The sequence below is a fragment of the Frigoribacterium sp. AC759 genome, from assembly GCF_979256015.1.
Genome location: NZ_CEEDMT010000008.1, coordinates 55,462 through 113,132, shown reverse-complemented (window position 1 = coordinate 113,132; position 57,671 = coordinate 55,462). Strand labels below are relative to the sequence as shown.

At 70.9% G+C, this 57,671-nt stretch carries 48 protein-coding genes; 15 read left to right on the top strand and 33 right to left on the bottom strand.

Annotation, left to right across the window (positions count from 1 at the left end; genetic code table 11):
* Window positions 1-205 precede the first annotated feature (205 nt).
* A complete protein-coding gene (locus tag ACZ6JE_RS08690; RefSeq protein ID WP_464318704.1) occupies window positions 206-2,095 on the bottom strand; it encodes an AMP-binding protein in 1,890 nt (629 codons plus the stop codon).
* Between the two features lie 453 nt (window positions 2,096-2,548).
* On the opposite strand from ACZ6JE_RS08690, the gene ACZ6JE_RS08685 reads away from it, so the two are divergent.
* Window positions 2,549-3,529 (top strand): NAD-dependent epimerase/dehydratase family protein, encoded by a 981-nt coding sequence (locus ACZ6JE_RS08685; protein WP_464318703.1) that lies wholly within the window; start codon window positions 2,549-2,551, stop codon window positions 3,527-3,529.
* 67 nt (window positions 3,530-3,596) lie between these two features.
* On the opposite strand, the gene ACZ6JE_RS08680 is transcribed toward ACZ6JE_RS08685, so the two are convergent.
* Entirely contained in the window at window positions 3,597-4,223 is a 627-nt protein-coding gene (locus tag ACZ6JE_RS08680) for an NAD(P)-dependent oxidoreductase (protein WP_192061098.1), read from the bottom strand.
* 242 nt (window positions 4,224-4,465) lie between these two features.
* Between ACZ6JE_RS08680 and ACZ6JE_RS08675 the strand changes: the two genes are divergently transcribed.
* The 3 genes from ACZ6JE_RS08675 to ACZ6JE_RS08665 all read left to right on the top strand — a co-directional run bounded on the left by ACZ6JE_RS08675 (window position 4,466) and on the right by ACZ6JE_RS08665 (window position 5,871).
* Window positions 4,466-4,945, top strand: coding sequence for a GNAT family N-acetyltransferase (locus tag ACZ6JE_RS08675; RefSeq protein WP_192061097.1), 480 nt, complete (start codon window positions 4,466-4,468; stop codon window positions 4,943-4,945).
* 62 nt (window positions 4,946-5,007) lie between these two features.
* Window positions 5,008-5,340 carry an MGMT family protein gene (locus tag ACZ6JE_RS08670; protein ID WP_464318702.1) on the top strand — a complete coding sequence of 111 codons (333 nt, stop codon included), beginning with the start codon at window positions 5,008-5,010 and terminating at the stop codon, window positions 5,338-5,340.
* Between the two features lie 81 nt (window positions 5,341-5,421).
* Window positions 5,422-5,871, top strand: a complete 450-nt coding sequence (locus ACZ6JE_RS08665) for a hypothetical protein (RefSeq protein ID WP_464318701.1) — start codon at window positions 5,422-5,424, stop codon at window positions 5,869-5,871.
* Window positions 5,872-6,045: 174 nt separating this feature from the next.
* Here ACZ6JE_RS08665 and ACZ6JE_RS08660 read toward each other — a convergent pair whose 3' ends face one another.
* From ACZ6JE_RS08660 to sucC, 8 genes are all read right to left on the bottom strand, one after another.
* Window positions 6,046-6,834, bottom strand: a complete 789-nt coding sequence (locus ACZ6JE_RS08660) for a GNAT family N-acetyltransferase (RefSeq protein WP_464318700.1) — start codon at window positions 6,832-6,834, stop codon at window positions 6,046-6,048.
* A gap of 121 nt (window positions 6,835-6,955) precedes the next feature.
* Window positions 6,956-8,908 (bottom strand): ABC transporter ATP-binding protein, encoded by a 1,953-nt coding sequence (locus ACZ6JE_RS08655; RefSeq protein ID WP_464318699.1) that lies wholly within the window; start codon window positions 8,906-8,908, stop codon window positions 6,956-6,958.
* Complete coding sequence (locus ACZ6JE_RS08650) at window positions 8,905-10,740, bottom strand: ABC transporter ATP-binding protein (protein WP_464318698.1); 1,836 nt, start codon at window positions 10,738-10,740, stop codon at window positions 8,905-8,907. The genes ACZ6JE_RS08655 and ACZ6JE_RS08650 overlap by 4 nt, the downstream gene beginning before the upstream one ends.
* 311 nt (window positions 10,741-11,051) lie before the next feature.
* Window positions 11,052-12,695, bottom strand: a complete 1,644-nt coding sequence (gene purH / locus ACZ6JE_RS08645; protein WP_464318697.1) for a bifunctional phosphoribosylaminoimidazolecarboxamide formyltransferase/IMP cyclohydrolase — start codon at window positions 12,693-12,695, stop codon at window positions 11,052-11,054.
* Entirely contained in the window at window positions 12,692-13,285 is a 594-nt protein-coding gene (gene purN, locus ACZ6JE_RS08640) for a phosphoribosylglycinamide formyltransferase (RefSeq protein WP_320479295.1), read from the bottom strand. The genes purH and purN overlap by 4 nt, the downstream gene beginning before the upstream one ends.
* A gap of 73 nt (window positions 13,286-13,358) precedes the next feature.
* Window positions 13,359-14,978, bottom strand: a complete 1,620-nt coding sequence (locus ACZ6JE_RS08635; RefSeq protein ID WP_464318696.1) for a cell division protein PerM — start codon at window positions 14,976-14,978, stop codon at window positions 13,359-13,361.
* A 156-nt stretch (window positions 14,979-15,134) separates the two neighbouring features.
* Window positions 15,135-16,022, bottom strand: a complete 888-nt coding sequence (gene sucD / locus ACZ6JE_RS08630) for a succinate--CoA ligase subunit alpha (RefSeq protein WP_464318695.1) — start codon at window positions 16,020-16,022, stop codon at window positions 15,135-15,137.
* A 15-nt stretch (window positions 16,023-16,037) separates the two neighbouring features.
* Window positions 16,038-17,201 (bottom strand): ADP-forming succinate--CoA ligase subunit beta, encoded by a 1,164-nt coding sequence (sucC, locus tag ACZ6JE_RS08625; RefSeq protein ID WP_464318694.1) that lies wholly within the window; start codon window positions 17,199-17,201, stop codon window positions 16,038-16,040.
* Between the two features lie 239 nt (window positions 17,202-17,440).
* Here sucC and ACZ6JE_RS08620 point away from each other — a divergent pair, with 239 nt between their 5' ends.
* The 3 genes from ACZ6JE_RS08620 to ACZ6JE_RS08610 all read left to right on the top strand — a co-directional run bounded on the left by ACZ6JE_RS08620 (window position 17,441) and on the right by ACZ6JE_RS08610 (window position 20,266).
* Entirely contained in the window at window positions 17,441-17,851 is a 411-nt protein-coding gene (locus tag ACZ6JE_RS08620; RefSeq protein ID WP_243214540.1) for an ester cyclase, read from the top strand.
* Between the two features lie 44 nt (window positions 17,852-17,895).
* Complete coding sequence (locus ACZ6JE_RS08615) at window positions 17,896-18,129, top strand: hypothetical protein (protein ID WP_192061086.1); 234 nt, start codon at window positions 17,896-17,898, stop codon at window positions 18,127-18,129.
* 169 nt (window positions 18,130-18,298) lie between these two features.
* On the top strand, window positions 18,299-20,266 hold the full coding sequence (locus tag ACZ6JE_RS08610) for a thioester domain-containing protein (protein ID WP_464318693.1): 1,968 nt from the start codon (window positions 18,299-18,301) through the stop codon (window positions 20,264-20,266).
* Between the two features lie 85 nt (window positions 20,267-20,351).
* Here ACZ6JE_RS08610 and ACZ6JE_RS08605 read toward each other — a convergent pair whose 3' ends face one another.
* The 7 genes from ACZ6JE_RS08605 to ACZ6JE_RS08575 form a co-directional block, all read right to left on the bottom strand.
* Entirely contained in the window at window positions 20,352-24,848 is a 4,497-nt protein-coding gene (locus ACZ6JE_RS08605; RefSeq protein ID WP_464318692.1) for an FtsK/SpoIIIE domain-containing protein, read from the bottom strand.
* Window positions 24,845-25,438, bottom strand: coding sequence for a hypothetical protein (locus ACZ6JE_RS08600; RefSeq protein ID WP_464318691.1), 594 nt, complete (start codon window positions 25,436-25,438; stop codon window positions 24,845-24,847). The genes ACZ6JE_RS08605 and ACZ6JE_RS08600 overlap by 4 nt, the downstream gene beginning before the upstream one ends.
* A 46-nt stretch (window positions 25,439-25,484) precedes the next feature.
* Window positions 25,485-26,150 carry a hypothetical protein gene (locus tag ACZ6JE_RS08595; protein ID WP_464318690.1) on the bottom strand — a complete coding sequence of 222 codons (666 nt, stop codon included), beginning with the start codon at window positions 26,148-26,150 and terminating at the stop codon, window positions 25,485-25,487.
* Window positions 26,147-26,653 carry a hypothetical protein gene (locus ACZ6JE_RS08590; protein WP_320479287.1) on the bottom strand — a complete coding sequence of 169 codons (507 nt, stop codon included), beginning with the start codon at window positions 26,651-26,653 and terminating at the stop codon, window positions 26,147-26,149. Before ACZ6JE_RS08590 ends, ACZ6JE_RS08595 begins: the two co-directional genes overlap by 4 nt.
* 14 nt (window positions 26,654-26,667) lie before the next feature.
* Complete coding sequence (locus tag ACZ6JE_RS08585; protein ID WP_464318689.1) at window positions 26,668-27,906, bottom strand: putative T7SS-secreted protein; 1,239 nt, start codon at window positions 27,904-27,906, stop codon at window positions 26,668-26,670.
* Entirely contained in the window at window positions 27,906-28,199 is a 294-nt protein-coding gene (locus tag ACZ6JE_RS08580; RefSeq protein ID WP_320479285.1) for a hypothetical protein, read from the bottom strand. Before ACZ6JE_RS08580 ends, ACZ6JE_RS08585 begins: the two co-directional genes overlap by 1 nt.
* Window positions 28,200-28,266: 67 nt before the next feature.
* The gene (locus tag ACZ6JE_RS08575) at window positions 28,267-28,560 is read right to left on the bottom strand and encodes a WXG100 family type VII secretion target (RefSeq protein ID WP_192061078.1); all 294 of its coding nucleotides are present in this window, start codon (window positions 28,558-28,560) and stop codon (window positions 28,267-28,269) included.
* 100 nt (window positions 28,561-28,660) lie between these two features.
* Here ACZ6JE_RS08575 and ACZ6JE_RS08570 point away from each other — a divergent pair, with 100 nt between their 5' ends.
* Window positions 28,661-29,473, top strand: a complete 813-nt coding sequence (locus tag ACZ6JE_RS08570; RefSeq protein ID WP_464318688.1) for an FHA domain-containing protein — start codon at window positions 28,661-28,663, stop codon at window positions 29,471-29,473.
* Here ACZ6JE_RS08570 and ACZ6JE_RS08565 read toward each other — a convergent pair.
* The gene (locus ACZ6JE_RS08565) at window positions 29,460-31,898 is read right to left on the bottom strand and encodes an ATP-dependent helicase (RefSeq protein WP_464318687.1); all 2,439 of its coding nucleotides are present in this window, start codon (window positions 31,896-31,898) and stop codon (window positions 29,460-29,462) included. The genes ACZ6JE_RS08570 and ACZ6JE_RS08565 overlap by 14 nt on opposite strands.
* Window positions 31,899-32,001: 103 nt before the next feature.
* Window positions 32,002-32,988, bottom strand: a complete 987-nt coding sequence (locus ACZ6JE_RS08560; protein WP_464318686.1) for a glycerophosphodiester phosphodiesterase family protein — start codon at window positions 32,986-32,988, stop codon at window positions 32,002-32,004.
* A 207-nt stretch (window positions 32,989-33,195) separates the two neighbouring features.
* Here ACZ6JE_RS08560 and ACZ6JE_RS08555 point away from each other — a divergent pair, with 207 nt between their 5' ends.
* Window positions 33,196-34,041, top strand: coding sequence for a Bax inhibitor-1/YccA family protein (locus tag ACZ6JE_RS08555; RefSeq protein ID WP_464318685.1), 846 nt, complete (start codon window positions 33,196-33,198; stop codon window positions 34,039-34,041).
* Window positions 34,042-34,340: 299 nt separating this feature from the next.
* Here the strand turns inward: ACZ6JE_RS08555 and guaA are convergent, their stop codons facing one another.
* From guaA to guaB, 9 genes are all read right to left on the bottom strand, one after another.
* A complete protein-coding gene (gene guaA, locus ACZ6JE_RS08550) occupies window positions 34,341-35,927 on the bottom strand; it encodes a glutamine-hydrolyzing GMP synthase (RefSeq protein WP_464318684.1) in 1,587 nt (528 codons plus the stop codon).
* Window positions 35,924-36,388, bottom strand: a complete 465-nt coding sequence (locus ACZ6JE_RS08545) for a DUF3817 domain-containing protein (protein ID WP_192061072.1) — start codon at window positions 36,386-36,388, stop codon at window positions 35,924-35,926. The genes guaA and ACZ6JE_RS08545 overlap by 4 nt, the downstream gene beginning before the upstream one ends.
* 63 nt (window positions 36,389-36,451) lie before the next feature.
* Entirely contained in the window at window positions 36,452-37,279 is an 828-nt protein-coding gene (locus tag ACZ6JE_RS08540) for an SURF1 family protein (RefSeq protein WP_243214512.1), read from the bottom strand.
* Window positions 37,280-37,338: 59 nt separating this feature from the next.
* Window positions 37,339-38,871: a cation:proton antiporter gene (locus ACZ6JE_RS08535; protein ID WP_464318683.1), complete on the bottom strand. Its 1,533-nt coding sequence runs from the start codon at window positions 38,869-38,871 to the stop codon at window positions 37,339-37,341.
* Window positions 38,872-38,876: 5 nt separating this feature from the next.
* Window positions 38,877-39,407: a cation:proton antiporter regulatory subunit gene (locus ACZ6JE_RS08530; RefSeq protein WP_192061069.1), complete on the bottom strand. Its 531-nt coding sequence runs from the start codon at window positions 39,405-39,407 to the stop codon at window positions 38,877-38,879.
* A 190-nt stretch (window positions 39,408-39,597) separates the two neighbouring features.
* Window positions 39,598-41,457, bottom strand: a complete 1,860-nt coding sequence (locus tag ACZ6JE_RS08525; protein WP_243215251.1) for a glycerol-3-phosphate dehydrogenase/oxidase — start codon at window positions 41,455-41,457, stop codon at window positions 39,598-39,600.
* A 115-nt stretch (window positions 41,458-41,572) separates the two neighbouring features.
* The gene (locus ACZ6JE_RS08520) at window positions 41,573-42,694 is read right to left on the bottom strand and encodes a GuaB3 family IMP dehydrogenase-related protein (RefSeq protein WP_192061067.1); all 1,122 of its coding nucleotides are present in this window, start codon (window positions 42,692-42,694) and stop codon (window positions 41,573-41,575) included.
* The gene (locus tag ACZ6JE_RS08515) at window positions 42,691-43,788 is read right to left on the bottom strand and encodes a type IV toxin-antitoxin system AbiEi family antitoxin domain-containing protein (RefSeq protein WP_464318682.1); all 1,098 of its coding nucleotides are present in this window, start codon (window positions 43,786-43,788) and stop codon (window positions 42,691-42,693) included. Before ACZ6JE_RS08515 ends, ACZ6JE_RS08520 begins: the two co-directional genes overlap by 4 nt.
* Window positions 43,789-44,013: 225 nt before the next feature.
* Window positions 44,014-45,516 carry an IMP dehydrogenase gene (gene guaB / locus ACZ6JE_RS08510; protein ID WP_243215249.1) on the bottom strand — a complete coding sequence of 501 codons (1,503 nt, stop codon included), beginning with the start codon at window positions 45,514-45,516 and terminating at the stop codon, window positions 44,014-44,016.
* Between the two features lie 280 nt (window positions 45,517-45,796).
* Between guaB and ACZ6JE_RS08505 the strand changes: the two genes are divergently transcribed.
* The 4 genes from ACZ6JE_RS08505 (at window position 45,797) to ACZ6JE_RS08490 (ending at window position 50,070) form a co-directional block, all read left to right on the top strand.
* Entirely contained in the window at window positions 45,797-47,164 is a 1,368-nt protein-coding gene (locus ACZ6JE_RS08505; protein WP_243215248.1) for a branched-chain amino acid ABC transporter permease, read from the top strand.
* 11 nt (window positions 47,165-47,175) lie between these two features.
* Entirely contained in the window at window positions 47,176-48,162 is a 987-nt protein-coding gene (locus ACZ6JE_RS08500; protein ID WP_192061064.1) for a branched-chain amino acid ABC transporter permease, read from the top strand.
* Window positions 48,163-48,232: 70 nt separating this feature from the next.
* Window positions 48,233-49,285, top strand: a complete 1,053-nt coding sequence (locus tag ACZ6JE_RS08495; protein ID WP_197981995.1) for an ABC transporter ATP-binding protein — start codon at window positions 48,233-48,235, stop codon at window positions 49,283-49,285.
* Between the two features lie 17 nt (window positions 49,286-49,302).
* Window positions 49,303-50,070 (top strand): ABC transporter ATP-binding protein, encoded by a 768-nt coding sequence (locus tag ACZ6JE_RS08490; protein WP_371740764.1) that lies wholly within the window; start codon window positions 49,303-49,305, stop codon window positions 50,068-50,070.
* Between the two features lie 397 nt (window positions 50,071-50,467).
* Here ACZ6JE_RS08490 and ACZ6JE_RS08485 read toward each other — a convergent pair whose 3' ends face one another.
* The 3 genes from ACZ6JE_RS08485 to groES form a co-directional block, all read right to left on the bottom strand.
* A complete protein-coding gene (locus tag ACZ6JE_RS08485; RefSeq protein WP_192061061.1) occupies window positions 50,468-51,805 on the bottom strand; it encodes an ABC transporter substrate-binding protein in 1,338 nt (445 codons plus the stop codon).
* Window positions 51,806-51,913: 108 nt separating this feature from the next.
* Complete coding sequence (rarD, locus tag ACZ6JE_RS08480) at window positions 51,914-52,939, bottom strand: EamA family transporter RarD (RefSeq protein ID WP_464318681.1); 1,026 nt, start codon at window positions 52,937-52,939, stop codon at window positions 51,914-51,916.
* A 181-nt stretch (window positions 52,940-53,120) separates the two neighbouring features.
* Window positions 53,121-53,417, bottom strand: coding sequence for a co-chaperone GroES (groES, locus tag ACZ6JE_RS08475; RefSeq protein WP_192061059.1), 297 nt, complete (start codon window positions 53,415-53,417; stop codon window positions 53,121-53,123).
* 175 nt (window positions 53,418-53,592) lie between these two features.
* Here groES and ACZ6JE_RS08470 point away from each other — a divergent pair, with 175 nt between their 5' ends.
* Window positions 53,593-54,780, top strand: a complete 1,188-nt coding sequence (locus ACZ6JE_RS08470) for a class I SAM-dependent methyltransferase (RefSeq protein ID WP_464318680.1) — start codon at window positions 53,593-53,595, stop codon at window positions 54,778-54,780.
* Between the two features lie 216 nt (window positions 54,781-54,996).
* The gene (locus tag ACZ6JE_RS08465) at window positions 54,997-55,644 is read left to right on the top strand and encodes a pentapeptide repeat-containing protein (protein WP_464318710.1); all 648 of its coding nucleotides are present in this window, start codon (window positions 54,997-54,999) and stop codon (window positions 55,642-55,644) included.
* A 375-nt stretch (window positions 55,645-56,019) separates the two neighbouring features.
* On the opposite strand, the gene ACZ6JE_RS08460 is transcribed toward ACZ6JE_RS08465, so the two are convergent.
* Both ACZ6JE_RS08460 and tsaD read right to left on the bottom strand, forming a co-directional pair.
* Window positions 56,020-56,481, bottom strand: a complete 462-nt coding sequence (locus ACZ6JE_RS08460) for a DUF4190 domain-containing protein (RefSeq protein WP_192061057.1) — start codon at window positions 56,479-56,481, stop codon at window positions 56,020-56,022.
* Window positions 56,482-56,573: 92 nt separating this feature from the next.
* Window positions 56,574-57,611, bottom strand: a complete 1,038-nt coding sequence (gene tsaD / locus ACZ6JE_RS08455) for a tRNA (adenosine(37)-N6)-threonylcarbamoyltransferase complex transferase subunit TsaD (RefSeq protein ID WP_464318709.1) — start codon at window positions 57,609-57,611, stop codon at window positions 56,574-56,576.
* Window positions 57,612-57,671: the final 60 nt, after the last annotated feature.

The following is a 57,671-nucleotide window of genomic DNA, read 5'->3' as shown; positions in this document are numbered from 1 at the left end:
GAGACGGTCGTCGTCTTGTCGGCGCAGCGGATCACGGTTCTCCTCGGGGTGGATGCATCGAGTTTAGGCAAGAAGGCGCGAGACGACCAGGGGCTCGGCCGATGTCGTCGAGAAATCTTCATGCCCGTGGTCGCCGCGCCGCGCCTCCTCGGCGTCGATCAGGCGCCCGCGCCCGTGTCCCCGCCCGCGCCGGCGCCGGGCCGAACTACCCGCGCAGCCCGGGGAAGTCCGAGTCGCGGAACTCCCCCGCGATCCGCTCGCTCGAGACCGCGGCGTCCTCCTCGCGCTGCCGCAGCTCGACGCGGCGGATCTTGCCCGAGATCGTCTTCGGCAGCTCGTCGACGAACTCGACGCGGCGCACGCGCTCGTAGGCCGGCAGCCCGGTGCGGGCGTGGGCGAGCACCGAGCGGGCGGTCTCCGCCGAGGCCTCGACACCGGCCGCCAGCGTCACGTACGCCTTCACCACGGCCAGTCTCACGTCGTCGGGAGCGGGCACCACGGCCGACTCGGCGACGGCGGGGTGCTCGATCAGCACGCTCTCGACCTCGAACGGCGAGACCTTGTAGTCCGACGACTTGAAGACGTCGTCGGTCCGCCCGACGAAGGTGATCATGCCGTCGGCGTCACGGGAGGCGACGTCGCCGGTGTGGAACAGCCCGTCGCGCATCGACGACTCGGTGCGCGCCGCGTCGCCGAGGTAGCCCGTCATCAGGTTCACTGGTCGGGTGGTCAGGTCGAGGCAGACCTCGCCCTCGTCGCCGACCTCGCCCGTGACCGGGTCGACGAGCACGACGTCGACGCCGGGCAGGGCGCGCCCCATCGACCCGGCCTTGATGGTGCCGCCGGGGGCGTTGGCGATGATCGCGGTGGTCTCGGTCTGCCCGTAGCCGTCGCGGATGTCGAGCCCCCAGCCCTGCTGCACGCGCGAGATGACCTCGGGGTTCAGCGGCTCGCCGGCCGAGAGCGCCTCGCGCAGAGCGTGCGGTCGGGCGCCGAGCGACGACTGGATCAGCATGCGCCACACGGTCGGCGGCGCGCAGAACGACGTGACGGAGGCGCGCTCGAGCTGGTCGCGCAGCTCCGCCGGCCGGAACCGCCCGTAGTTGTAGACGAACACGGTGGCCTCGGCCGTCCACGGCGCGAAGAAGCAGCTCCAGGCGTGCTTGCCCCAGCCGGGCGACGAGATCGTCATGTGCACGTCGCCGGGGCGGACCCCGAGCCAGTACGTCGTGCTCAGGTGCCCGACCGGGTACGAGGCGTGCGAGTGCACGACCATCTTGGGGCGGCTCGTGGTGCCCGAGGTGAAGTAGACGAGGCAGGGGTCGTCGGTCGCGGTGACGACGTCGGGGCGCACCGAGGAGGCGCGGTGCGAGTCGTCGAAGGAGACCCAGCCCGCGGGTGCGGCGCCGGCTGCGGCTGCGGGTGCGGCGCCGGCTCCGGCTGCGGCGCCGGCTCCGGCTGCGGCGCCGGCTCCGGCTGCGGCGCCGGCTCCGGCTGCGGCCGCGGCTCCGGCTCCGGCTGCGGCCGCGGCTCCGGCCGACGGCAGCACGGCGATGCGGGTGACCGCGTCGATGCCGGGAACGGCGTCGAAGACCGCCGCGTCGGACGCGTTCGCGACGACGTGCCGCACGAGCCCGCGCTCGATGCGGTCGGCGAGGTCGGCGGTGCCGAGCACGGTCGAGGTCGGCAGGATGACCGCGCCGATCTTCATCACCGCGAGCATCGCCTCCCACAGCTCGACCTGGTTGCCGAGCATGAGCATGACGTGGTCGCCCCGGGCGACGCCGAGTCCGTGCAGCCAGACGGCGACCTGGTCGCTGCGGCGGCGCATCTCGTCGAAGGTGATGCGCTGCTCGGAGCCGTCCTCCTCGACGAGCCAGAGTGCGATGCGGTCGTTGTCCCGCGCCATGACGTCGAACCAGTCGACGGCCCAGTTGAAGCGGTCGCCGACGTCGGGCCAGCGGAACTCGGCGCCGGCCCGGTCGAGATCGTCGCCGAGGGCGAGCAGGTGGTCGCGCGCGGCGCGGAACGCCGTCGTCGCCGCCGAGTCGCCGGGTGCGCTGCTCGGGGTCGGGGAGGAGGTCGCGTCGTGCATCACGCCATCATGCACCCGCATGCATGCCGCCCCCGGCATGCGGCCCCGACTCCCCTCTCGTCCCCCCCCCTCTCATCGAAGTGACGCGTTCGGGCCCCTGACCCGCGCCTCCTACCCCTTTCGCGTCACCTCGATGCGGCCGGGCACGCTCCGCCCCGCACCGCTCATCGAAGTGACGCGTTCGGGCCCCTGACCCGCGCCTCCTACCCTTTTCGCGTCACTTCGATGTGGCCCGACCCCACGCCGCTCCCGCACCGCCCATCGAGGTGACGCGTTCGGGGCACCGGCCCGCGCCTACTGCCCCTTTCGGGTCACCTCGACGCGGCTCGGCCCCGCTCCGCTCCCGCACCGCTCATCGAGGTGACGCGTAGGGGGCACCGGACCGCGCCTCCGGCACCCTTCGCGTCACCTCGATGTGGCCCGGCCCCGGCGGAACGGGTGCACAGTGGGGCGATGACGACGACGTCCCTCCTCGTGATCGGCGGCACCGGGCAGATCAGCGCGGCGGTGGTGCGGCAGGCCCTGCTCGACGGCGTGGCCGTGACCGTGCTCAAGCGCGGGAGCACCTCCATCAGACCGCTGCCGGCGGGCGTCGAACAGCTCACCGCCGACGTGCGCGACGAAGAGGCGGTGGTCGCCGCCCTGCACGGCCGCCGCTTCGACAGCGTCGCCGACTACCTCACGTTCACGCCCGAGCAGCTCGCGTCGATGCTGCGGGTCGTGGCGCCGCTGACCGATCAGTACATCTTCATCGGCTCGGCCTCGGCCTATCAGAAGCCCCCGGTCTCGTTGCCGATCACCGAGGCGACGCCGCTGTTCAACCCGTGGTGGGCCTACTCGCGAGACAAGATCGCGTGCGAGCGGCTGCTGCGCGACGAGCACCAGGCCGGCCGGGTGCAGGCCACCGTCGTGCGCCCCTCGCACACGTACGACGAGACGCACGTACCGCTGCTCGGCGGCTGGACGACCATCGAGCGCATGCGCCGGGGCGACGCGATCGTGCTGCACGGCGACGGCACGTCGATGTGGGCGCTGACGCACTCCACCGACTTCGCGCGGGCGTTCGTCGCGCTGCTCGGCCACCCCGACGCGATGGGCGAGGCGTTCAGCATCATGGCGCCCGAGCAGCTCACCTGGAACATGATCGCGCGCGATCTCGCCGACGCCGCCGGGGCGCCGCTGCACCTCGTCCACCGCACCACTCACGACATCACCGAGACTGTTCCCGAGTGGACCGCAGACCTCTGCGGCGACCGCAGCCACCCGGCCGTGTTCGACACGGCGAAGATCCGTGCGATCGCCCCGGACTGGGAGGCGCGGGTCCCGTTCGCCGAGGGAGCCCGCCAGATCGTCGCCTGGCACGACGCCGACCCGGCCCGCCGCGCGATCGACCCGGGGGTCGACGCCGCCTACGACCGGCTGGTCTCGCTGTAGCCGAGCGTGCGGGGAGCGCGGGCGTTGCGGGGGTCGCAGGGCTTGCGGGGGTTCCAGGAGGCGCGGGTCAGGAGTCCGCGCCGGTCACGACCGCGGTCCGCCGCGACCAGGTGCCGTCGCCGAGCTGCGCGAGCATGAAGCGGGCGACGTCGGCGCGCGAGACCTTCGTCGAAGCCCCCGCCGGCAGCCTCTCGGCGACGACGATGTCGCCGGTCGCGGGGCCGTCGACGAGACGGGTGGGGTAGACGAGGGTCCAGTCGAGGTCGCTGGCGCGGACCTCGGCGTCGGCGACCTCCTTGGCCGCGTAGACCCTGCCCAGCACGCTGTGGAAGAACATCTTCTGCAGCGGCCCGGCGTCGCGTTCGCTGTCGCCGACCCCGAACGCCGAGCAGACGATCAGGCGCTCGACGCCGGCGGCGTCCATGGCGGGCAGCAGCACGCGCCCGACCTCGAGCTCGACCGGCACCCTGAAGTTGCGCGAGCCCACGGCGTTCAGCACGACGTCGCGCCCGTCGACCGCCTCGGCCATGTGGGAGGCGGTGGTCGCGTCGCCGACGACGACGTCGACCCCGTCGCTGGTGTCGAGGGCGGTCGCATCGCGGACGAGCACCCGCACGTCGTGCCCCGCGGCGAGGGTGGTGCGGAGGAGGTGCGAGCCGACGCCTCCGGTCGCTCCGAGCAGGAGGATCTTCACGGGGGGCTCCTTCGAGGCGCGGATGGGGCATGGCCGGAACCGGCGTGCCGAGAGGTCACCGTGTCGGTCGATGACTTGAATATGCAAGCCAACTCCCTGCCACCCGGCGGCGCCACCTCGAACCGCCAGCGGCCAGCGATCTCAGGGCCGAACCCGAGCGCGCTGTCAGGTGGCGCGGGTCGGCGGGTCGAGGCCGGGGTCGGTGCTGGTGCCGCGAGCGCCGCCGCCAGTAGCCTGAGGGCATGTCGGATCTCCGCCTCGAAGAACTGTCCGCCGCGACCGTGGTCGCGGCCAACAACCTGACGCTCAAGCCGGGCCAAGAGCAGTACGTGGCCCCGGTGTCGCACTCGATCGCCGAGGCGTACGTCAATCCGACGACCGCCTGGCCGCGCGTCGTCGTCGATGTCGACGGCGCCGATGGCGACAGCACGGTCGTCGGCTTCATCATGGGCAACTTCGACGCCTCGGCCGACGACGAGAAGCTGCGCAGCTGCATCTGGCGCATCAACGTCGAGGCCGATGCGCAGGGCCGCGGCGTCGGGCGGTTCGCCGTGCACGCTCTGGCCGACGAGGCCCGCAGCCGGGGGTTCGACCGACTGACGGTCATGTACGAACCCGGCGACGACGGGCCCGAGGAGTTCTTCGCCCGCATCGGCTTCGAGGTCGTCGGCGAGACCCCGTACGGCGAGCACTTCGCCGCGCTGAGGCTGACCCCGGCGTGAGCCCCGGTGCCGACGCGGGCGCTGGCCCGGGCCCTGGCGCGGAAACGGGCGCTGACCCCGGCGTGAGCCCCGGTGCCGACGCGGGCGACGGCCCCGGTGCCGACTTCGCCTCGCGCGTGGTCGAGGTCGTCGAGTCCATCCCGGCGGGCCGTGTCATGACGTACGGGTCGATAGCGGCCGTGCTCGGTTCGCGCGCCTCCCGTGCGGTCGGGCAGGTGATGGCGTACGCGGGGTCCGAGCTGCCGTGGTGGCGCGTCATCCGGGCGTCCGGGCATGCGCCCCGTGACCACGAGAGCCGCGCTCTCGAGATGTACCGGGTGGAGGGCACGCCGCTGCGGTGGTCTCGGGCGGGTGCGTTCCGGGTGGATCTCGAGCGCGCCTCCTGGGAGCCCTGACCAGCACGATCCTCCTGACGGATGAGACCGTCTCGACTCCGGGCTGATCCGCTCGGCGCCGGGAGGCGCTTGGCTCGGAGCATGCCCTCCGTCACCCGTCTCGTCGCCGCGACCGCCCTCGTCTCCGCACTCGCGTTCGGCCTCGCCGCCTGCTCGCTCGGCAGCCTCGGGTCCGACGAGCGGAGCTTCGAGTTCGACAGCTACGGCGAGGCGCCGAAGTCGGGCACGCGGTCGTTCGTGCTCGCCGGGTGGGTCCCCTCGGACGCCACGTCCATCCGCGCGGTCTCGCTCCGGGACGATCCCGAGGAGGCGGTTCTCACGTTCCGCACGACGACTCCCCTCGCCGACACCGCCGGCTGCGCCCCCGCCGATCCGCTCGAGTCGGCCCCGCCCGTCTCCCCCGACTGGTGGCCGGCCGACCTGCCGACCGCAGGGGTCGTCTGCGGCGAATGGTCGGTCGTGGCCGGCGACGACGGCCAGGTGTTCGCGTGGCGGGAGTCATCGCCGACGGAGGCCTCGAAGGCCCGCTGACCGTGCCTCACGGTCGGTGCGTGGCGTCTGCCGACCCCGGGCGAGTCCGACGCCGCCGGTCCACCCCGACCGCCCGCCTCCGACGGACTCGCCCGCCGTCGCCCCGCCGTCGCCCCGCGGTCGCCGGGCGGTCGCCGGGCGGTCGCCGGGCGGTCGCCGCGAGCGAAGCAGCGGTCAGCGCGTCCAGTCGTACGGCGTCGTCGTGGACACCTTTACGAGGCCGGACCGCTCGAGGATGGGCCGTGAGTCGTCGGTCGAGTCGCTGTGCACGAGCGTCTTGCCGAGTGCGACGGCCGAGCGCGCCCGGGCGGCGGTCAGCGCCCGGTAGATGCCGCGGTGCCGGTACGCCTCGAGGGTGGCACCGCCCCAGATGCCGACGAAGTCCGTGCCGGGCACCGGCTCGAGTCGGCCGCCGCTGACCATCCGGCCGTCGACCTCGGCGACCCAGAGCTCCATGCCGTCGTCCCGGGCGAGACGGGACAACAGCGCGTCGGCCTGTCTCGCGTCGACGGCCTCGCCGAAGGCCTCGTCGACCATCGCGCTCATCGCCCGCACGTCGGCCTCTGCCGTGACCCGCCGGACGGTCACCCCGGCCGGGACGTCGCCGACCTCGCAGAGCGCCGCGAGCGGTCCGATCATGATCGACTCCGGTTCACCGGGCGTGAAGCCGTGGGCGACCAGGGCGTCGTGCAGACCGGGCGCGTGGTCGTGGCCGCGCGACTTCCACTCGACGCGGTCGATCACGGGGTCGGCTCGGAAGTGCTCCAGCGCCTCGCCTACCAGCCCGCGGATGCGCCCGGCGTCGGAGCCGCCGAGATCGCGATACGTGACGAAGCCGCGCCCGGCGGCGAAGGTCACGAGCCGGAGCGGGCCCAGCGTCGTCACTCCGATCGCGCTCGGCGTCTCGGCATCGGTGCGGAGTTGATCGTCGTAGGCCTGCAGGTACCTCGTCGTGTCTGGCATCGGTCACACGCTAACGGACGGCAGACCGGAACGGGCGAGTCCGTCCGCCCCGGTCGGCCACGGCCGCCCGCCTCCGACGGACTCGCCCGTCGTCGCGCCAGGCGCCGCACCTCCGCCGACCTCACACGAGGGAGTCCCGCCACGCGGCGTGCAGCTGCGCGAACCGGCCGGTGCCCGAGATGAGGTCGGCGGGGCTGCCGTCTTCGACGACCCGGCCGTACTCCATAACCAGCACCCGGTCGGCGATCGCCACGGTCGAGAGCCGGTGCGCGATGATCAGCGCGGTGCGGTCGGCGAGCAGGGTCTGCAGCGCCTCCTGCACCATGCGCTCCGAGGGGATGTCGAGCGACGCCGTCGCCTCGTCGAGGATCAGCACGCTCGGGTCGGCGATGAAGGCCCGGGCGAACGAGAGCAGCTGACGCTGACCCGCGGAGACCCGCCCACCGCGCTTGTTCACGTCGGTGTCGTAGCCGTCGGGCAGCGCCATGATGAACTCGTGCGCCCCGACCGCACGGGCCGCCCGCTCGATGTCCTCGCGGCTCGCATCGGGCTTGCCGAGCGCGATGTTGTCCGCGACCGACCCCGAGAACAGGTAGGCCTCCTGCGTGACCATGACGATCGCTCGCCGGAGGTCTTTGGGGTGCAGGTCTCGGAGATCGACCCCGTCGAGCGTGATGCGCCCGCGGGTCGGGTCGTAGAACCGCGAGATCAGCTTCGCCAACGTCGACTTGCCGGCACCGGTCGAGCCGACCAGGGCGATCGTCTGCCCGGCGGGCACCGTCAGGTCGAACTCGGGCAGCACGACGGTGTCGGCGTTGTAGGCGAACTCGACGTCGTCGAACTCGACCCGGCCGGTGGCGTGCCACAGGTCGACCGGGTGCGTCGGGTCGGGCACGCTCGGCTGCTCTTCGAGCACGCCCGAGATCTTCTCGAGCGCGGCGGAGGCCGACTGGTAGCCGTTGTAGAACATCGCCATCTCTTCGGCCGGGTCGAAGAACCGCTTGGCGTACAGGGCCACCGCGAGCAGGGCGCCGATCGCCAGCGTGCCGTCGATGACACGGAACCCGCCGAACAGCACGACCGCGGCGAGGGTGGCGTTGCCGATCAGCACGAGACCCGGGTCGAAGGTGCCGAACAGGGTGAAGACCTTCGAGTTGGCCTGGCGGTAATCCTCGACGAATCCGCCGTACTCCTTCTCGTTGCGGCCCTCCTTGCGGAACGCCTGGACGGCGCGCATGCCGGTCATCGTCTCCACGAAGTGCACGATCACGCGGGCGCTCGTGACACGGGTCGCTCGGAACAGCTTCTGCGAGCGCACCTGGAACCACCGGGTCAGGGCGATCAGCGGCACGAGGGCGACGGCCAGCACGAGACCGCTCTGCGGGTCGAGGGCGACCAGCGCGATCGCCGTGAACAGCATGTAGAGCAGCCCCGAGACGAGCTGATTGATGCCCGAGTCGAGCAGTTCGCGGATCGAGTCGAGGTCGCTGGTCTGGCGCGAGATGATGCGCCCCGAGGTGTACGTCTCGTGGAACTCCAGGCTCAGTCGCTGCGTGTGCAGGAACAGCCGCTTGCGCAGGTCGATCAGGATCGCCTGGCTGATGCGCGCCGACAGCACCGTGTACTGCGCCATCAGCACGGCGCCGATCACGCCCGTGACGAGGTACACGACGACCACGAGGATGGCCGGCGCCCAGTCCTGCTGGTCCATCAGGGCGGGCAGGGCGCGGTCGATGCCGAAGGCGATCAGGGCAGGGCCGGCGACCTGGGCCCCGACGCTGACGACGACGATGACGCCCATGACGACGAGTCGCCATCGCAGCGGGTGGACCAGCGAGCCGAGGAGGCGCAGCGAACGCCCCCGGAGTCGCTTGCTCTCGTCGCGGGTGAAGTCGTCGCGCTCCTCGCCTCTGACCCCCTCGGTGGTCGAGCCCCGCCCGACGCGCTTCTCGGCCGGCGTGCGCCCGTCGAGGGCCTCACGCCCGGCGTCGCCGGTCTGGTCGCGGCCGGTCTGGTCGCGGCCCGTCTGGTCGCGGCCGGTCTCGTCGCGGTCGTCCGGTCTCTGGTCGCTCATGCGAGCACCTCGTCTCGGGTGGTGGTGTCGTCGTCGAGCGACGAGATGACGTAGCGGTAGTGCTCGTTGGTGGCGAGCAGGTCGGAGTGCGTGCCGACCGCGGTCACGACCCCGTTCTCGAGCAGGGCGACGCGGTCGGCGAGGGTGACGGTCGACGGCCGGTGGGCGACGATGAGCGACGTGGTCGAGGCCAGCACGCGTCGCAGCCCCGCCTCGACCCGGGCCTCGGTGTCGACGTCGAGCGCGGACAGGGGGTCGTCGAGCACGAGCACGGCGGGGCGGGCGGCGATCGCCCGGGCCAGGGCGAGACGCTGACGCTGACCGCCCGACAGGCTGAGCCCCTCTTCGCCGACGCGCGTGTCGACGCCGTCCGGCAGGCGGTCGACGAAGTCGGACTGCGAGATCTCGAGGGCCTCGCGCAGCACCCGGTCGGACTCGACGGTGTCGTCGGCGAGATCGGGTCGGCCGAGCAGCACGTTGTCGCGGACGGTCGCGCTGAACAGCGTGGCGTCTTCGAAGGCCATGCCGATGTGACGACGCAGCTCTTCACGAGTGAGATCGCGCACGTCGACGCCGTCGAGCAGCACCTGCCCGCCGGTGACGTCGTAGAGCCGCGGCGCCAGGGCCAGCAGAGTGGTCTTGCCCGAGCCGGTCAGACCGACCAGGGCCATCGTCTCGCCGGGCTCGAGCACGAGGTCGACGCCGTCGACCAGGTCGGGGAACTGCGCCGGGGAGTCCTGGTACCGGAAGTGGGCGCCCTTGAACTCGAGACGGCCCCGCGGCTGGTCGATGGTCTGCGGGTTCTCGGGGTCGGTCACGGTGTTCTCGCTGTCCATCACCTCGAAGAACCGGTCGGCCGCCGTGCGGGTGTCGAAGGTCATCGACAGCAGGAACCCGATCGACTCGACCGGCCAGCGCAGCACCGTCGCGGTCGCGAAGAACGCGAAGAGCTGCCCCACCGTCAGCTGCCCGTCGGCGGCGAGCCAGACGCCGCCGAGCAGGCACAGCGCGAACGCGACGTCGGGGACGAGCAGCAGCCACAGCCACAGCTTCGAGACGGCCCGCGCCTTCTCGATCTCGGTGCCTCGCAGGTCCTCGGCTTGCTTCTCGAACTCGCGCAGCGAGTGCTTGCCCCGCCCGAAGGCCTTCAGGACGCGGATGCCGTGCACGCTCTCCTCGACGCTGGTGGCGAGGTCCCCGACCTGGTCCTGGCTGCGACGCGCGACGAGCGAGTAGCGCTTCTCGAACGCGAAGCTGACCACGAACACCGGGAGCGACGCGACCACGAACAGCAGCCCGAGGGCCCAGCTGTAGAAGAACAGCACGACGAACCCGACGACGATCGTCAGCATGTTGACGACGAGCAGCACCAGCCCGAAGGCGAGCCATCGGCGGATGAGGCTGAGATCGCTGACCGAACGGCTGAGCAGCTGCCCGCTCTGCCACCGGTCGTGGAACGCCACGGGCAGGTCTTGCAGCTTCGCGTAGAGCGCGTTGCGCATCGACGCCTCGACGTGGGTGCTCGGTGTGAGCACGAGGCGCCGCCGGGCGGCGATCATGAGGGCCTCGACGACGCCGAGGGCGAGCACGACGGCGAACGCCGGCCACACCTGCGAACGGTCGCCGCTCGACAGCGGGCCGTCGACGAGCAGTTGCAGGACGACGGGGATGAGCAGGGCGACGACGGCGGCGAGCAGTGCCGCCACCATGCCGAGCACGATGCGCGGCACGGCCGGGCGGGCGTACGGGTAGAGCCGCGCGAGCGCGCGGAAGGTCGACGGTTTGGGCTCGGGGGTGGTCGATGACGGGGTGGAGGTGGACTGTGCTGACATGGCGGTTCCAAGTGTCGTCGTCTGGCGGGGGCGTCGCGGCTCGCGGCCCTGCCGCCGGGGATGTGTCGTGATGTCGGCGGCCTGTGGAGGACGCATCCGCCCGACCTGATCAGTCGTCCGGACCTGCTCGTGGCACGCAGCGGATCGTCACTCCACCGCGCTGGGCAGCCTTTCAGGATAGGTGCACGAACACCCCCGCCGCAAGACCGGTTGGTTCGGATCGCGACGGGGGCGTAGGGGCGGGGCCCGGGTGCGCGAGGCGCTGAGCGCGCTCGGAGCACTCGCAGGCCTCGCAGGCCTCGGGGCACGTCTCAGTGGAAGAAGTGACGCTCTCCCGTGAAGTACATGGTGACGCCCGCGGCCGTGGCGGCCGCGACGACCTCGTCGTCACGGATCGAGCCGCCGGGCTGGACGACGGCCCGGACACCGGCGTCGAGCAGCACCTGGAGTCCGTCGGCGAAGGGGAAGAACGCGTCGGACGCGACCACCGAACCCGTCGCGCGCTCGCCGGCGCGATCGACGGCGAGGTGGCACGAGTCGACCCGGTTGACCTGCCCCATGCCGACACCGACCGATGCGCCGCCGGTGGCGAGCAGGATCGCGTTCGACTTGACGGCGCGCGAGGCCTTCCAGGCGAACTCGAGATCGGCGCGCGTGGCCGCGTCGGCCTCGTCGCCGGCGACCAGCGTCCAGCCCTCCGACGAGAAGCCGGTGAAGCCGTCGGCGTCCTGCACGAGGAGGCCGCCCGAGATCTGCTTGACCTCGCGGTCGTCGCGCGAGTAGTCGGCGGGCAGCGTCAGCAGACGGATGTTCTTCTTCGCTCTGAGGATCTCGACGGCCTCGGGGTCGAAGCCGGGGGCGATGACCACCTCGGTGAAGATGTCGCGCACGGTCTCGGCCATGGCACGCGTGACGGGCCTGTTGGCGGCGATGACGCCCCCGAACGCCGACACGGGGTCGCAGGCGTGCGCCCGCCGGTGCGCGTCGGCGATGGCGTCGACGGCGCCCGGCGAGGCAACGGCGATGCCGCACGGGTTCGCGTGCTTGATGATCGCGACGGCCGGCTCGTCGAAGTCGTAGGCGGCCCGCAGCGCCGCGTCGGCGTCGACGTAGTTGTTGTACGACATCTCCTTGCCGTGCAGCTGCTCGGCCTGCGCGATGCCCTGCGCACCCGGGGTGGCGTAGATCGCGGCGGACTGGTGCGAGTTCTCGCCGTAGCGGAGGGTGTGCTGCAGCTCGGCCGAGACGGTGACCGTGGGGGCGAAGCCGACCCGCGCCTCCTCGGCTCCGTCTGTCGCGTCTGCGCTGTCAGAGTCGGCGTCGTGACCGACGTTCGCGGCGAAGTAGGCCGCGACGGCCGTGTCGTACGAGGCCGTGTGGGCGAACGCCTCGCCCGCGAGACGCTGCCGCTGCAGGAGGGTCGTGCCACCGGATGCGAGCGCGTCGACGATCTGCGGGTAGTTCGACGGCGAGACGACGATCGCGACGTTGGCGTGGTTCTTCGCGGCGGCCCGCACCATCGCCGGTCCGCCGATGTCGACGTTCTCGATCACCGTGGGCACGTCGGCGCCCGAGGCGACCGTCTCGACGAACGGGTAGAGGTTCACGACGACGAGCTCGAACGCCGCGATGTCGAGCTCGGCGAGCTGCGCCTCGTGCGACTCGAGCCGCAGATCGGCGAGGATGCCCGCGTGCACGGCCGGGTGCAGGGTCTTGACCCGCCCGTCGAGCGACTCGGGGAACCCGGTCACGGCGCTGACGTCGGTGACCTCGTGCCCCGCGTCGCGGATGGTGGAGGCCGTCGAGCCGGTCGACACGATCTCGACGCCCGCGCCGGCGAGCGCCCCCGCCAGGTCGAGCAGGCCGCTCTTGTCGCTGACGCTGATGAGCGCCCGCCTGACGGGCACGGTGTCGCGGTCTCGGTAGAGGCTGGGGTCGATGGCGTGGCCGCTCATGCGGTGGACTCCTGTTCGAGGTCGATCGTTCCGTTGGCGATGTCGAGCACGGTCTGCACGAGCAGTTCGCGTTCGACGAGCTTGATGCGGTCGTGCAGCGACGACTCGTCGTCGCCGGGCAGCACGGGGATGCGCTGCTGAGCCAGGATCGGGCCGCTGTCGACGCCGTCGTCGACGACGATGACGCTCGCACCGGTCTGATCGACACCGGCGGCGAGGGCGTCGCGGACTCCGTGCGCCCCGGGGAACTCGGGCAGATAGGCGGGGTGCGTGTTGATCAGGTTCGGGGCGAGGGCCTTGACGACACGAGGCGGCACGAGTCGCATGAAGCCGCTCAGCACCACCAGGTCGGGCTGCCACTGCCGCACCTGCGAGAGCAGTTCGTCACCCCAGGCCCCGCGGTCGGCGAAGCTCGAGAACGGCACCGTGAAGGTCGGCACCCCGAAGTGGTCGGCGTGCTCGAACCCGTCGGCGTCGCGATCGGCCCCGACGGCGACGACGCGCGCCGGGTACTCGGCGTCGTGTGCGGCTTCGAGCAGTGCCCGGAGGTTCGATCCGCCACCGGAGATGAGCACCACGAGCTTCAGCACGCGGCAAGCCTAGCGTGGCGCCTCGCGGCACCTCGCGGCCCCCCTCGACGCCCGGGTCGAACCCGGTGAGGGGTCAGCGGGTGATGCCGTCGATCCGGCCCGTGACGTCGGGGTCGTCGCCGCGATCAGCGCTGTCGCGGTCGCGGGCGTCGTCACGCTCGTCTCTGTCGCGGTCGTCGCGCGGTGCTGCGATCCTCGAGTCGTCGTCGACGCCGACGGTCTCCGCCTCGGAGGATTCGCCTGGCGCCGACTCGGGCGCGAGAGTGCTCGTGCCGGTACCGATGCCGGTCGCCGTCGCCGCGCCTCCTGCGGACTCGCCGGGCCGTGGCGTGCCGAACTCGCGAGGTGCGCGCGCTGTCTCGTCTGCAGAGCGGCCCGCGGACCCGGCGCCGCGCGAGGACGCAGCGGACGCCGTCGCCCCCGCATCGCGTGCGACCCCCGAGGAGGCGCGGGTCGGCAGACCCCCGCCCGTCACGAACCGAGGCGGCGCCACGATCATGGCCAGGACGGCGGGTACGGCGACCTCGAGCGCGGTGAAGCCGCCGACCGCCCAGGGGTTCGGGCCGACGTCGACGAGGCGACCAGGCCCCGCCGACCCGGCGGACGCCCAGGCCGCCGCCCCGAGAGCGACACCCGCCACGACGCCGGCGGTCACCCCGACGAGCACTCGACGCAGGGTGTCGTCGACACCGGCTGCCGCTAGAGCGGCCTGAAGTCTCGGGCGCAGCAGGGTCGTGACGACGTACGCGGCCACGACGGGCACGAGCAGCCCGACGAATGCGAAGGGCAGGTCGGCGGTCGGCAGCGCCCCGAAGATCGGAAGAGCGGGCAGCGGACCCACGGACGTGCCGAGGGGCGAGATGCCCGACCCGGTGCCGAGGGCGAACCCGGGACCGACGAGCCACGAAGCGGCCCAGACCACGATGTTCGGCAGAAGGGCGAGCTGGCCGATCGTCAGCGCGAGGCCACCGAGCAGACCCCCGTGGGCGCCTTCGTACAACGTGATGATCTGCGCGAAGTGCGTGAGCAGCAGCAGGGCGACGACGACCGCCGCGCAGGCGACCACGACGGACGCGATGGCGACGCCGGCCCGCAGCCCCCCGGCCGCGACGATGCGGGCGACGAGCGGTGCGCGGACGACGAGGCGGGTGACGGACGAGGCGATCGCGCCGGGGTCCTCTCCGCGACGACGGCGGGTGATCTCGGCCATCGCGAGCACGGGCACGGCGTAGACGAGCGGCGGCAGCACGACGGCCTGCCACAGCGACGGCGAGGCGAGCTCGTGCTGGGCGGTGGCGGCCAGGCCCGTCGACAGCAGCGCGAAGGTGCCGATCGTCGTCAGCAGGCCGACGACCCGGTGCTCGGTCTCGGCGATGGCACGACCTGCGCGGATGCCGAAGACGACCGTCAGGGCCGAGAACCCGAGGGCCGCGATGGTCAGGTGGATGGGAGCGTCGGCCCCGGCGACCCCCGTGGCCTCGGCGGCGGCACCGCCCAGTCTCAGGGTCACGTCGACCCCGTGCCCCACGAGCCAGGTGTCGATCGAGGCGCGCCAGAAGATGACCCAGTCGAGCTGCAGTCCGTACTGGAACGCCCAGAGCAGGCTGGTGATCGCGACCGGCAGCCCCACGCCGATGCCGACGACGAGCAGGGCTTCGAGCGCGGCGAAGGCGGCGGTTGCAGGGCGGTTCATCGAGGTCGACTGTACCGGCAGCCCCCGACGCTCTCCGAGCGCCTCGCCCTGAGCGCTCGCCCTGGCCGGACGCCGAACGGGCGTGTCCGTCGGCTCCGGGTCATGACGACCACCCGGTCTCGACGGACACGCCCGTTCAGGAGGCGCGGGTCGGCCCTACAGAGCCGCGTACACCTCGCGCAGGAGTGCGGCGGTCTCGCTCGGCGTCTTGCCGACCTTGACCCCGGCGGCCTCGAGGGCCTCCTTCTTCGCCTGAGCCGTGCCGGCCGAGCCGGACACGATGGCGCCGGCGTGACCCATGGTCTTGCCCTCGGGGGCGGTGAACCCGGCCACGTAGCCGACGACCGGCTTGGTGACGTGCGCCTTTATGTACTCGGCCGCCCGCTCTTCGGCGTCGCCGCCGATCTCGCCGATCATGACGATCGCCTTCGTGTCGGGGTCGGCCTCGAACGCCTCGAGGGCGTCGATGTGCGTCGTGCCGATGACGGGGTCGCCGCCGATGCCGATGGCCGTCGAGAAGCCCAGGTCGCGCAGCTCGAACATCATCTGGTACGTCAGGGTGCCCGACTTCGAGACGAGCCCGATGGGGCCTGCGCCCGAGATGGAGGCAGGGGTGATGCCGACGAGCGACTCGCCGGGCGTGATGATGCCAGGGCAGTTCGGTCCGATGATGCGGGTCGCGCCGCCCTTCGACTTCGCCAGCGCCCAGAACTCGGCGGCGTCTTGCACGGGGATGCCCTCGGTGATGACGACCACGAGCGGCACGGCGGCCTCGATGGCCTCCACGACGGCGTCCTTGGCGAAGGCCGGGGGCACGAAGACGATCGAGACGTCGGCGCCGGTCTCGGCGACGGCCTCGGTGACGGTGCCGAACACGGGCAGCTCGACGTCGCCGTGCGTCACGGTGGTGCCGGCCTTGCGGGCGTTGACCCCGCCGACGACCTGGGTGCCGGCCTTGAGCATGAGAGCGGTGTGCTTCGTGCCCTCACCGCCGGTGATGCCCTGGACGATGACCTTGCTGTCTTTGTTGAGGAAGATCGACATTGTTCTGTTCAGTCCTTACTTCGAAGCCAGCTCGGCGGCCTTGTCGGCCGCCTCGTCCATGGTCGCGACGACGGTGACAAGCGGGTGCGCCGCCTCCGCCAGGATCCGTCGACCCTCGTCGACGTTGTTGCCGTCCAGGCGGACCACGAGCGGCTTGGTGGCCGTGTCGCCGAGGATGCCGAGGGCGGCGACGATGCCGTTGGCGACCGCGTCGCAGGCCGTGATGCCGCCGAAGACGTTGACGAAGACGCTCTTGACCTGGGCGTCGCCGAGGATGACGTCGAGACCCGCGGCCATGACCTCGGCGCTCGCTCCGCCGCCGATGTCGAGGAAGTTAGCGGGCTTGACGCCGCCGTGCGCCTCCCCGGCGTAGGCGACGACGTCGAGAGTCGACATGACGAGACCGGCGCCGTTGCCGATGATGCCGACCTCGCCGTCGAGCTTCACGTAGTTGAGGCCGGCGGCCTTGGCCTTGGCCTCGAGGGGGTCGGCCGCATCGGCGTCTTCGAGCTCGGCGTGACCGGGGTGACGGAAGTCGGCGTTCTCGTCGATCGACACCTTGCCGTCGAGGGCGACGATGTCGCCCTGCTCGGTGAGCACGAGCGGGTTCACCTCGACGAGGGTCGCGTCTTCGCCCTCGTAGACGGCGTAGAGCTTGACGAGCACGGGGGCGACCTTCTCGACCAGCTCGGCGGGGAACCCGGCGGCCTTCGCGATCTCGGTGGCCTTCGCCAGGTCGATGCCCGAGCGGGGGTCGACCTCGATGCGGGCCAGCGCGTCGGGCTTCTCGACGGCGAGCTGCTCGATCTCCATGCCGCCCTCGACGCTGCAGAGCGACAGGTACGAGCGGTTGGCCCGGTCGAGCAGCACCGAGAAGTAGAACTCCTGAGCGATCTGCGCGCCGCCGGCGATCATGACCCGCTTGACGACGTGGCCCTTGATGTCGAGCCCGAGGATGTCGCGCGCGGCGGCCTCGGCCTCGTCGGGGGTCTTGGCGACCTTGACGCCGCCAGCCTTGCCACGGCCACCCACCTTGACCTGCGCCTTGACTACGGTCACGCCGCCCAGCTTCTCGGACGCGGCCCGCGCCTCCTCAGGGGTGTCGGCCGTGATGCCGGGCAGCACGGGCACGCCGTACTGCTCGAACAGGTCTCTGGCCTGGTACTCGAAAAGATCCACGCTGTTCTTCCAATCCGCATCGCTGCGCCATTGCTTCGCTCGGTCGTGCCGACGTGTCGGCGGAGGCCGGTCACCACCTGGTCGAACGGTCTCGACGTCGTGGCGACGGGCCCCGGTCAGCCTAGCGCCGAGCACTGACGGGCACGTGAACCGTCGGGCGACCTGTGAGCACCCGCCCGTCCGTCGCTCTGGGGAGGAGTAGACGGGAGTCCAGACACGAGACAGGAATGGAGCCGACGATGGCGAAAGAGAAGAACATCAAGACCCAGGAGCTGATCGGCGAGATCCTCACCGCGCGGCAGGTCGATCGACTCGGTGAGGGATTCCACGCCGACGTCGTCGATCACGACCCCGCCCCGGGCGCACCGGCCGGCGTCGAGGGCATCAAGGCCTTCTGGGGCGAGTTCTTCACGGCCTTCCCCGACGTCGACCTCGCGGTGGAGACCCTCGTCGCCGACGACGAGCACGTCACCGCCGTCTTCACGATCTCGGGCACTCACACCGGTCCGTTCCAGGGTCACGAGCCGACGGGCCGGAGCTTCACCGTCCGCGGCATCCAGGTCGGCCGCTTCGACGACGACGGCATGCTCGTCGAGCGCTGGGGGGCCACCGACGAGGCGGGCCTGCAGCAGCAGCTCGGCCTCGCCTGACCACCGCCCCACCCGCATCCCGCGAACTCCCGAGAGGATCCATCATGAGCGACACCAGCAACCCCGCGGCTTCCGGCGAGAAGCCCTACGACCAGGCCGACGAGTTCGCCGAGTCCGAGCAGATCGCGACCAACGACGCCGTCGCCGGCGAGACGGTCTTCCCCGGCGTCGGCGAGGGCAATGACGGCCCGACCGGCGGCGCACCCCGCGAGGGATCGCCCGACGCGGCCGAGAACGATCTCGCCGACGAGGAGATCGATCTCGACGAGACCGACTGAGCGCGCCTCCTGAACCACCGGACGCCCCCGCCGCCACCGCGCGACGGGGGCGTCCGTCGTTTCACAGCCTCCCCACCCGCGCCCTCCCCCGTGAGGCTCGCCCCGTCGCGGTCCACAGGCCGAGGAGGCGCGGTGACGGCACGCCCGCCCCTCTCGTCATGGTCGTCCCATGACATCCACGAACGCCCCCTCGCGGGCCCCACGAAGACGACTTCCGACCGCCCTCCTGCTGGTGCTGAGCATCCTCGGCGCCACGCTGCTCGGCGCCCTGCCCGCCTCGGCGATCACCCCGACCGGACTGGGCACCGGCCATCTGTGGAACGGCGACCGGGCCTCGTGGCTCGGCACCTACCGGCTGCCCGACGGGCGTCAGGCGTTCTGCCTGGAGGCCGGCAAGTCGTCGCCGATCGGCAACGAGTACGTCACCGAGACGGGCGCCGACGTCTTCGGGGTTTCGACCGCCGATCACGCCCGCCTCGCCTACATCGCACGCACCTGGGCCGGCACGAGCGACCCGAACACGGCGGCCGCGGGGCAGTTGGCGGTCTGGACGATCACGGGGCTCAACGGGCACGACCAGCGCTACTACGCGGGGCGGGCGAACGACCAGTGGCCCGTGGTGCTGCAGCGGGCGAACGAGATGCTCGCCGAGGCGACCGCCGCCGCCTCGCGCTCGGTCGCCGGCACGGTGGCCCTCGACCTGCGTGACGACGGCACGGGCTCCGTCCGTGGCGACCTGACCGTCGACCGGGTGGCCGGAGGGCCGACCAGGCTCGGGCCCACGCACCGCGGCACGATCACGCTCGAGGGCGCCGTCTTCGCCGACGGCCGGCCGACGGCGACCCCGCGCAACGGCGAGACGCTGGCGTTCCGCACGACCGCCACGACCCCGGTCGTCACGGTGAAGGCGAAGGCGGAGTTCACCGGGCTCCCCTACGGGCGGATCATGACGGTCGGCAGCAGCGCCGTCGGCTCGCAGATGATCCTCTTCTCGGGCGGCACCTCGGTGGCCGCCGCGGGCAGAGCGTCGACCGAGTCGAGGTCGCCGCTGCCGTTCCAGCCCCGCGTGTCCACGATGACGAGCGATGCGGTCGCGGAGACGGGCACGGTTCTGACCGACCAGCTGACGCTCGCGGTCGAACCCGGCGACGGCCTCCTCGCCGAATGGGGGCGCTACGACGCGGGCGGTCGATGGGCGCCCGTCCCCATCACCGTCCGCAGCACGCTGATGGGCCCTTTCGCCGCGCCCGTCGTCGAGAGCGCCGAGTGGCCGGACGATGCGCCACGGGTCTGCGAGGTCGAACTCGTCATCACCGACGGACCGGGCACCTACGACACACCGGGCTGCGAGCTGCCCTCGGGCGGCTACTACACGTGGGTCGAGACCATCGATCCGGCCGACACCCCGGCCGACGCCGGGCGCGACCGGCTGCGCCCGTGGCGGTCGGTCTTCGGGGCGGCCACCGAGACGACGCTCGTCCCGTGGTCGCCGACCATCGCCACCGAGGTCGTCGGTCCGCAGCAGGTGCTCACGGGCACCTGCGTGAGCGATGCGCTCCTCGTCTCGGGGATGAACCCCGCCGTGGAGACCTTCGACGTCGAGTCGTACCTCGTGGGTCCGTTCCCCATCGAGGAGGATCTGTCCGAGGGAGACGACGTCGGCCCGTTGACGGACCTCGACCCCACTCTGATCGCGGGCCGTGTCGTCACGACGATCGACGGCGACGGTCGGCACGAGTCGCCGTGCGTGTCGGTCGACGAACCCGGGACGTACGTGTTCGTCCTCACCTCGGCGGGTTCGACGCCCGACGAGTCGGGCCTGCAGGTCATCCCGGCCTTCGAGGACTCCCTCGTGTACGAGTCGGAGATGGTCTCGGTCGTCGCACCCGAGGTGCCCGAGGTCCCCGAGGAGCCGGTCACCCCGGCCGTCGTCGAGCCCGAACCGCAGCCGACCCCCGAGACGAAGCTGGCCTTCACCGGTGGCCCCGACGGCGTGCGGATCGCCGGTCTCGCCGCGGGGGTCGTGGGCACCGGACTGCTCCTGGTGCTGATCGCCCTCGTCGCGGGCCCTCTGCGTGGCCGGGCCCGGTCGCCCCTCGACCCCGATGGACTCCCCACGGTGGACGACGGACGATGACACCCTGCTGAGGTCGAGGGGCGGGCGCCCGGCCGCCCGCCCCTCGCCCCGCCCTCACGCTCCGACTCCGGCCGCAGCTCACCCGTCATCCCCACGGGACCCGGACCTGCAGCAGCTCGCCGGCGCCCAGGTTCACGACGGCGACACCGTGGCGCAGGCGAGCCGCGAGCGAGCTCTTCGGCAGTGCCGCGCCGATCACGTCGCCGTCCACCGCCTGCTGCGGGCTGAGCACGGCTCCGCAGCGGTTCCGTCTCACGTCGACCAGCCAGCCGGAGAAACCCGACCCCAGCTCGGACGACGTCCCCGCCACCACCAGTCCCTGACCCCGATCGGAGCACGACATGACGTATGACGACAGCCAGGCCGCAGCCGGTGCGTCCCGGAGCAGTTCTGCGTCGTCCACGACGAGCACCCGCCGAGGAGGCGCGGTGTCGAACCACGACGCCAGCTCCTCCTCCCGAGGGCGGGCCCCGGTCACGACGGCGAGCACCCCGTGACCGGTCTCGAGCTCGCGGAGAGGCGACGGCCTGGGCGCCACGACCACGACCTCCGCGCCGCCGTCGACCAGAGACCGCACCACCGACAGCAGCAGGGTGCTGCGCCCGCTGCGGCTCGGACCGCCGATCATGAAGGTCCCCGCGCCCGTCGCGAGATCGGGGCCGACTGCCTCGAGATCGTCACCGCCGACCCCGACGAGTGCGAACATGCCGTCGCCGTCGGCTGCGGTCGAGCCGTGTCGACGACGACTCATGGCGTCGTCGTAACGGAGCGGCCCCTCGAGCCGGTCGAGGCGGAACGGTCGTCGGCCCGAGCCCGAGGCCGCATCGCGGGTCGTCGCCTCCGCACCGATCCGTGTCAGGTCGTCGGCCTGGGCCTGCCCCGACGGGTCTCGACCGACGAGCGCGATCTGCAGCTCGACCCCGGTGCCGGCCACGACGCCTCTGCCCTCGGGCATCCGCTCCGGCATCCGTCGCATGTCGAGACCGGCGAGCGAGTAGTCGGAGGGGTCCGAGAGTCGGAGCACGATCTTGCGGTCGACGAGGGTGGAGAACCGTCCGGCGACGAGTTGACGATCACCGGTGACGATCACGTGGATCCCCGCGCTCGCCCCCTCCCGCAGCAGCTGCGTGACCTGCTCGGTGAGCCTCCCGCCGTCGATATCCCCGAGCCCGCCGGCGAAGCCCTCCCAGCGGTCGATCATCAGCACGATGTGCGGCAGCCGGTCGGACGGCTCGACCGCCCGGCGCTGCTCGACGACACCGGCGTGCCCGCCGTCCGCCAGGACCTCCTGTCGCCGGAGGCACTCCCCGACGAGCCGCGAGAGGAGGCGCGCGGCTCGTTCGGTCTCGGTGCGTTGCACGATCGCGCCGACGTGCGGCAGCCGCAGCATCGGGAGCAGCGCGCCACTGCCGCAGTCCAGACCGTAGAGATGCACGTCGGCGGCCGACGCCCCGGAGGCGATCGAGGCGGCGAGCGCCCTCAGCACCTGCGACCGGCCGGTCCGCGGCGCCCCGACGATGTAGAGGTGACCGTCGTGCTCGAGGTCGAACGTGGCCGGTCGGCGAGCTTGACTCGACGGGTGGTCCTCGAGACCGAACGGGAACGCGGCGAGGCGACCCCCGGCCGTCGGAGCGACGGCGTGCGCGCGGCGGATCTCGTCGAGGGTGATGGTCTCGGGCAGCGCGTCGAGCCAGGGGCGGTGCGGCTCGGGGCGCCCGAGCCGTTCGACGGCCTCGGCGATGGCGGCGACCAGCTGCACGAGGTCGGTCTCGTCCGCGTCGACGACCCGCGCCTCCTGCGGGGGTGTCGGCAGCGGGCCGCCGATCGACGACTCGGCGACGACGGCGCCCCAGAGAGGTCGGTCCGAGACCGTCGCGGCTCCGGGGGCTCGTCCGCCGACGCGGCCGGCCTGGAAAGGCAGCAGGGCTCCGGCCCCGAGTCGGGCGAATGCCCGCCCGGGGGTCGACTTCGAGATGCCGGCGGAGTCCCGGGCGTCGATGACGTCGGTGCTCTCGGCGTCGTCGGTCACGCGGAGGGCGATCCGCAGGTTGGTGTTGGCGCGGATGTCGCCGGTCACGACACCCGTCGGACGCTGCGTCGCGAGGATGAGGTGCACCCCGAGCGAGCGCCCCCGCTGGGCGATGTTCACGAGCCCCGTGACGAAGTCCGGCAGCTCGCGGGCGAGGCTCGCGAACTCGTCGATCACGATGACCAGGCGCGGCAGCACGACGGGTCCCGCGCGCCTGTCTCGCACCTCCAGGTAGTCTTCGATGTCCTTCGCGCCGGCTTCGGCGAGCAGGTGCTCTCGTCGCAGCAGCTCGGCCCCGAGCGACTCGAGTGCCCGTTCGACGAGGTGGGGGTCGAGATCGGTGACCAGACCGACCGTGTGCGGCAGGGCCGCGAGGTCCCGGAAGGCCGCACCGCCCTTGTAGTCGACGAGCACGAACGTCATCGAGTCGGGCGTGTTCGACGACGCGAGCGACGCGACGATGCTCTGCAGCAGCTCGGACTTGCCCGACCCGGTCGTCCCCGCCACGAGTCCGTGCGGCCCGTCGGTGCGCAGGTCGAACGAGAAGCGTCCGTCGATCCCGTGGCCGACGACGACTTCGGTGGTGGGGGCTCGGGCGCTCCACCTCGCCTGGACCTTCGCCGCCGTCGGTTCGGTCAGGTCGAGGACGTCGAGGAGGCGCGATCGGGAGGGCAGACCGGCCGCGTCGTCCTCGTCCCCCACGTCGATCAGCGGGGCGAGGCCTCGGGCCACGGCGTCGGCCCATCCGACCGGCAGACGGTCGGGGCGCACACGCTCGACGACGGGGGCGCGGTCGACGGCGACCGTGTGACCCGTCGGAGAGCAGGTGACCACGGCGAGGCACTCCTCGGGCAGCGACCGCGCGTCGGCGTCGAGGCAGATGGAGCGGATGCCCACCGCCGGTCCGTCGCGGAGCAGGGGGACGAGCCCGGGCAGGGTGCGGAGCCGCCGTGCGCCGTCGATGATGACGACGACGTCGGGGCCGGTGGCGACGGTCTGACGACCGGGGCCCTCCCGCTCGGCTCGGCGGCGGGCGTCGACGAGCTTGCCCAGGTCGGCGAGTCGGCGTGCCACACCCGCCGACTCGACCGCGAGGCGGATGGCCCGGTCTCCTCCCGGGTCGGTTCGCGCGTGCGGCACCCACCGCAGCCAGGCCCAGGCCTCGTGCCCCTCTGGGGCCGTGAGCACGACGATCTCGACGTCGCGGGGGCTCTGCAGCACGGCGAGCTGGGCGACGAACCAGGTGGCGAGTGAGCGGGTGTCGTCGGGTCGTCCGGCGAGGCCGACGACCCCGTGCTCGCCGAGTGCGATGCTCACGGGCACGTCGAGGGCCGGTCGCGACACGATCCGCCGGTGCTCCAGCTCGGCCGGGTCCTCGACAGTGACGCCGGAGGGCATGTCGGCGGTTCCGACCCGGAGGGCGAGGTGGTCGGCGTGACCGCGTCGCCTCTCCCACAGCCGGGAGCGGCGACGGATGGCGATGTCGAGGACCGTCGCCGGGTCGGGCGCGGTGAGCCGCCGGTGGGCCTCGACCTGTCGGACGGCGGCGGAGGCGTCGTCCGCGATCGCGGCCTTCGTCGCCTCGTGCTCGGCGAGTCGACGTCGATGCGAGGTGCGGCCGTTCCGGCGGTCGTAGAGGTAGTTGCCGACGAGCACGACCGGCGACATGAGCCCGAAGGCCAGGAAACCGAGATTGCCGAAGAGGCGCACCATGACCACGGCCATGATCAGGGGCGCGATGGCGGCGACGATGGGGAGCGGGCGACGTGCCGGGGGCTGTGGTTCTGGCGGGTAGCGGAACACCGTCGGCGGGTCGTCCGGCAGCAGTCGCGGTGGCCGGGCGTAGTCGACGTATCCGCCGCCGTCGGTCGGGCTGGTGGCCGCACGGGCGCCTCCCGCTCCCGACACCGCGAGCAGGGTCGCGCCGATCGTCACGATGCTGTTCTCGTCGAGGTCGGCGGGCGCGGTGATCCGACGCCGGTCGACGTACACGGACGCGAGCCCGTCGGTCTCGGCGCCGGTCGAGTCGCCGGCGTCTGTCGCCGACGGGCGGGCGGCTGCGGACCTCGTCGCGTCGTCGGCGGTCGCGCTCGAACCGTCTTCCGCCGCTCGGGCCGGCGCGATGCTGAAGCGACCGGCCCCGTCGAGTGTCAAGGCGGCCGCGACAGGAGGCACGAGAGGGTCGTCGAGGACGACCGTCGACCCGCTGCCCCGCCCGATGACGACGACCCCCGGGTCGACGACGAAGACCGTGCCCGCCCCCGGTCCACCCACGATGCGGACGGTGGGCAGGTCGTCCGGTACCCGCGGGACGCTCGGCGGCGCTCCGAAGCTGATGACCGCGCCGTCGACCATCGCACCCTCCTCGACGGTGCGGCGCGGGTCGACCGGCTCGCCATCGACATGGATGTGCTGCGTTTCGGCCGCGTCGACGCCGAGGTGGCTCGCGGCGTGCCCGACGATCGCGGCCAAGGTGGTGCCGGGCTCCGCCTCCCAGACGAAGTCGGTGGTCTGCTGAGACGGTTCGTGTCTGACGGTGGCGCTGATCCTCACTCGGCGGGCACCACGCTGATGCCCTGGACGAAGTCGTCGCTGAACGGGACGAGCGTGCTGGTCTGCTCGGGAGGTCCGATGTGGAGGCTGACGCGGAGGTCGTAGGGCTCGACACGGAACGAGTAGACGACGGCCGCCTCGAGCGCGCCCTCGTGCTCGGCGAACCGGACGCCGCGCCATCCGTCACCGAGGTCGGGAGTCGAGAAGGCCTCGAGGAGGGGCGGCTCGATCTGGTCCAGGTCGCTCTCGAGCACGAGCCGCCGCAACATGGTCTCCCGTTCTCCGTCGCAGAATCCGTACTGCACCCGGAGCGGCCCGGCCAGCTCGTCGATCGTCGGGGCGAACAGATAGTGCGATTCGCCCTCGCGAGGGATCTGCGCCAGATGCTCGAGGACCCGGCGCAGGTGCTTGAGGCCGGAACGGGTCACTGAAGCGGATCTCCCTCGGATGTCGTGGAGCGTGGCGTCGACCCACGACTGGGCTGTCGCGTGCTCCTGGAAGGGCCAGCCCTGTGGCAGGGCGACCCAGAGCGAGGGGTCGTACCCCATGAGCACATCGTGGGTGTCGTCGTAGGTGTCGACGTCGGTCATCCCGGTTCTCCTTGCGGGTCGTGAGTCAGGGGGTGCGGCGTGCTGGTCACGCTGTGGCCCGGTCGGTGATGGTGCTGCCGGCTTCGTCGCGCCACCGGATGCTCTCGACGACCGCCGCCAGGAGGTCGGAGAGGGCGTCTGCGATGCTCCCGTCGGGGTCTTCGGCGGCCTCGTGATCGTCGCTGCCCACGGTGGCGACGATGACGAAGAGATGCGAGGCGAGACCGTGGATGCGGCTGAGCGTCGTCCTGCGACGCAGGACGGCGACGGGTCTGTCGACGCGCTGTGGCGCGACCACGTCGCCGCCGTCAGTCCAGAAGACGGCCGGTTCGCCGGCGACCGCTGTGATCGATCCGCCGTGTCTGGCGGCCTGCGCCATCAGCGTGTCATCGGGGTCGGTGCCGGCGGGCACGTCCGCAACCCCGCAGGTGATGGTGGCCGAGATGCGGGTGCCCGGCCAGGTGCCTGCGAGGACGTAGCTGTCGAGCAGCCGCAAGCCGCTCTGCGTCGAGGGGATGCCGTCGAGGATCGGGCGGGCCTGCCTTCGGAAGTCGCGCTCGTCGTCACCGACCAGCCCGAGCTGACCGACGACCTCGGCGAGAGCGGTGTCGGCTGACCAGGACCCGCCCACATGGACGAATCCCGCCGGCAGAACGAGCGAATACGACCGCGCCGCGCCACTCACCGAGCGATGCACGAACGTCCGGCTCATGCCTCGACCGCCTGTTCACGCCGCCGCTCGGCCCGTTCCCGCACGCTGCGGACCACCGCCGCCGCGAACCCGACCACGGAGCACGCCCCCATGACCGCCGCGAAGTAGACGACGTAAGTCGGCCACCCCTCTGCATACTCGAAGGAGATGGAGTAACCGGAAAGCAAGAGGCCGTTGATCCCCCAGACGAACGGCAACATCCAGGAATGGGCCGCGATCGGGCCCACCTTCGGACCAATGAGCATAACGATCAGGGTCAGCATGATGAGGGCTGTAGGAATAGCAAAAATCCATCCCGGAGCCACGAAGGGAGGATAACCGGGAGAGGGCGCATAGATCGATGCGATCTCATCAGATCTTCGTCCCTGCCCCATCCAGACCAAGGCAGTCGCAGCGTAGATGAGATAGACGCCCTGGGTCATCACTATCGTCAAAGGGGTTGAAAAATACAGCCACAATTGAACTATTGGCCGACGACCATGAGGATCGCTAAGATCAGCCATTTCCAAAATCCTCGTCACCATCGACCTCCGGTGACTATGGAAGATCTCGCCTTCGTCACATCTCGATAAATGTTCCAAACCTGGTTAGAGCTGGAAAGAATTAGATCGGCAGCTTGAAACCCGCGCATCCCATTCAATTTGCGCGTCATCTCGGCGATGATGACGGGGTCGTCGAGGACGCCAGCCACTCGGGGTGGCCTGATGAAGCGGGAGACCTGAGCGGCGAAAGGGTCGCCTAGAGATCGGACGAGGCTCTTATCCAGAATGCCTGGGCGCGACCGGCTCCACATGCGGCTGACATAGGCCTTTGCCAGGCTGGGGCTTGCACCCGTTTCCATGAGTTGCGAGGTGCGCGTCGCGCGGAGCGTGTCGACGGATCGACTCAGCCCCTTTCCCACCAGGGCCCCCGACCCGACGAAGGCCATCGACAGCAGAGCGACCGCGACCTCTTCCCAGGTGCCCGTTCCCGCCACGGCCCTCGCGGTCGAAAGCGCGAGGACCAGCCCGGCGACGAGCAGGGCGACTACGTTCACGCCCGGGATGAACATGGCTATGCCCATCAGAACGACTCCGACGACAGATGCCGCGTCGATGACCATCGAGATCCAGGCGTCGTTGTCTTCCATCCAGGTCTGGAAGCCGTCGTAGGCGACGCCGACGGCGCCGCCGATGTCGTCGAAGACCGAGTCGCGCAGGCCGTCGCCGCTCGCACCGTCGAAACGTGAGATCGCGACGGTCGCCGCTGCCGCGACCTCGGCGTGCGCCTCGTCGACCACCCGCCCGAGATCGATCACGCGCCTCCTCGCGTCGTCGCTTCTCGACCGATGCAGCCGTTCTTGGTCCTCCAACCACTGCTTCGACAGCTCGTCGGGCTCGAGCATCGCCTCCCCGCGGAACCTCTCCGCCTGACGATGATTCACCTCGTGGTCGTCGACTGCGGACTCGTACTGACGGAGAGCACGACCCGCCGACTCCTGCGCCACGGACAGCACCCGCGCATACGCCACCAGGGCATCACCCGCCTCCTCGTAACGCCCCTCCGCCCGACCCATCTGCTCGGCCAGCAGCCCCGCCTTGGCCAGGAACGCATCGACCGCGTCACTGGAGGACCCGCCGTCGTCCAGCGCCCGCAGGGACCGTGCCGCCGATCGGATCGACTCGGCCGTCGATCCGAACCGGTCGGCCATCATCACGACCCGGCCCGCATCGCCCGACACCGGCGCCACCGGCATCGCCCACAACTCGCCCGCCATCAGCGGTGCCCCGCCAGCTGGCCGGCCAGCTGGTTCTCGACCTCGGAGAAGCCGTCGGCCAACGCCCCGGCCGAACGCCCGAGGTCGCCGAGCGACTCGGAGAGGCCGCGCCTCACGTCGTTCCATTCGGTCGAGAACGACCTCACGCGTTCTGCGAGGCCCGCGTGCCCGCAGGCGTCGGCGGCCTCGTCCGCCGAACCGTCTGCCGCCTCGAGCTCTCTCTTGATCACGGTCAGCGTCGAGAACAGCGCCTCGAGCGAACTGCCGCGAACCGTCAGGGTCGATCGCCCCATGCCGGTCTCCTCTCGTCAGAGTGGCCGCCCCGGTCGTGTCGGGGCGGCCACGGGGTGGTCGGTCGGGTCAGCCCAGGCTGCTGGCGAGCTGCGCGTCGGTGCTCTCGAGCGCGTTGGCGGCGCTCTCGAGGAACCCGGCCAGACCCTCGAGCGCCGCGATCGTCGTCGTCGCGCCGGTCGTGAACTCGGAGTAGGTCGAGTCGAACGCCTTGGACGACTTGTCGGTCACGTAGCCCGACGAGACGAGGTTCGCGATCTGCGACTTGAGCTGCCCGAGCTGGTCTTCGATGGCCCGCTGGCCGTTGCGGAGCTGCGTGGACTGGGTACGGAGGTCGTCGTAGGTGACGGTGACGTTTGCCATGAGTGATCTCTCTCGGTCGGAGCCGCCCCGGCTGGGCGACGGACTCCAATATGTCACATAGGGTAAGTAGACCGTTTTGTTTTCCACAGAGGAGTCTCGAGTGCGACCCGGTCGAGGGAAGAACAAGAAGAGCAGAAGATCCCCGGTAGCGCCGCCCGACCTCCTCACCCCCGAGAGCGCGGCACGACTGCGCGAGCAGGGCCTGCTCTCGCGGGTCGTCCGATTGCCCTACCTACCGCCGGAGACGACGGCGATGCCGGGCCTCGCCCAGATCCCCTACACCGCGCCGGCAGCGGCACCCGCCACCGCCACCGCGGCCGCGCCCGCGCCCGCGACGAGCACCACCGCCCCTCACCCCGTCGACGACCTCGACACGACGCTGCTCCGCCCCCGCCACCTCGACCTCGAGCTGCCCGACGGCTCGCGGGTGCAGATCGGAGGGCGACCGATCGTGATCGGGAGGCGGCCGACGGGGTCGACCCGCACCTCCTCGGCAGGCTCGACGATGCAGTCGCAGACGCACCCCGCGCCCGCGATGAACCCGACGACGGGCCACCCGACCCAGCCGGAGACCGACCACGCCTCTCAGCCGGCGACCGACACGGCGACCGGCGACGAACTGGTCGCGATCGACGACCCGACGCGATCGATCTCCCGTCGCCACCTCCGCGTCATGGCCCGCCCCGACGGGTCGGTCTGGGCGGAGGACCTCGACTCGGGCAACGGCACGCTCGTCGAGCGGGGCGGCGAGAGCGTGTCGGCGCTGGTCCCGGCAGTGCCGGTGAAGATCGTCAGTCGCGATGTGCTCGTGCTGGGCGAGCACCGCATCCGTGTCGTCCGCCGACCGCCCGGCCCTCTGCCCCAGACCTCGACCCGAGGGTCGGCGGACTCGGCGGTGATCAGACCTTCGTGATCGGTGCGACCTTGATCAGCAGCTTCTTGCGGCCGGCCGAGTCGAACAGCACCTCGGCGATGCGGCGAGCGCCGACCCCCGTGACCGCCATGACGCGACCCTCGCCGAAGTCGATGTGCGAGATGCGGTCGCCCGTCTCGAGCTCGAGATCGCCGTTGTCGCGTACCGTGCCGGTCACCCGGTTGGCCCACTCGGTCTTCGGCTTCGTCTTCGAGGCCGCCGTCGCCCGGTCGTAGCTGCCGCCGCCGTACCCGCCGGAGGCGCGGGGCGTGCCCCCGAGACCGCCCCCGCCGCCTGCACCCTCGCGTCGTGCGTTGAGCGCCCGCGGCTGCGTGCCGCCGCGACCGTTCGCCATGCCGGGCGACTGCTTCCAGTCGATGAGCTCGGCGGGGATCTCTTGCAGATAGCGCGACGGCATCGCCACGTTGACCTCGCCGAACTGCGCGCGTGTCATCGCCAGCGAGATGAACAGCTTCTGCCGCGCCCGCGTGATGCCCACGTAGAACAGACGCCGCTCTTCGGCCGGCCCGCCCGGCTCGCTCGCCGACATGCGGTGCGGCAGGAGGTCCTCTTCGACACCGGTGAGGAACACCGCCTCGTACTCGAGCCCCTTCGCGGTGTGCAGTGTCATCAGCGACACCGTGCCGCTCGTGTCGTCGAGGTCGTCGGCCGCCGCGACGAGGGTGACCTCGGTGAGGAAGTCGAGCAGCGTGCCGTCGGGGTTGTTCTTCTGGAACTCTTTCGTGACCGCCACGAGCTCGTCGATGTTCTCGGCCCGGGCCTCGTCTTGCGGGTCGCGGGAGGCGCGCAGCACCTCGACCAGACCGCTGCCCTCGATCAGCGCCGCGAGGATCTCGTGCACCGGGGCCGTCGCGGCGGTCTTCTGCACCTCGTCGAGCAGGGTCGCCAGCCCGCGGATCGCCCCGGTGACCTTGGGGCCGAGCCCCAGCTGGTCTGCGTTGCGCATCGCGTCGCGGAGCGGGGTCGGCGCCTCGGCCGCGTTCGTGTCGGCCCACCGCTGCAATGCGGTCTCGGTCGCCGGGCCGATGCCGCGCTTGGGCACGTTCATGATGCGACGCAGCGCCATCGGATCGGCTGGGTTCGCGACCGAGATGAGGTACGCCATCGCGTCTTTGATCTCGGCACGCTCGTAGAACTTCGTGCCGCCGAGCACCCGGTAGGGGATGGCCGATCGGATGAAGATCTCTTCGAGCGCTCGCGTCTGCGAGTTGGTGCGGTAGAACACGGCGACGTCTTTGTAGGCCGTGCCCGCCTCGTGCAACGCCGCGATCTCGTCGGCGACGAACTGCGCCTCGTCGTGACCGGTGTACCCGGTGAAGCCGACGATCTTCTCGCCCGCCCCCACCGTGGTGAACAGGCTCTTGGCCTGACGGTCGAAGTTGTTGGCGATGACGGCGTTCGCCGCGTCGAGGATGTTCTGGGTCGAGCGGTAGTTCTGCTCGAGCAGGATGACCTTCGAGTTGGGGAAGTCGCGCTCGAACTCGACGATGTTGCGGATGTCGGCGCCGCGGAACGCGTAGATCGACTGGTCGCTGTCGCCGACCACCGTCAACGACGCCCCGGGGATCCGACCGCTGCCGTCGCGCATCGTCTGCACGAACTGCCCGCCGCGCTCGAGCTCGTCGACCAGCTCGGGATCGACCGGCCTGGTCAGCTCGCGGATCAGCGCGTACTGGGCGTGGTTCGTGTCTTGGTACTCGTCGACGAGGATGTGCCGGAACCGACGCTGATACGTCGCCGCCACATGCGGGAACGCCCGGAACAGGAACACCGTCTGCGCGATGAGGTCGTCGAAGTCGAAGGCGTTCGCCCGCTGCAGCTCGCGGGTGTACTGGCGGAAGATCTCGAGGAACATGACGTCTTGCGGGTCGCCCGCGTTGACCTGGCGCGCGTAGGTCTCGACGTCGGTCAGCTCGTTCTTCAGCTTCGAGATCTTGCCGGACGCCTGGCTGACGGTGAACCCGAGGGTGTCGGCGTCGAGCTGCTTGAGGATGCGCTTGAGCAGGGCCCGCGAGTCGGCCGAGTCGTAGATCGTGAACGACTTCGTGAAGCCGAACTGCTCGGCCTCACGCCGCAGGATGCGCACGCACGCCGAGTGGAACGTCGAGATCCACATGCCCTCGCCGGCCTGCCCGACCAGGTGGGCGACGCGCTCGCGCATCTCGGCCGCGGCCTTGTTGGTGAACGTGATGGCGAGGATCTGACTCGGCCAGGCCTCGCGCGACGCGATCAGCCCGGCGATGCGGCGGGTCAGCACGCTCGTCTTGCCCGAGCCCGCGCCGGCCACGATCAGCAGCGACTGCCCGCGGTACTCGACCGCCTCTTTCTGCTGGGGGTTGAGCCCGGCCGTCAAGGGGTCGCCGGCGGCACCGGTGGGGTCTGAGGGGTCGAGCACGATCGTCATGTCCGGGTCAGTCTAAACGGGGCCACCGACAGTGGGGCCGAGGAGGTGCGGTGCAGGTGGACGGGCACCGCGCCTCCTCGGCTCCCCGGCCTCGGTCCGCCGCTCAGAGCGCGTCGCGGACGGCGATCGCGAGCTCGGGCTGGTCGGCGAAGACCCCGTCGAGACCGAGGGCCATCAGGGCACGGAACTCGTCGGCGTGGTGCCCCTGCGCCGCGCGCCCGCCCGGGCCCCGGTGCGCCTTCGACAGGAAGGCGTTCTCGGCCCGCAGCGTCCACGCGAAGACCTGCAGCCCCGCGGCGTGCGCCCGGTCGACGACCCGCGGGTCGGTCGTCCCGTCGGCGTCGATCAGGGTCGTCTTGTCGAGGCTGATGCCGTGCAGACCGTCGGCGGCGAGGCCCACGAGCGACGACTCGTCGAGCTGCTCGGCGTAGGTCGGCGCGGCCGAGCCGAGACTCGCGACGAGGTCGGCCGCCGCCCCGCGCTTCTCGAGCAGGTAGACGTAGCGCGCGCCGACGCCGCGAGCCCGCACCTGGTCGAGCACGGTCCGCTCGAAGCTCTCGATCGTGAGGCGCTCGTCGCCCGCCCAGCCCGCCGCCCGCAGCTCATCGGTCACGAGAGCGTCGAGCGGCAGCCCGATCGACTCGAAGTAGGCGGCGTGCTTGATCTCGGCGACCAGCCCGACCGGCCGGTCGGCGGCATCGAGGAGGCGCAGCAGATCGGACAGGCGGAGCATGCCTCCCGTCCCGTCGTGCTCGGCGCTGCGCGGACGCAACTCGGGCAGCCGCTCGCGCACGGTCAGGGTCGAGAGCTCGGCCCAGGTGAGATCCTCGGTGAACCAGCCCGTGACGTCGGCGCCCTCGATGCGCTTCGTCGTGCGGCGATCCGCGAACTCGGGGCGGTCGGCGACGTCGGTCGTGCCCGAGATCTCGTTCTCGTGCCGGAGGACGAGCACTCCGTCACGACTGGCCACGATGTCGGGCTCGATCGCATCGGCTCCGAGCTCGACGGCCAGGCGGTACGCGGCCTCGGAGTGCTCGGGGCGGTAGCCGCTGGCTCCGCGGTGGGCGATGACGAGCGGGACGGGAGTCACGCGGCCACGGTAGCGCGCCTCCCTCGACGTCCCGGTCGGCTTCCGGCCGCCGCCGCATGAACGGTGCACGAACTGCATGTTCGCTCGGCGCGAATACGGCTCTCATCAGGCGTATCCCCAGCCATCCGAGACAAACCAACCGTTACGGTTGACCAACGGTCGACGAGTCCCTCGGCGGCCGACACGATCACCAAGACAAGGATCCTGATGGCATTCTCGAATCCCGGCTTCAGTCAGTCGCCGGCCTTCTCTGAGAAGGGCGCTGCCGTGATCCGGCAGCAGCAGGCCGGCGCCGCTGCTGGCCAGCGCCCCGTCGAGTACGACGGCATGACCGCCGAGCAGCTGCAGAACCTCTACACGCAGCCCTCGGCCGGCCCGTCGCAGACCGACCGCATGACCTACGAAGACACCATCACGAAGACGCTCCTCGCCTTCGCGGTCGTGCTCGTCGGCGCCGCAGTCGGCTGGTTCGTCCCGGCGCTCGCGATCGTCGGCGCCATCGCCGGCTTCGTGCTCGCGCTGGTCAACATCTTCAAGAAGAAGCCGTCGGCCGGTCTCGTGCTCGCCTACTCGGCCGCCCAGGGTCTCTTCGTCGGTGGCATCTCGGTGATCTTCGAGAACCAGTTCGACGGCATCGTCACCCAGGCGCTGCTCGGCACGGCCGCCGTGTTCACCGTCACCCTGCTGCTCTTCAAGAGCGGCAAGGTGCGTGCGTCGAAGCGCGCCACCAAGATCTTCATGATCGGCATGGTCAGCTACGGCCTCTTCTCGCTGCTCAACCTCGGTCTCATGGCCTTCGGCGCGAACAACAACCCGTGGGGTCTCCGCGGCGGCGAGATCTTCGGCATCCCGATCGGGTTCCTCATCGGCATCGTCGTCATCCTGATGGCCGCGTACTCGCTGGTGCTCGACTTCGACCAGATCAAGACGGGCGTCGAGCGCGGCGCCCCGCGCATCTACGACTGGTCGGCCGCCTTCGGCATCGTCATGACCGTGATCTGGCTCTACGTCGAGATCCTGCGCATGCTCGCGATCCTGCGGGGCAACGACTAGGCGACACGGCTGCACCCACGGCGGGGCTCGTTCCGAGAGGAACGGGCCCCGCTTTCGCGTGCGTCGTGCGCGTACGCGCGGGGCTCGCGTGTGGCGCTCACCCCCGTGATCGAGTGGTCAGAAGATGTCCTTCCGGGGCCCTCGAAGAGCATCTTCTGACCACTCGAGCAGAGCGGCACGCCCGCCCCGGCACGGGACGCGCCACGGGGGCGACACGGGAGACGCCCCTCACGCGAACGTGAGGGGCGTCTCCGGGCCGGTCGACTCGACCGGTCAGACCACGAGAGCGACGTCGCGCGTCACTCCCACTCGATGGTGCCCGGCGGCTTCGACGTGACGTCGAGCACGACGCGGTTCACCCCGTCGACCTCGTTCGTGATGCGGTTCGAGATGCGGGCCAGCACGTCGTACGGCAGGCGGGTCCAGTCGGCCGTCATCGCGTCTTCGGACGACACGGGGCGCAGCACGATCGGGTGACCGTAGGTGCGGCCGTCGCCCTGCACGCCCACCGAGCGGACGTCGGCGAGCAGCACCACGGGGCACTGCCAGATCTCGTCGTCCAGGCCGGCGGCGGTCAGCTCGGCGCGGGCGATCGCGTCGGCCGCGCGGAGCAGCTCGAGACGCTCGTGCGTCACCTCGCCCACGATGCGGATGCCGAGACCGGGCCCGGGGAACGGCTGGCGCCCGACGATGACCTCGGGCAGACCGAGCTCACGGCCGATGGCGCGGACCTCGTCTTTGAAGAGCGTGCGCAGCGGCTCGACGAGCTCGAACTGCAGGTCTTCGGGGAGGCCGCCGACGTTGTGGTGACTCTTGATGTTGGCCGTACCCGTGCCTCCACCGCTCTCGACCACGTCGGGGTAGAGCGTGCCCTGCACGAGGAACTTGACGTCGGACTCGCCCTCGGCCGCCGCCTCGAGCACGAGCGCCTCGGCCGCGCCCTCGAAGCTGCGGATGAACTCGCGGCCGATGATCTTGCGCTTCTGCTCGGGGTCGGTGACCCCGGCCAGCGCGTCGAGGAACTGCTGCTCGGCGTCGACCGTGACGAGACGCACGCCGGTCGAGGCGACGTAGTCCTCTTCGACCTGACGACGCTCGTCGGCACGGAGCAGACCGTGGTCGACGAACACGCAGATCAGCTGGTCGCTGACGGCCTCGTGCACGATCGCCGCGGCCACGGCCGAGTCGACCCCGCCCGACAGCCCGCAGATGACGCGCGAGGTGCCGACCTGCGCACGGATGCGCTCGACCTGCTCGGCGATGACGTTGCCGCTGTTCCAGTCGGCGGGGATGCCCGCGGCCCGGTGCAGGAAGTTCTCGAGCACGGCCTGACCGAACGACGAGTGCTTGACCTCGGGGTGCCACTGCACGCCGTAGAGCTTGCGGGCGTCGCTGGAGAACGCCGCGACCGGGGTCGAGGCGCTCGAGGCGAGCACGTCGAAGCCCTCGGGGGCCTTCGAGACCGAGTCGCCGTGGCTCATCCACGTGGTCTGCTCGAGCGGCTGACCCGAGAGCAGCGTGCTCTCGCCCGGCACGAGCGTGACGTCGGTCGCGCCGTACTCGCGCTGACCGGTCTGCGAGACCTCGCCGCCGAGCGCCTTCGCCATGGCCTGGAAGCCGTAGCAGATGCCCAGCACGGGCACGTCGAGGTCGAGGATCGCGGGGTCGAGACCCGGTGCGCCCTCTTCGTAGACGCTCGACGGGCCACCGCTCAGGACGATGCCCACGGGGTTCTTCGCCGCGATCTCGGCGGCGGTGATCGTGTGCGGCACGATCTCGGAGTAGACGTTGGCCTCGCGCACGCGTCGGGCGATCAGCTGCGCGTACTGCGCACCGAAGTCGACGACGAGCACGGGGCTCTGGGCGGTCTCGGTGGCTTCTGTCACGCGGATGCTCCCTGGGGCTTCGGGGTGGTCTGATCGGGCCTGGCCGCCTTGTCGGCGACGAGAGCGGCGTGCTCGCGCAACGCCAGCTTGGTCATGTGGCTCTCGACGAAGAACGAGAGCAGGGGCACGACGCCGCCGAGCGCGATGATGAGGAACCGCGAGAACGGCCACCGCATCAGGCTCCAGAGACGGAAGTCGGCGAAGAGGTAGACGACGTAGAGCCAGCCGTGGGCGATGAGGATCGCCGTCGACAGGTTGAACCCGGTCGTGATGGAGCCCTCGGGCACGAGGAACCCGCCCTCGCCGCCGAGCTGCATCTCGAGCTGGAGGGGCGTGTACTTGAACACCATCTCGAAGATGAGCAGCAGGAGCATCACGCCGGTGATGTACGCCGAGACGCGGTAGAACTTGACCGCACCCGGGATCTTCGGGATGTCGCGTTGCCGGGGCTTGGGAGGCATGGCGTCGATTCTACTCGGGGGCGACCGGCCCGAGAGTCGCCGAGGAGGCGCGGGCCGGGTGGGTCAGGAGGTCGCGTCGGCCTCGAGGCGGGCCTCTTCGGCCTCGTCGATCTCGCGCTCGTAGGCATCGCGTACGAGACGGAACCAGAGGAAGATCGCGAAGCCGGCGAACACGACCCACTCGATGGCGTAGAAGATGTTGAGCCAGTTCAGCGACACGTCGGAGTCCGGTGCCGGCGAGCTGATCTGCTCGAGCTCGCCCCAGCTGTCGGCCGCCACGACGTAGCCGCCGTAGACGGAGCCGTCGAAGTCGCCCCACTCGTTGACGAGGCTCGCGACCGAGACGACCGTCTCGCGGCCGTTCTCGAAGTCGCCGTCGGAGGGAGCCTCGCTCGGCGAGTAGCGACCCGTCAGCGTCAGCTCGGTGCCCACGGGCACGTCGGCCTCGGCCTCGGTCGCGTCGGACTCGTCGGCCGACCAGCCGAGCGCCACCGCCGTCGAGGCCCCGTTCGCGTCGTCGACGAAGCGTCCGATCAGCCAGTAGCCGAGATCGCCGTCGTTGACGCGGTCGGAGACGACGCGGAAGTCGTCGGGCGCGAATTCGCCGGTCACGCTGACCATCTGACCGCCGACCCTGTCGTAGAACGGGGTCTGCGGCTCGGTCACGTCGGACAGCACCTTGACCGTCTCGGTCTCCGGGTTCGCGACCTGACCGCTCTCGATGCTGCGCTCGAGCTGCCAGTGGCCGAGCCAGGCGAAGATGCCGGAGATGACCAGCGACAGCGCGAGCATCGCGATCCAGCGACCGCGACGGGCCACCTGCCACATGCTCTCGGGCAGAGGCGAGCCGTCGGGACCGGTCGTCAGGGGACGTTCGTCGGTGCGGCTCACGAACGGCATCGTACCGTCGGCCGCCGGTGACCCCGCTGGGTGCGCGGGCGCGCGGCGGCTCAGTACTCGGGGTCGCGCTGCCGGGTCGCCCGCTGGTCGGACTGCTGGCCGGCCTGCTCAGCCCAGAGCGCGGCCTCGGCGGCGTCCATCTCGTCGAGGTCGTCGAGGTCGTCGTCGTCGTCCGCGGCGCCGTTCGCGGTGCCGCCGGGGCGACCGGCGGGGCCGCCGGGGCGCCCGGTGGCACCCTCGGCGGTCGTCACCCCGGGGCCGAGGCGCCGCACGCGCTCGGGCTCGGTCTCGGGTGCGCCATCGACCGACTCGGCGGCGTCCGGATCGGCGAGCGCCGCCTCCATCAGGGCTATCTCGTCGGTGCCGCGGGCAGCCTTCTCGCGGCGCCGACGCTCGATCTCCTCGCGCTCGGCGCGCTTGCGCGAGCGGAGCAGGACTCCGCCGATGCGCTCCGAGTTCGACGCGAGGAGCGGACCGACGACGGCCATGACCAGGACGTAGAGGCCGGCGAACGGCTGCAGGCGTTCGTCGAGGCCCGCCCCCATCGAGAGGGTCGCCAGGATGAGCGCGAACTCGCCGCGGTTCTGCAGGATCGCCGCCGTGTTGATGCCGGCCTGCGGCCCGAGCTTGTTGAGCCACGCGACGAACTGCCCGGCGAGGATGTTGAGGCCGACGGTGATGCCGATCGCGATCGCCACGGGCCCGAGCACCGTCGGGAAGAGCGCGGGGTCGAGCCCGAGCCCGAAGTTCAAGAAGAAGAAGGCGCCGAAGACGTCGCGCATCGGCAGGGCGAACTGCTCGATGCGGTTGCGGTAGCGGGTCGCCCCGGCGATCAGACCGATCAGGAACGCGCCGATGGCGTCGGTGACGCCCAGCACCTCGCCGAGGCCGCCGAACAGGACGGCGAGACCGAAGAACAGCACGGTGAAGAGCTCGTCGTCTTTGGTGCGCATCAGCCGCGAGACGACCTTGCCGCCCCAGCGCGCGATCGAGAACATGATCACCAGGAACGCGAAGGCGACGACGAGCTTGAGGATCACCGGCAGCGGGTCCGTCTCGCCGCTCAGCACCACCGACACCACGGCGAGGTAGATCGCGATGAAGATGTCTTCGACGACCGTCACACCGAGGATCATCGGCGTCTCGCGGTTCGCCAGCCGGTTGAGCTCGATCAGCAGCTTCGTGACGATCGCGCTCGACGACGTCGCCGTCATTCCGGCGATGATCAGGGCCTCGCGGGTGCCCCAGCCCAGCATGAAGCCGAAGACGAGCCCGACGCCCATGTTGACGAGGATGTAGCTGCCGCCCGAGACGATCAGCCGCCCCGCGTTCGAGAAGAACTCGTCTTGGTCGAACTCGAGACCGAGGTTAAACAGCAGCAGGATCAGCCCGAAGATCGCGATCAGCTCGATGCTGTCGGTCTCGAAGCTGAGCGGGAACCACCCCGTGTTCGTGCTGGCCAGCAGACCGACCAGCATGTACACCGGGATCGACGGGAGGCCGATCAGCTTGCCGGCCCTGCCCAGGACGTACGCGAGCAGCAGGAGGATGCCGAGGACGATCAGCTCTTCACCCAGGTGCACGGGCGTCAGCCCCCGGGAGGAGCGTCGACCGGCGACCGGTGCTTGAGTTCACCCGTGCGGTAGTACGAGAACGCCTTCGCGACCTTCTCAGGGGAACCCGCGACCACGAGCGTGTCGCCCGGGAACACCTTGAAGTCGCCCGACGGGGCCGGGTTGGCGGCGTCGCCGCGCACGACGGCGACGACCGTGAGGCCGACCACGCCCCGGGCGCCGAGATCGCCGAGGGGCTGCCCGGCGATGTGGTCGTCGTAGTCGACCGTGAACCAGTCGATGCTGAGACCCGGGATCTGATCGAGCGCCGAGAGCGACTCGGTGATGCGCGTGCCGCCCAGCAGCTCGGCGAGGGTGTGGGCTTCGTCTTCACTCAGACGGAGCGACACCTTCGTGACGTCGGCCGCGTCGGCCTCGTCGCTGAACGTGATGAGGTCGCTGTGACCCGAGCGGTGCGTGATGACGCCGCACTTGCCGCCGTCGTCCGTGATGAAGGTGTGCAGCACCCCGACGCCGGGGAGCTTGACTCGACGCACGTCAACCATGGTTCGTCTCCAGTGCACTCGGGGGCAGTCGTCTCAGCCTAGCGTCGGGTGACGACGCCGAGGCCGGGCTGCTCACGGTGGGTGCAACGGCATGCCCGGGGGGTTTGTTCCCGGGACGCCGAGGAGGCGCGGCGACGGTCGTCCCGTCACCGCGCCTCCTGCAGGCCGGTCGCCCCGCGACCCCCGCGGCTCAGCCCGCGCTGCCGCCGGGGCGGTCGGCGGAGGTGTCGTCGCCGGGGGTGCCGGCGGGCTCGACGACGCTCTCGCCGGGCTCGGGCGCGCCTCCCTGATCTGCACCGGGCACCACCATGTCGTCCTCTTCGAAGCCGAAGGCGATGTCGGGAGCCTCGAGGCGGACCCGGTCGGCCGACTCGTCGTCGGGTTCGAGCTGGCTGGCGCGCTCGGCCGCGACCCGCTTGAGGTAGTTCGCGACCTCGGCCTCGGCCTCGTCGTCGCTCCAGCCGAGCACGCCCGCCATCAGCTTGGCCGCGACGGGCGCCGCGGACTCGCCGCGATCCCACGCCTCGATCGAGATGCGGGTGCGGCGCGCGAGGACGTCCTCGAGGTGCAGGGCGCTCTCGTGGCTGGCGGCGTAGACGACCTCGGCGCGGATGTAGTCGTCGGCGCCGGGCAGCGGCTCGGCCAGCGACGGGTCGTCGCGGATGAGGTCGAGTATCTCGTCCGTCGTGGTGCCGTAGCGGTTCAGCAGGTGCTCGATGCGCACCTTGTGGACGCCGAACGCCTTCGCGATCTTGCCGCGCTTGTTCCACGCCGCGTGGTACCCCTCGGCGCCGATCAGCGGGATCTCCATCGTGGTGCTCGACGGGATGCGGCCGTCGAGGGCCGCGACCGCCTCGTCGATGGCGTCTTCGGCCATGACCCGGTAGGTCGTCCACTTGCCGCCGGCCACGACGACGAGGCCCGGCACGGTGTGGGCGACGATGTGCTCACGCGACAGCTTCGACGTCTGATCGGACTCGCCGGCCAGCAGCGGTCGCAGCCCGGCGTACACGCCCTCGACGTCGTCTCGGGTGAGCGGCACCGCCATCACCTTGTTGACGTGCTCGAGGATGTAGTCGATGTCGGCCGCCGTCGCCGCGGGGTGCGCCTTGTCGAGATCCCAGTCGGTGTCGGTGGTGCCGACCAGCCAGTGGCGACCCCACGGGATGACGAACAGCACGCTCTTCTCGGTGCGGAAGATCATGCCCATGTCGGAGTGGATGCGGTCGCGGGGCACCACGAGGTGCACGCCCTTCGACGCCCGGACCTTGAACTGGCCCCGCTCGCCGACCATGGCCTGCGTGTCGTCCGTCCAGACGCCGGTCGCGTTGACGACCTGCTTCGCCCGGATCTCGAAGTGCTCGCCCGTCTGGTAGTCGTGCGCCTTGACGCCGACCACGCGCTCGCCCACCTTGACGAACCCCTCGACGCGGATGCGGCTGGCCGCATGAGCCCCGTAGGCGGACGCCGTGCGGACCAGCGACGAGACGTAGCGCGCGTCGTCGACCTGGGCGTCGTAGTACGTGAGCCCGCCGACGACCGCGTCTTTCGACAGGCTCGGGATCGCCCGCATCACCTGCGTCTTGGTGAGATGCCGGTGGTGCGGCACCCCGGGCGGACGCCCGCCCGTCCAGCTGAAGATGTCGTAGAGCGCCATGCCGGCGCCGATGTAGAACCGCTCGTAGACCGGCTTGCTCAGCGGGTACAGGAACCGCACCGGCTTGACCAGGTGCGGCGCGAGGCGCTGCAGCAGCAGCCCCCGCTCGATGAGCGCCTCGCGCACGAGCCGGAAGTTCAACTGCTCGAGATAGCGGATGCCGCCGTGGACGAGCTTCGACGAACGACTCGACGTGCCCGAGCCCCAGTCGCGGGCCTCGACGATGCCGACGCTCAGACCCCGGGTGACGGCGTCGAGGGCCGAGCCGGCGCCGACGATGCCGCCGCCGATGACGAGGATGTCGAGCTCTCTGGTCTTCATCACCTCGACGGCGGCCGCCCGTTCGTCGGGGCCGAGCTTCGTCGAGAGCGAAACGGACGCGGACCTGGCCATGCGAGCCTCCATCGTTGGATCGGAACGGGGACGCTCGTCGCGCCCACCCGTCCATCCAACGCCCCCACGGCCGAGCCCGCCATGAGGCGGCGCTCAGCTGGGGACGGGCGACCGGCTAGTGAGGCTGGTAAGGGGCGACGACGACCTCGCTGCGCTGGAACTCCTTGAGGTCGCTGTAGCCGGTCGTCGCCATCGAGCGTCGCAGGGCGCCGATCAGGTTCGCCTGGCCGTCGACCGTCTCGGCGGGGCCGTAGAGGATCTTCTCGAGCGTGCCGACCTGGCCGACGTGCACACGACGTCCCCGGGGCAGCTCGGGGTGGTGCGCCTCGGCGCCCCAGTGGTACCCGCCGCCGGGCACGTCGGTCGCCCGGGCCAGCGCGGCACCGAGCATGACGGCGTCCGCGCCGCAGGCGACGGCCTTGACGATGTCGCCCGAGGTGCCGAGGCCGCCGTCGGCGATGACGTGCACGTAGCGCCCGCCCGACTCGTCGAGGTAGTCGCGGCGCGCCCCGGCGACGTCGGCGACGGCGGTCGCCATCGGAGCGTGGATGCCGAGGGAGGCGCGGGTCGTCGACGCGGCGCCGCCCCCGAACCCGACGAGCACGCCCGCGGCGCCGGTGCGCATCAGGTGCAGCGCCGACGTGTAGGTCGAGGCGCCGCCGACGATCACCGGGACGTCGAGCTCGTAGATGAACTTCTTGAGGTTGAGCGGCTCGGTCGTCTTCGACACGTGCTCGGCGGACACCGTCGTGCCACGGATGACGAAGACGTCGACACCGGCGTCGACGACCGTCTGGTACAGGTCTTGGGTGCGCTGCGGGCTCAGCGAGCCGGCCACGGTGACCCCCGCGGCGCGGATCTCGGCGAGGCGGGCGGTGACCAGCTCGGGCTTGATCGGCTCGGCGTAGATCTGCTGCATGCGGGCGACCGTCTCGGCCTCCGGCAGGCCGCGGATCTCGGCGAGCACCGCCTCCGGGTCGTCGTAGCGGGTCCAGACGCCCTCGAGGTCGAGGACGCCGAGGCCGCCGAGCTGACCGATGCGGATGGCCGTGGCGGGGCTGACGACCGAGTCCATCGGCGCCGCGATGATGGGCGACTCGAACGTGAACGCGTCGATCGACCAGCTCACCGACACGTCGCGCGGGTCTCGCGTCCGTCGGCTCGGGACGATCGCGATGTCGTCGAATGCGTACGCACGGCGGGCGCGCTTGGATACGCCGATCTCTACCTCAGTCACCGGGCCACCCTACCGGAGGCGCGGCTCGTGCCCCCGGGTCGCTCGCGCCCGGTTCGCTCCCCCGCCGCTGGGCCCCCGTCAGCGGGCGAGTCCGGCGGAAACGGGCCACCGGAGGCGCCCGTCTCGATCGAACTCGCCCGCTTTCGCGCCTTCGACTCGGGTGAGACGCCCGCCCGGGCCAAGACCTCACCGAGGCGGCGGGTGTCGAGAGCCGTCGACCAGCCCCAGCGGGCGAACCCCTGCACCTCGGGCAGGGACCGGATCTCGTCTTCACGATGCTTCTCGTCGATGACGACCTGCTCGACGGTGCGACCGTTCATCACCGCCGGGTCGGTGTACTTGATGCGACCGTCGGATTCTCCGACCGCTCCTGCGTGCGGCCACCAGTTGTCGACGATGGCGACTCTCCGACCCGTCGTGTCGAACAGGGGATGCTGCAGCACGGGGTCGGGCAGCCCGAGCAGCCGGAACCCGACTCGGCTGACCGATTCGAGGGGCCCCGCCGAGAGCGGGGAGGCGAACTGCAGCACGGCGCGGACACGGGTCGCGCCTCGTGCGGTGTCGCGCGACGCGAATTCCTGAGCCAGCTGCTCGAGGGTGACCGCTCCGATGCGCAGCGCGTGATCGGTCATGACGACCGCTCGGAGGAACGACTCGGTCAGGCACACGTCGACCAGGGTCGTCTCGACGGGTGTCACCAGCACGCCATCGATCTGCGGCAGACCCGGCAGGTCGTAGTCGGAGCGGGCGTGCTTGACGAAGCCGTGCTCACGACGACTGCCTCCCGGCGGGGCCACGAGCACATGCACCACCGGCGGCGGCGCCCCCACGAGCGGCAGGCCGTGCAGCACCGCGGCCGAGAGATGGCTGACCACGACCCGGGTCCGGCACGCGGCCGCCGCGGCGACGACCGTCAGCCGATATCGCTCGTCGACTCCGAGCCGCCGCCACAGAGCGGACTCCACATACGCTCCCCGGCGGACGCCGACGAGTTCGCCACGCCTGCAGGCTCGACGGAGCTCGGCGTCGTCGAGCCCGAGAGCAGTGAGGTCGCGACTGAGGATGAGACCCGGGTGACGCGAGGTGAGGAGCATCGCCCCAGGGTGGCGGGCCCACGGGCGGTCGGCCGGTGGTCTCCGTCGCCCTGTGGACGGAGCTGAGTCGCCGGCTCCTGTGCAGGTCGCCTCGCGGGTCCCCTGTGCACATCCCGCGGACAGGCGAACGGGCGAGTCCGGCGGAGGCGGGCGTGGTAACACGACCGGCTCCGCCGGACTCGCCCGTTCTGGGCAGCGCACCGCGCCGCAGCGCGGGGCGGCGGACTAGCGGCGGTAGTTGGGAGCCTCGACGACCATCTGCAGGTCGTGCGGGTGGCTCTCCTTCAGACCGGCCGCCGTGATGCGGACGAACTTGCCCTTCGCCTTCAGCTCGGCGACGGTGCGACCGCCGACGTAGAACATCGACTGGCGCAGGCCGCCGGTCAGCTGGTAGACGACGTTGCCCAGCGCGCCGCGGTAGGGCACCTGGCCCTCGACGCCCTCGGGGATGAGCTTGTCGTCGGAGGGGACGTCGGCCTGGAAGTACCGGTCTTTCGAGTAAGACGTGTTCTTGCCGCGGGTCTGCATGGCCCCCAGCGAGCCCATGCCCCGGTAGTTCTTGAACTGCTTGCCGCCGACGAAGACCAGGTCGCCCGGGCTCTCATCGCAGCCGGCCAGCAGCGAGCCGAGCATCACGGTGTCGGCCCCGGCGACCAGCGCCTTGGCGATGTCGCCCGAGTACTGCAGCCCACCGTCGGCGATGACCGGCACGCCGACCTCGCGCGCCGCGAGCGACGCCTCGTAGACGGCGGTGACCTGGGGCACTCCGACACCCGAGACGACCCGGGTGGTGCAGATCGAGCCCGGGCCCACGCCGACCTTGATGGCGTCGGCGCCGGCCTCGATGAGGGCCTCGGCGCCCGAGCGCGTCGCGACGTTGCCGCCGATCACGTCGATCGCGGCGAACGACGGATCGGCCTTGATGCGGCGGATCATGTCGAGCTCGCCCGAGCTCTCGCCGTTGGCCGTGTCGACCACGAGCACGTCGACCCCGGCGTCGCGGAGTGCGCAGGCGCGCTCCCATGCGTCGCCGAAGAAGCCGATCGCGGCGCCGACCCGCAGCCGCCCCTCGTCGTCCTTGGTGGCGTCGGGGTACTTCTCGCTCTTGTCGAAGTCCTTGACGGTGATGAGACCGCGCAGCCTGCCGTCGGCGTCGACCAGCGGCAGCTTCTCGATCTTGTGCTCGGCGAATATCGCGATGGCCGAGTCGGGATCGACGCCCTCGGGCGCCGTGATGAGCGGTGCCGACGTCATGACGTCGCGCACGAGGGTGGTCTGCATCTCGAACGTCGACACGAAGCGCATGTCTCGGTTGGTGATGATGCCGACCAGCGTGCCGTCGGCCTCGACGACCGGCAGACCGGAGACGCGGAACTGACCGCAGAGGGCGTCGACCTCGGCCACCGTCGCATCGGGGCTGGTCGTCACCGGGTTGGTGATCATGCCCGACTCGCTGCGCTTGACCTTGTCGACGTGCGCCGCCTGGTCGACGATCGAGAGGTTGCGGTGGATGATGCCGATGCCGCCCTGGCGCGCCATGGCGATGGCCATGCGCGACTCGGTGACGGTGTCCATGGCGGCCGACAGCAGCGGGACGGCCACGCGGATGCGCTTCGTCAACCGCGACGAGGTGTCGGCCTCGCTCGGGATCACGTCGGTGCGCCCGGGCAGGAGCATGACGTCGTCGTACGTGAGTCCGATGAATCCGAACGGATCCGGCTGGTCCATGAGTGCCCTTCGAAGGAGCGGATGGGGGGCGGTGTGCACCGGATCGCCGTCGAGTGCCGGTAGTCGATGTTAACCCTCGCCGCGCCTCCTGCATTCCGGGGCTCGACGGTCCGAAACGGCCGAGGAGGCGCAAGAAGGTCACAGAACAGCGACGATTTTTCGACTCTTGCCTGTGTCGTGCACGAAACATGGCCGACACACGGCGAAAGTAGCGTCACCAACGACGGTAGCCAGCGGCACCCGGGGCATCGCCCCGACTGGCACCTGTCCAGGAGGTTCCGTGAAACCCGACACGACCATCGCTCCGCCGACACCGTTGCGGCCAGCCCTGTTCGTCACAGTCCTGACGCTGCTGCTCGCACTCGCCGGCGCCTTCCTGTCCGTGATGATCGCGCCCGAGCCCGCCAGGGCCCAGGGCGGGGCGACCGCCTCGTGCACCGTCGACGACGCCACGGCCTGCATCCAGGGCAGCATCCGCACCTCCGAGGGCGAGCCCGCCTCAGGGGTCGTGCTCACCGTGACGGGGCCCGGCGGCTTCGAGGGCACGGCCGAGGTCGACGGCACCGGCCGCTGGGCCCTGCCCGTGACCGAGGGCGGTCAGTACACGGTCGCCCTCGACACCGACTCGCTGCCCGACGGCGAGTTCCTGACGAACGCCGAGCAGGACGAGCGCATGGTCAACGCAACGCTCGGCGCCAACGCCGGCGTCATCTTCCAGCTCAGCGCGACCGAGGGCGCCACCACCGGCGATTCGGCCGCCGCCTTCAACTGGGAGCGCGTCGGTCAGCAGCTCGCCTCGGGCATCCGCCTCGGCCTGCTGCTCGCGCTGGCGGCCATCGGCCTCTCGCTGATCTACGGCACGACCGGGCTCAGCAGCTTCTCGCACGGCGAGCAGGTGACCCTCGGCGGCCTCCTGGCCTACGTCTTCGCGAACCAGCTGGGCATGAACATCTTCCTGGCCGCGATGATCACCGTCGTGATCTGCGCCGCGACCGGATTCATCCAGGACTGGGCGATCTGGAAGCCCCTCCGACGGCGGGGGTTGAGTCTCACCCAGCTGATGATCGTCACCATCGGCCTCTCGATCGCGCTGCAGTACGCGTTCCAGTACTTCTTCGGCGCCGCGACCGTGCGGATCCAGACCGCGAACCCGTCGACGGTCACCCTGGCGGGCATCACCCTGACGGTGCAGTCGTACGTGGCCATGGGCATCTCGATCGTCGTGCTGGTGCTGACCGGGCTCTTCCTCACGAAGACCCGCACCGGTCGCGCCACCCGCGCCGTGTCCGACAACCCGGCTCTCGCCGCGGCCTCAGGCATCGACGTCGACCGCATCATCCGCCTGGTCTGGACGGTCGCGGCCGCCCTCGCCGGTCTCTCGGGCGTCATGCTCGGGCTCGTGCTGAACGGCGTCAACTGGATGACCGGTCTGCAGATCCTGCTGCTCATGTTCGCCGCGGTGACCCTGGGCGGACTCGGGACGTCGTTCGGCGCCCTCGCCGGCTCGCTCATCATCGGCGTCATCGTCGAACTGACCAACCTGGTGCTGCCGGGTGACTTCAAGTACGCCACCGCGCTGCTGATCCTGATCGTGATCCTGCTGTTCAGGCCGCAGGGCATCTTCGGTCGCGCCGAGCGGATCGGTTAAGGGGACTACTCATGGACTACGTCATCTCACTGCTCCGTGCCCTCACCGGCGAGGCGCTCGCGCCCACCACGGCGGCCTTCGCCCTCGCGGCCATCGGCCTCAACATCCACTTCGGCTTCACCGGGCTGATCAACATGGGTCAGGCCGCCTTCCTCCTGGTCGGCGCCTACGGCTTCGCCATCTCGCTGACCAGCGGTCTGCCGATCGGGGTGGCCGTGCTGATCGGTCTGCTCTGCGGGGTGATCTTCGCGCTCATCCTCGGCGTGCCGACCCTGAAGCTGAGGGGCGACTACCTCGCCATCGTCACCATCTGCGCGGCGGAGATCATCCGCATGGTCGGCAGATCGAGCATCCTCACCGACGTCACCGGCGGCTCGAACGGCATCACCGGCTCGTCGTACCGTGACGCCTTCACCGCCCTCTCGCCCCTGCCCGACGGTCAGACCACGATCCTCTGGTTCACCTACGACAACAACGGGGTCAGCGGCTGGTGGATCCGCATCGTGGCCTGGGGCCTCGTCGCCCTGCTCTGCGTGATCGTGTTCCTGCTCAGCCGCAGCCCCTGGGGTCGTGTGCTGAAGGGCATCCGCGAAGACGAGGACGCCGTGCGCAGCCTCGGAAAGAACGTCTTCTCGTACAAGATGCAGGCGCTGGTCTTCGGTGGTGTGATCGGCTCGCTCGCCGGGATCATCTACGTGCTGCCCTCGTCGGTGCAGCCCGACGCGCTCGGCCGCTCGACGACCTTCTTCATCTGGACGGCCCTGCTGCTCGGCGGCGCCGCGACCGTGTTCGGGCCGGTGCTCGGCGCGATCCTGTTCTTCGTGGTCCGACTGCTGATCCGCACCCTGGCCGGCGACTTCATCCCCGCGAGCATCATGAGCAACCAACAGGCCGACCAGTTCTCGTACGTGCTCGTCGGCGTCGCCCTCATGTGCCTGATCATCTTCAGGCCACAGGGGATCCTCGGTAACAAGAAGGAGCTGTCGTTCAGTGTCTGAGACAACCACGACCGGTGGCCGCGCACGCAAGGCCGGCTACGACTACGACCGCGACGCCCTCCGCGCCAAGCTGACCGGCGTCGACCGCACCCCGGGCTCGTCGAAGCCCGACCCCATCCTGACCGTCGACAACGTCGTCCGTCGCTTCGGCGGCATGACCGCCGTCGACGTCGGACACGTGGAGGTGCAGCGCGGCGCGATCACGGCGCTGATCGGCCCGAACGGGGCCGGCAAGACGACCTTCTTCAACCTGCTGACCGGCTTCGACAAGGCCTCGTCGGCCCCCACCGCGTTCAACCGCGGCGAGGGCACGGCGAAGTGGGTCTTCGACGGCAAGCCGATGGGCAACGTCGGCGCCGCCAAGGTGGCGCGCGCCGGCATGGTGCGCACCTTCCAGCTGACGAAGGCGCTGTCTCGCCTGACCGTGATGCAGAACATGCTGCTCGGAGCCCGCGACCAGCCCGGCGAGAACTTCTTCGTCGGCATCGTCCCGCCGCTCTGGAAGGCCCGCGAGCGCGAGATCACCGCGAAGGCCGAAGATCTGCTAAAGCGGTTCAAGCTCGACGACAAGCGCGACGACTACGCCGGCAGCCTGTCGGGCGGTCAGCGCAAGCTGCTCGAGATGGCCCGCGCCCTCATGAGCGACCCCGAGATGATCATGCTCGACGAGCCGATGGCCGGCGTGAACCCGGCCCTGACGCAGTCGCTGCTCGGTCACATCCAGAGCCTGCGCGACGAGGGCACCACGGTGCTCTTCGTCGAGCACGACATGCACATGGTGCGCCACATCTCGGACTGGGTGATCGTGATGGCCGAGGGCAAGGTCGTGGCCGAGGGCCCGGCCGACACCGTCATGGACGACCAGGCCGTGATCGACGCCTACCTCGGTGCGCACCACGACACCGACCTGGGCGACGACTCGCTGCTGACGGACGCGGTGCTCGAGGAGCTCGAGCAGGAGGTGGCCGCAGAGGACGCGGCCCGCGCGGACGACGCGACCAGCGCCTCCTCGGCCACCGGCGGCGGCATCGCCGGACGCGATCTGCCCGGCTCACCCGACCCCTCGACCCCCGCCGCCACCAACGCGGCGGACGACCAGCAGACCGGAGACAAGAAGGCATGAGCGCCTCGACCACGCAGATGCACCCGGGAACCGAGAAGTTCGCGGGCATCGAACCGATCATGAACGCCAGCGACCTCGTGGCGGGCTACCTGCCCGGGGTCAACATCCTGAACGGCTGCGACCTGGTCTGCTACCCGGGCGAGCTGATCGGCATCATCGGCCCGAACGGCGCCGGCAAGTCGACCCTGCTGAAGGCGCTGTTCGGCCTCGTCAAGATCCACTCGGGCGCCGTCACCCTCGGCGGCGAGGACATCACGAACCTCAAGGCCAACAAGCTGGTGCAGGCCGGCGTCGGCTTCGTGCCGCAGACGAACAACGTGTTCCCGTCGCTGACCATCGAGGAGAACCTGCAGATGGGGATGTTCCTGCGCCCCAAGAAGTTCGCCGAGCGGCTCGAGTACATCTACGACCTGTTCCCGGTGCTCGCCGACCGTCGTGGTCAGCGGGCCGGATCGCTCTCGGGCGGTGAGCGGCAGTCGGTCGCCATGGCGCGCGCGCTCATGATGGACCCGAAGGTGCTGCTGCTCGACGAGCCGTCCGCGGGCCTGTCGCCGGTGCGCCAGGACGAGACGTTCATCCGCACCCGCCGCATCAACAAGGCCGGCGTCTCGGTGATCATGGTCGAGCAGAACGCCCGCCGCTGCCTGCAGATCTGCGACCGCGGCTACGTTCTCGACCAGGGGCGCAACGCGTACTCGGGCACCGGCCGCGAGCTCGCCGACGACCCGAAGGTGATCGAGCTCTACCTGGGCACGCTCGCGAAGGACGTCGACGACTCGCACTGACGCGTCACCCGCATCGCCCGGAGGCCCCGCACGCTCGTCGTGCGGGGCCTCCGTCGTGCGTGCGGGGTGGGGTCGCGCTGCGGCGCGCGTGTCGTGCGGTGCGGCATCGTCCGCCCTGCGACCCCAGGGTGGGCGGAAAGCGCCGTTCCGCACGCCGCGAAGGGCAACTTCTGATTACCGACGCACGCACGACGCTGCGCCCCGCACGCGCCCCCGTGCCGCGCCCCCCACGGTGGGCGGAAAGCGCCGTTCCGCACGCCGCGAAGGGCCGTTTCCGACCACCCAGGCGGTGAGGTGCGGGCCGGCGACGGCACCCGGGCGCACGACGGAGGCCCCGGGCGCACGACGGAGGCCCCGGCGCATACGCGCCGGGGCCTCCGCAGAAGAGGGGACCGAGTTACTGGACCGTGCCCTCGACCGCCGTCTGGTAGACGATCTTGTTGTCGCCGTCGAACTTGTAGATGCCGATGAAGGCGCTCGACGGGTCGTTCTGGTCGTCGAATGCTCCGATGCCCGAGGGGCCGGTGTAGGAGATGTCGTCGCCGGCCTCGATCGCCGTCTTGCAGTCGGCGAAGGTCGAGCACTCGGTACCGCCGTCAGCACCCGACACCGCAGCCATGTTGGCCTGGATGGTGCCGGAGTCCGTTCCGCCGCCCTTCACCGCGGCGAGCGCGGCGAGCATGGTGGCGTCGTACGACTCCTGTGCGTACGAGTAGTCGGTCAGCGCCGAGCCCGCGCTCTCCTGGTAGTAGGTGTTGAAGCGCTCCTGCAGGTCGGACGACGGGAACGCACCGGGGATGGTGCCCTGGGCGCCCTCGAGGGTGCCCGGGTCGAAGTCCTCGCTGTAGTCGGCCGTGTTGCCGTCGGACATGTAGATGCTGGTCATGTCCGCACCCTGGGCGACGAGCTCGGGGACGATCGACTTGGTCTCGTCGAACGCGAGGATCACGATCGCGTCGGGGTCGGTGGCCAGGGCCGCCGTCACCTCGGACGAGAAGGTGGTCTGACCGGGAGGGAACTCCTGGCCTTCGCCGGTGCCGCCGTAGACGACGGTGCCGCCCGAGGCCTCGACGGACTCCTGCACGGAGTCGCGGAGACCGGTGCCGTAGGTGTCGTTGAAGACGAGGAACGCGACGTTGGCTCGACCGTCGTTGACGATCTGGGTGCCGAGCGCCGACCCCTGGACGGAGTCCGGCGGCGCGGTGCGGAAGTAGTACGACGAGTAGCCGCTGAGCGAGGACGCCGTGTTGGCGGGCGAGATCTCGACGATGCAGGCGGCGGTCAGCTGGTCGATGACGTTCAGCGTGACGCTGGACGACTCGGCGCCGATCGCGACCGGGACCTTCGCGTCGATGAGCTGCGTCGCTGCGGCACTCGAGACGGTGAGGTCGTTGCTGTCGCCGGAGTCGGTGCGGGGTTCGACCGTGACGTCCTGGTCGAGCACGCCACCGGCGGCGTTGATGTCCTCGACGGCGAGACCGATGCCGGCCTCGGCGGGCGGAGCGAGGTAGGCGAGGGTTCCCGTGTTCGGCAGGATCGTGCCGATGCGGAGCGCGTCCTGTCCGGGGCTGCTGGGAGCCTCGCACGATGCTGCGGGGTCGGCCTTCTGCGAAGCCGAAGGCGACGACGACGCGCCGTCCTCCGGAGTCGACGACGTCGACGAACAGGCGGCCAGCAAGACGGAGGCGGCCCCTGCGAGCGCCAGAGCCTTCAGGCCTTTGGTGGATCGGATCATCCGTAGTCCCTTTCGTGAAGCGCGGAGAGCCGGACCGACACTAGGCAGACGGTCCTCGCGATTGAGTAGAAACTAGGGCTGGATTGTTTCTGGCGTGTGTTCTGGTCGTCACTGGACCGTTTCGTTAGCAATTCGTGACTTGCGCTCAATACCGCGATTCCGCCGCGACGATCGCACCGCGTCGGTGGAGAGCACGATGAGCGCGACCCAGACGATCGCGAAGCCGATCCAGCGGGTGACCGGCATCTCTTCGTGCAGCAGCACCACGCCGACGATCAGCTGCAGCACCGGTGCGAGGTACTGCGTGAGACCGATCGTGGCCAGAGGGAGACGACGCGCGGCTGCGGCGAAGAGGAGCAGCGGCACCGCGGTGACGACGCCCGAGCTGATCACGGTCAGGGTGTGGACGACCGAGACGGAGCCGAAGACGACCCCGCCGCCGACCCCCGTGACGGCCATGACGACGAGCGCCGCCCCGGCGACCGGGGTCATCAGCATCGTCTCGAGCGTGAGACCGCCGATGGCGTCGACCCGCCCGCCGACCTGCTTCTTGACGAGACCGTAGAGACCGAACGAGGACGCGAGCACGAGCGACACCCACGGCACGTCGCCGGTGCCGATCGCGATGACCAGCACGGCGACGCCGCTGAGGGCGACGGCCGCCCACTGCGCGGGGCGCAACCGCTCGCGCAGGACGACGACGGCCAGCAGCACGGTCACGATCGGGTTGATGAAGTACCCCAGAGCGGCCTCGACGACGTGCCCGGCGAGGGCGGCGGTGATGAAGACCGTCCAGTTGACGACGATGAACACGCCGGCGAGCCCCATGGTCGCGACGAGGCGGGGCTGCCGCAGCAGGCGGACGAACGCGGGAAACCCCCTGGTCGCTGCGAGCAGCGCGAGGCAGAACACGAGGGAGAAGACGATGCGCCAGGCGACGATCTCGAACGGCCCCGACGGCGACATCAGCAGGAAGAACACGGGCAGGACGCCCCAGAGACCGTAGGCGCCGACCGCGAACGCGAGCCCGGATCGGGCGGCCCCGCCGGCGGCACCGGGCGAGCCGCCACCCTGCGTCTCGGAGACGAGCGGGGCGGCGGAAGCCGAGGAGGCGCGGGGGCGGCTGGTGGTCACGTCACGACTGTAGGCCGGGCGACCGACACCGCGACACGTCCACCTCCGACAGGGTGGCGCGTCCGACCGCCTCTCTCGGGAGGCGCGACCTGTGGAGGAGGCGACCCGCGCCTCCTGCGGTCCCCCTCAACGACGAGAACCCCCGCCGAAGCGGGGGTTCTCGAGGAGCTGTGTCGAACGACTAGCGGACGACGACGGCGAGGACGTCGCGAGCCGAGAGGACGAGGAAGTCCTCTCCGCCGTACTTGACCTCGGTTCCGCCGTACTTGCTGTAGATGACCTTGTCGCCGACGGCGACGTCGAGCGGCACACGGTTGCCGTTGTCGTCGATGCGACCCGGACCGACGGCGACGACGTCGCCCTCTTGGGGCTTCTCTTTCGCGGTGTCGGGGATCACAAGGCCGGAAGCCGTGGTCTGCTCGGCTTCGACCTGCTGGATGACGATGCGATCTTCGAGCGGCTTGATGGAGACCGACACGGTTGCCTCTACTTTCTCGGAACTTCGAAAAACGTGGGTTGGCACTTGCCACGTGCGAGTGCCAGAAACAACTGTAGGGCGTCACTGGCACTCGGTCAATCCGAGTGCCAGTGATGCGCGTCGGTCTCGTCGACCCCGGGCCCCGGACCTCGGCGGATGCGTGAGACTGGACGACATGGATGCGTCGGAGCTGCTCGAAGTCCTCTCTCCCGAGGGGCTGCGGCTGCTCGACTCCCTCCCCCCGTGGCGGGCCTCCGACGACGTCGTGTCGTCGGTCGCCGCGCTGCGGAAGCAGGGCCACCCCGCCGAGCGCGTGTCGGCCGTGCTGACCCAGGCGCGCCTCCGCAGCAAGGCGGAGGGGAAGTTCGGCGAGTTCGCCAGTCGCATGCTCTTCACCGAGGCCGGTCTCGAGCAGGCCACGCGCCTCGGCGTCGCCGCCCGCCATGCCGACCGCTACCGCTCGGCCGGACTCACCAGCGTCGCCGACCTCGGCTGCGGCATCGGCGGCGACGCCCTGGCCTTCGCGGCCCTCGACCTCGACGTGCTGGCCGTCGACCGCGACGAGGTGACCGCCGCCGTGGCGTCGTACAACCTGTCCCCGTGGTCGTCGTCGCGAGTCCGTCAGGGCGACGCCGAGACGACCGACCTGACCGATGTGCAGGGGGTGTTCCTCGACCCGGCGCGCCGCACCGGCGGGCACAGCGCCACGAAGCGGATCGCCGACCCCGCCGACTGGTCGCCGTCGCTCGACGTCGCGTTCGCCTTCGCCGAACGCCTGCCGACGGGCGTGAAGCTCGGACCGGGGATCGACCGCGACCTCCTGCCCCGCGACGCCGAGTGCCAGTGGATCTCGGTCGATCGCGACGTGGTCGAGGCCGGGGTCTGGTTCGGACCGCTCGCACGGGCCGGGGTGGGCCGGTCCGCCCTGGTGATCAGCGCCTCCGGGGCGGCGGAGCTGACGGCGCCCGCCGACTCGGACGACGTCGAGGTGGGCGACCTCGGCGAATGGCTGTACGAACCCGACGGCGCCGTGATCCGCGCTCGTCTGATCGGCGACCTGGCCCGCTCGATCGACGCCCGCATGATCAGCCGCGACATCGCCTGGCTGACGACCGACCAGCGGATCGAGACCCCGTTCGCCCAGGGCTTCCGGGTGATCGAGACGTTCCCCCTCGACGAGCGGACCCTCAAGCGCGAGCTGCGGACGCGGGGCATCGGCCGCCTCGAGATCAAGAAGCGGGGAGTCGACGTCGACCCCGCCACGTTCCGCAAGCGCCTCTCGCTGCAGGGTTCGGGGTCGGCCACGCTCGTGCTGACCAGGGTCGCCGGGCGGCACACGACGCTGCTCTGCGAACGCGCCTGACCCCCGCCACGACGACGGAGGCCGCCGCACCCGAGGGTGCGGCGGCCTCCGTCGCGGAGCCGGGTCTGCGGCTCAGGTGCCGCTGTAGTACCCGTCGCCGGTCGACGGCATCTCCGAGAGCACGTTGAAGAACAGCACCCAGGCGCCGATGATCAGGAGCGACAGGCCGATGCCCACGTAGCCGGTGATGAGACCCGTCAGCCAGAAGCCACGCGCATGGCGTTCGCGCTTCTGCCCCACGTGACCGAGCACCACGCCGGCGATCGAGAAGAGGACTCCCGACCCGAAGAGCACCAGCGACATCAACACGCCGAGGATCGACCCCGACATCGACAGGATGCTCAGCAGACTCGAGGGCCTGGGAGCGCCACCCTGCTGATAGGTGGCGTACTGCGAGCCGTAGGGCTGCGGGGCGCCGTACTGCGGGGCTCCGTTCTGCGGGGCGCCGTACTGCGGGGCGCCGTACTGCGGGCTCCCGTTCTGCGGGGCTCCGTACTGCGGAGCGCCGTAAGGCTGCGGGCGTCCGTACTGCTGCTGGCCCTGCTGGCCCTGCTGCGCACCATAGGGCTGCTGCGGAGCGGCGCCGTACGGCGCTCCCCCGCCCGGCTGCTCGCCGAACGGCGACTGACCGGGCCGTGTCGGCGCCCCGTACTGCTGACCACCCGACGACGGCTGGGGTCCGTCGGAGGCCTGCTGACCGGGCGCGGGTCGTCCGTACTGCCCCGGCTGCCCGTACTGGCCGTACTGCCCCTGCGGACCCGCGCCGTAGGGCGCCGACCCGGGAGGCCCCTGCGGCGCAGGAGCGGACCCGACCGGAGAGGCCTGCTGCCCCGGCGCGACGAACGGGTCGGCGACCGGTCGTGACCCGGCAGGAGGCGCGGGCTGGGTCGGAGGCGCGGGCTGGGTGGGAGCCCCGGGGTACGCGGTCGGGGGCAGCGACGGCGACGCCGCCCCGCCCTCGGCGGTCGCGACCGCGGGATCAGCGCCCGACGACTCGGCACCCGACCGATCAGCCCCCGACGAGCCCGACGTCTCGGACCCCGACGGCGCGGGCGAGGGGGTGGAGGCCGGAGGGACCGGGCCGGGAGGTGTCGTGTCGTCGGTGGCCATGAGGACCCTTTCGAGTGCGGTGCGGCGGTCGTGACGGACGGACGAGCGCCCGATGCACGAGGGGGCCCGCGCCGGTGAGCGCGGACCCCGTCATGGTATCGACGTCGTCGATGAGTGGACTCGGAGTGATCAGAACCCGGACTCGTAGCTCTGGTCGTACGCGAATCCGCCGGCGGCGATCGCGACGATGAAGAACACGACGACGGCGATCGCGCCGAGCAGGCCGAGGTAGCCGAGCACGAGGCCGATGATCGCCATGACCTTGCCCTGCTCGCCGGTCCGCTTGATCTGGCGCAGCGAGATGTGGCCCGTGACGATGGCGACGATGCTGAAGACGAACGAGCTCAGGATGCTCGCGACGAGCGACACGATGGCCAGCACGTTGGTCTTCGGCGACTGGCCGCCGTAGCCGCCCTGCCCGTAGCCGCCCTGCCCCTGGGCCTGCCCCTGATAGGGGTTCTGCTGATACGGCTGCTGCTGCGGCTGGCCGCCGGGCTGCCCCTGCGTGCTCTGCGAACCCTGCGGGTACTGCGGGTACTGAGGCGCCGGGGGGTTCTGCGGGCCCTGGCGGGCCGGGTCGTGGTCGGTCATGCCGAGGTCTCCTTCTGTCTGAGTGGCCCCGAGCCTACGCGGACCCGCCCGCGCTCCGCCCTGAGGGCCCCCACGCCCCACGCCCCGTCGGCTCAGACCGCCTGCACCGTCGTCACGGGCAGCGTCGAGTCGGCGCCGAAGTCGAGCGGCGACGGCGCGTGCCCGCGGGCGACGAGCTGCGCCCCCAGGGCCGCGATCATCGCCCCGTTGTCGGTGCAGAGCGACAGCGGCGGCACGCGCAGCTCGACGCCCGCCGCCTCGCAGCGCTCGAGGGCGAGCTGCCGCACGCGGGCGTTCGCGACCACTCCCCCGCCGAGCAGCAGGCGCGGCACGCCCAGGTCGACGCAGGCGGCCAGCGCCTTGGTGAGCAGCACGTCGGCGACGGCCTCGCGGAACGATGCGGCGACGTCGGCGACCGGCACCGCGCCTCCTTCGTCCCGTCGGCGTTCGACCCAGCGGGCCACGGCGGTCTTCAGCCCCGAGAACGAGAAGTCGTATCGGTGCCTGACGAGGTCCTTCGGCAGCGTCAGCCCTCGGGGGAACCGGATCGCGGCCGGGTCCCCGTCGGCGGCGACGCGATCGATCTGCGGGCCGCCGGGGTAGGGCAGGCCGAGGAGGCGCGCGACCTTGTCGAAGGCCTCTCCGGCGGCGTCGTCGATGGTCTCGCCGAGCAGCTCGACGTCGTCGACGAGATCGCGCACGTGCAGCAGCGACGTGTGCCCGCCCGAGACCAGCAGCGCGATGGTCGGCAGCTCGAGCTCGCTGCCGTCGGCCCGCAGCACGTCGGCGCCGACGTGCCCGACGAGGTGGTTCACCGCGTAGAGCGGCTTGCCGGTGGCGAGCGCGAGGGCCTTGGCCGCGCCCACGCCGACCATCAGCGCGCCGGCCAGACCCGGGCCGCTCGTCACCGCGATCGCGTCGAGCTCGTCGAGCGTGACGCCCGCCTCGGCGAGTGCGGCCTCGAGGGCCGGCTGCATCGCGTCGAGGTGCGCCCGTGCGGCCACCTCGGGGACGACGCCGCCGTAGCGCGCGTGGTCGTCCATCGACGACGAGATGACGTTCGCGAGCAGGGTCGTGCCGCGGACGATGCCGACGCCGGTCTCGTCGCAGCTCGTCTCGATGCCGAGCACGAGCGGGCCCGTCGACGAGCCGGCGCCGTCCCACGAGTCGGCGGAGCGGGGAGCCGAGGA

Excerpts from the sequence above, each read along its gene's own strand:
- ACZ6JE_RS08660 (WP_464318700.1), bottom strand. The coding sequence starts at position 6,834 with ATGCCAGACACGACGAGGTACCTGCAGGCCTACGACGATCAACTCCGC.
- ACZ6JE_RS08555 (WP_464318685.1), top strand. The coding sequence starts at position 33,196 with ATGGCATTCTCGAATCCCGGCTTCAGTCAGTCGCCGGCCTTCTCTGAG.
- ACZ6JE_RS08575 (WP_192061078.1), bottom strand. The coding sequence starts at position 28,560 with ATGGCAAACGTCACCGTCACCTACGACGACCTCCGTACCCAGTCCACG.
- ACZ6JE_RS08600 (WP_464318691.1), bottom strand. The coding sequence starts at position 25,438 with ATGACCGACGTCGACACCTACGACGACACCCACGATGTGCTCATGGGG.
- ACZ6JE_RS08580 (WP_320479285.1), bottom strand. The coding sequence starts at position 28,199 with ATGGGGCGATCGACCCTGACGGTTCGCGGCAGTTCGCTCGAGGCGCTG.
- ACZ6JE_RS08485 (WP_192061061.1), bottom strand. The coding sequence starts at position 51,805 with ATGATCCGATCCACCAAAGGCCTGAAGGCTCTGGCGCTCGCAGGGGCC.
- purH (WP_464318697.1), bottom strand. The coding sequence starts at position 12,695 with ATGAGCGGCCACGCCATCGACCCCAGCCTCTACCGAGACCGCGACACC.
- ACZ6JE_RS08565 (WP_464318687.1), bottom strand. The coding sequence starts at position 31,898 with ATGACGATCGTGCTCGACCCCTCAGACCCCACCGGTGCCGCCGGCGAC.
- ACZ6JE_RS08595 (WP_464318690.1), bottom strand. The coding sequence starts at position 26,150 with ATGAGCCGGACGTTCGTGCATCGCTCGGTGAGTGGCGCGGCGCGGTCG.
- ACZ6JE_RS08650 (WP_464318698.1), bottom strand. The coding sequence starts at position 10,740 with ATGTCAGCACAGTCCACCTCCACCCCGTCATCGACCACCCCCGAGCCC.
- ACZ6JE_RS08465 (WP_464318710.1), top strand. The coding sequence starts at position 54,997 with ATGGCGTTCGCGCTTCTGCCCCACGTGACCGAGCACCACGCCGGCGAT.
- ACZ6JE_RS08665 (WP_464318701.1), top strand. The coding sequence starts at position 5,422 with ATGCCCTCCGTCACCCGTCTCGTCGCCGCGACCGCCCTCGTCTCCGCA.
- ACZ6JE_RS08685 (WP_464318703.1), top strand. The coding sequence starts at position 2,549 with ATGACGACGACGTCCCTCCTCGTGATCGGCGGCACCGGGCAGATCAGC.
- ACZ6JE_RS08675 (WP_192061097.1), top strand. The coding sequence starts at position 4,466 with ATGTCGGATCTCCGCCTCGAAGAACTGTCCGCCGCGACCGTGGTCGCG.
- ACZ6JE_RS08590 (WP_320479287.1), bottom strand. The coding sequence starts at position 26,653 with ATGGCTGATCTTAGCGATCCTCATGGTCGTCGGCCAATAGTTCAATTG.
- ACZ6JE_RS08460 (WP_192061057.1), bottom strand. The coding sequence starts at position 56,481 with ATGACCGACCACGACCCGGCCCGCCAGGGCCCGCAGAACCCCCCGGCG.
- ACZ6JE_RS08470 (WP_464318680.1), top strand. The coding sequence starts at position 53,593 with ATGGATGCGTCGGAGCTGCTCGAAGTCCTCTCTCCCGAGGGGCTGCGG.
- ACZ6JE_RS08655 (WP_464318699.1), bottom strand. The coding sequence starts at position 8,908 with ATGAGCGACCAGAGACCGGACGACCGCGACGAGACCGGCCGCGACCAG.
- ACZ6JE_RS08515 (WP_464318682.1), bottom strand. The coding sequence starts at position 43,788 with ATGCTCCTCACCTCGCGTCACCCGGGTCTCATCCTCAGTCGCGACCTC.
- ACZ6JE_RS08530 (WP_192061069.1), bottom strand. The coding sequence starts at position 39,407 with ATGGTTGACGTGCGTCGAGTCAAGCTCCCCGGCGTCGGGGTGCTGCAC.
- sucD (WP_464318695.1), bottom strand. The coding sequence starts at position 16,022 with ATGTCGATCTTCCTCAACAAAGACAGCAAGGTCATCGTCCAGGGCATC.
- ACZ6JE_RS08620 (WP_243214540.1), top strand. The coding sequence starts at position 17,441 with ATGGCGAAAGAGAAGAACATCAAGACCCAGGAGCTGATCGGCGAGATC.
- ACZ6JE_RS08545 (WP_192061072.1), bottom strand. The coding sequence starts at position 36,388 with ATGCCTCCCAAGCCCCGGCAACGCGACATCCCGAAGATCCCGGGTGCG.
- ACZ6JE_RS08635 (WP_464318696.1), bottom strand. The coding sequence starts at position 14,978 with ATGAACCGCCCTGCAACCGCCGCCTTCGCCGCGCTCGAAGCCCTGCTC.
- guaB (WP_243215249.1), bottom strand. The coding sequence starts at position 45,516 with ATGGACCAGCCGGATCCGTTCGGATTCATCGGACTCACGTACGACGAC.
- ACZ6JE_RS08610 (WP_464318693.1), top strand. The coding sequence starts at position 18,299 with ATGACATCCACGAACGCCCCCTCGCGGGCCCCACGAAGACGACTTCCG.
- ACZ6JE_RS08490 (WP_371740764.1), top strand. The coding sequence starts at position 49,303 with ATGCACCCGGGAACCGAGAAGTTCGCGGGCATCGAACCGATCATGAAC.
- ACZ6JE_RS08525 (WP_243215251.1), bottom strand. The coding sequence starts at position 41,457 with ATGGCCAGGTCCGCGTCCGTTTCGCTCTCGACGAAGCTCGGCCCCGAC.
- ACZ6JE_RS08500 (WP_192061064.1), top strand. The coding sequence starts at position 47,176 with ATGGACTACGTCATCTCACTGCTCCGTGCCCTCACCGGCGAGGCGCTC.
- ACZ6JE_RS08585 (WP_464318689.1), bottom strand. The coding sequence starts at position 27,906 with ATGGCGGGCGAGTTGTGGGCGATGCCGGTGGCGCCGGTGTCGGGCGAT.
- ACZ6JE_RS08615 (WP_192061086.1), top strand. The coding sequence starts at position 17,896 with ATGAGCGACACCAGCAACCCCGCGGCTTCCGGCGAGAAGCCCTACGAC.
- ACZ6JE_RS08690 (WP_464318704.1), bottom strand. The coding sequence starts at position 2,095 with ATGCACGACGCGACCTCCTCCCCGACCCCGAGCAGCGCACCCGGCGAC.